The sequence below is a fragment of the Sphingopyxis solisilvae genome (assembly GCF_015475875.1).
In the GTDB taxonomy this organism is placed as follows: domain Bacteria; phylum Pseudomonadota; class Alphaproteobacteria; order Sphingomonadales; family Sphingomonadaceae; genus Sphingopyxis; species Sphingopyxis solisilvae.
The window spans coordinates 1-49305 of sequence record NZ_JADKYM010000024.1 but is presented as its reverse complement, the minus strand read 5'-3'; the positions used below and the strand labels follow the sequence as shown (position 1 = coordinate 49305).

The window sequence follows — 49305 nt, the reverse complement described above, 5'->3', positions numbered from 1 at the left end:
GGAACAGCGGAAACAAAAGTCGTAACCGAGAAACGAGGTTACAGTACGCTACTCTGGGTTGCTTCGCTACGCTCGCAATGACGATACGGGTTTATCCGGGCTCAAAGATCGACCCCCGCTGCAATCGCCTCCAGCTTGCGCAGCCGTTCCTTGAGGTCGGCGATTTCGATGCGCGATCCGGCGTGGGGGACGGCGGCGTCCTGTCCCAAGTGGCTGTTCGCGGCGGCGAGTTCGTCGCGCTTCAGCTGGATCCAGTCGCGCCAGCCGCGCAGCGCGACGAGGCTCATGATGGTCAGCGCGGTGAGCGCCACGGCGGCTGCGGTAAAATCGGGGGTGATGAAGGCCATGAGCGTTGCTCCTTTACCGGCGTTCAGATCTTGCTGTTGTCGCGCAGCCGTTCGATTTCCTGGTCGAGCGTGACGGCGCGGTTGGTGTCGGTGGCGATGCGTTCGAGCACCTGGATGCGGTCCTTCAGCGCGCGGATTTCGGCCTGCAGCGCCTTGGTCTCGGCATTGTCGGCGGGGGCGGCGAAAAACTCGTTGCCCTTGTTGTCGCGGCGCACGCCATATTTGGCGCGGACGACGCTGCCGATGGTCACGATCAGGACGATGCCGATAACCATTTCAAACGGGTTCATGGGGAGTATCCTTTCCGGTTCTTATCATTGTGTCAGTTCAGCGGGGCGTCGCGCAGCTTTTCGATCTCGTCCGCAACGTCAATTCCCTTGTCGGTAACGATCCGTTCGAGCACGCGCACCCGCTGCTCCAGCCGTTCGGTCGCGGCGGCATATTGCGCGGCCTTCTCGGCGGTCATTTCGGACTGTTTCTCGATCATCTTTTGCTGGTGTTTCGACCAGATGGCAAAGCCGCCGAGGAGGAAAGGGGCCAGCGGGATCAGGATCCAGATTGCGTCACCCATCGCCGGTCTCCTCAGTTTGCCGGGCGCCGCAGCGCCTCGATCTCGGCCGCGACGCGGTGGCTTTCGTCCGTGACGATGCGCTCGACAACCGCCAGCCGGTCCTTCACCGAACCCAGTTCGGCGCGCAGCTGGGCATTTTCCTGGCTGATCAGCTTGACGCGCTCCATCGCTTCGTCACCGGTCTTCGGATAGACCGCCTTGCCCCAGCTGTTTTCGAGCGGATAGCCGTTCTTGACGCGCAGCCAGGTGGTAAAAACCCAGCCGCCGATGCCGGCGATGCCGACCATGGTAACAATCGGCGCGATCGTGTTGAGTACCTCGAGATTCATTTGTCTTCCCCTCAGCGCAGCCGGTCGATCTGGTCGGCGAGCTGCGCCGCCTGACCGTTATTCTCTGTCGCGATCCGCTCCAGCACCGAAATGCGTTCCTCGAGCCGGCCGATCTGGCTGGCGAGCTTGGCATTGTCATCGGTGAGCAGCGCAATTTTTCGATCAGCGTCGGGGTCGGTTCGATGAACCGTGCCACCCCATTCATTTTCAACCGGATAACCGTGCTTGGCGCGGATCCAGGTGGTGAACATCCAGCCGCCGATCGACAAGGCGATAATGGCGAGGACGAAACCGGTTCCACCGAAATTCATCTGTCTTCTCCCTGTTGCGTGGCGTCCGCCCGACGCCGGGCGGTTCAGCGCCCCGAATTACCGCAGCGCGTCGATCTCGTCGGCGAGGCGGCGGTTGTGACTGGTGTAATAGAGTTCGATGTCCGCAAGGCGGCGATCGATGTCGCGAAAACGCGACTTGATATCGCGGGTCGATGCGGTCGGGTTGCTGCGTACCCCTTGCCAGAATTTGGCTTCCTCCTGCGATCCATAGAGCGCGAAGGGTTTGGGCGTGCCCATCCAGGCGACCATCCAGTAAGCGATCAGCGTCCAGGGAAAGCCCCCCATCAGCGTCAGCAGCACCGCGCCGACGCGGACCCAGAGCACATCGACACCGCTGTAATCGGCGATCCCCGCGCACACGCCGCTCCATTTGGCGTTCTGTTTGTCGAGGTAGAATTTCGTGCGGCTGGCAGACATCTCAGTTCCTCCGGCTGGTATTTTCGAGTTGCGCCAGTTCTTCATCGCTACGCACCGCAGGGCGGAAGTCGGGATGGTCGGCGCTGATGATGCGTTCGACGGTGTGCAGCCGGTTTTCGAGGCGGCGTGCGGTGTCGTACAATTCGTCGAGCAGTTGCTCGTCCTCTCCGGTCAGCGTCTTGGCCTGTTTCCACTTGGTGATGTAGTGGAGGATCAGCCAGGGCAGACCGAGGAAGAGCGTTCCGATGACGATCGGGACGATGATGATTTCTTCCATCGGTCCGGCTCCTTATTTCTTGGCCTGGGCGGCTTTCAGCGCGGCGAGTTCGTCGGCGACCTTGTCGGCAGCCTGGAGTTCGGCGATTTCCTCGTCGAGCGACTTTTTATAGCCCAGGCCCAGCGCATCGGCGCGGCCTTCGGCTTCGTCGACGCGGCGTTCAAGGATTTCAAAGCGCGAGAAGGCGTCTTCAACCCGGTCGCCGTTGGTCATTTCGCGCAGCTTGTAGCGGTTTTCGGCGCTTTCGAGGCGATTGACGACGCTCGACTGGCGCGCGCGGGCTTCGCTCAGCTTTTTCTGCAGCTTGGCAATGTCGGCCTCATAACCCTTGAGCGCGTCATCCAGCGTCGCGATTTCGGCCTTCAGCTTTTCAGCCATGTCGCCGGCCTTCTGCTTTTCGACCAGCGCGGCGGTGGCCAGGTCTTCGCGGTCCTTCGACAGCGCGAGTTCGGCCTTTTCCTTCCAGCTGTCCTGCAGGCTTTCCAGCTTGGCGATGTGGCGGCGCATTTCCTTTTGATCCGCGATCGTGCGGGCGGCGGAAGCGCGGACTTCGACGAGCGTTTCGTTCATCTCGAAGATGATCTGGCGGATCATCTTTTCGGGATCTTCGGCCCGGTCGAGCAGGTCGGTGACGTTGGCGGCGATGATGTCGCGGGTGCGTGAAAAAATACCCATCTGAAAAACTCCTGTCGAAACCTTGAGACCCCATGTCGTTTTTGGGGTGGCTTTTGTAAAAGGCTGGTGCCGGGGCGGGGCAAGGGGGGAGAGTGCCCCGGCACCAGTGTCGGTCAGGCCAAGGCGCTGACCGCCGGGGTCATCACAGCGGCGACGAGCGGGCCGGCCTGAAGGCCGGTGACGCTGGCCGCGACCTGCGGCTGATCGATCGCTCCGACGAGAATGGCCAGCGCTCCGGCCGTGCTCAGCACGAAAGTGGCGGCTTGGGCAAACATCGACTTCATGGATCAACCTTCCTCTGGTTTTTCGCTGCACCGGAACAATTTGTCCCGGTTCGCAGGAAACTATGCAGACACCGTGCCAAATGCGGCAAGCGGCGCAAAACCGCGCAACTTCACTCACGATTTGTGTTTCGCGCCGATTTGGCTTGCCAACCAGCGGGAAATTTTGCCAATGATTGGGAATGGAGCGCGAAACGCAGTTCATCGGCCAGTCGGCGGCCTTTCAGGACGCGGTCGAACGCGCCAGCCTGGCCGCGTCGCTCGACCGTCCGGTGCTGGTGATCGGCGAACGCGGCACCGGCAAGGAACTGATCGCCGAACGCCTGCACCGCCTGTCGACGCGCTGGGACCGGCCCTATGTCATCATGAACTGCGCCGCGATGCCCGAAACGCTGATCGAGAGCGAGCTGTTCGGGCATGAGGCGGGTGCCTTTACCGGCGCAACGCGCACCCGCGCCGGGCGCTTCGAGGAGGCCGACGGCGGCACCCTGTTCCTCGACGAACTCGCGACGATGTCGATGGGCGCGCAGGAGCGGCTGCTGCGCGCGGTCGAATATGGCGAGGTCACGCGCGTCGGGTCGTCGCGCCCGATCCGCGTCGACGTCCGCATCGTCGCGGCAACCAACGAACATCTGCCGGCGCTGGTCGACGACAACCGGTTCAGGGCCGACCTGCTCGACCGCCTGTCGTTCGAGGTCATCACCCTGCCCCCGCTGCGCGCCCGCGAAGGCGACATCGAGGTGCTCGCGGAGTATTTCGGGCAGCGGATGGCGGCGGTGCTCGGCTGGGACGAATGGCCCGGATTCGGCCCGCGCGCGCTCGCGGCGATGGAGGGGCACGACTGGCCGGGCAACGTCCGCGAACTGCGCAACGTCATCGAACGCGCCATCTATCGCTGGGCCGATCCGACGAAGCCGGTCGATGCACTCAATTTCGACCCCTTCGCGAGTCCGTGGCAGCCGGTGGTGCGCAAATCTGCGGCAAAGGCGGATGGTGGCGGCGCGCCCGCTGCCGCCGAGCCCACCCCCCCATCGAGCGCAATGCCAACCGGCCCGGTCAGCGACCTGCGCGCTGCGGTCGACGCCTATGAGCGCCAGATATTGGCGGACACGATGGCGCGTTGCCGTTTCAACCAGAAGGTCGCCGCCGAAGCGCTGGGGCTAAGTTATGACCAGATCCGCCATGCGCTCAAAAAGCACGGGCTGAATCAATAGCGTCGACCTTGATCCTCCCTGCGGCGAAGCCATGGGGAGGTGGCAGCCCGGAGGGCTGACGGAGGGGCCATGCGCTACCGTCGCAACGCCCCGCAACCACTTGCTTCGCGAGCGGCCCCCCTCCCCATCGCTTCGCGACAGGGAGGATTATTATCTACTGCCCCGGCAGCTGCCCGCTCAACGCCTCCAGCACGGCATCTTGCGTCGAAACCATGTCCGCCAGCCGGTCGCGCAGCGCGTAGATTTCGGGCAGCCCGTCGATCGCCTCGTCGACACTGCGCTCCAGATAGAGCCGGTCGATGTCGGCGAGTGCGGCGGTGAGCGGCGCACGCGTTGCGACGAGGCGCGAGATCGCCTGCTGCGCGACGACCCAGCGTTCGCTGGCGACCGCCGCGCCCGCGGCGGCGGCGACCAGCGGCGCGGTCACATTGCGTTCGGCGGCGAAAGCCTGTTGCGCCGCCGCCGCGTCGGCTTCCCAACGCGCGAGCCGACCGCCGAGATCGGCGGGAAGCGGTCCCGGCGGCTGGACGATCACCGGCGGCGGGGCCACGTCGAATCGTCCCTCGACCGGCCGTTTGGCGAGCGAGGGTGCGCCCGTATTCTGCGCCGCCGCGCAGGCCGACAGCGATAGCGACGCGGCGAGCGTCAGCGCGAGGGAAACAAGGGTTCGCTTCATCGCCGTCCCTGATATGGGCGCCGGGGCGACGCAGCAAGCACCGAATCGGCCGCCGGTCCCGCGACCGGGCGTCCACCCCCATTTTGCGCGAAAAGCGCGGGATTTGGCGGTTGACAGTGCGCGCCGCACTCGCTAGTGGCGCTGACTTTCCCGCATGCCGGAAAAATCACTCGCTTCGGCGGGGGATTGGTAGCGCGGGTGATCTAGTTTTTTGATTGGATGGAAGACCATGTTCGCAATCGTGCGCACGGGCGGAAAGCAGTATCGCGTTGCCGCCGGAGACAAGATCGCCGTCGAGAAGATCGAGGGTGAAGCCGGTGACACCGTGTCGCTGGGCGACGTCCTGCTGGCCGGTGACGGCGGCGAGGTGAAGGATGCGAAGGGTCTGACCGTTTCGGCCGAGATCATCGCCCAGACCCGCGGCGAAAAGGTTATCGTCTTCAAGAAGCGCCGCCGGCACAACTACCGCCGCCGCAACGGTCACCGCCAGTCGCTGACGCTGCTGCGCATCCTGGCCGTCGGCGAAGCGAAGAAGGCCGCGCCGAAGAAGGAAGCCGCGCCGAAGGACGAGGCCGCCCCGAAGGCTGAGGCCAAGGCTGCTGCCCCCGCCAAGGAAGCGGCACCGAAAAAGGAAGCCGCACCCAAAAAGGCCGCCGCTCCCAAGGCCGACGCCGCCGAAAAGGCTGCGCCCGCCAAGAAGCCCGCTGCCAAGAAGGCAGCCCCCAAGAAGGACGCCTGAGCGCGGCAACGCGGCTCGGCCCTACGAAACGAATAGGAGTTTAGGTCATGGCACATAAGAAAGCAGGCGGTTCATCGCGCAACGGTCGCGACTCAGCCGGCCGTCGCCTTGGCGTGAAGAAATTCGGCGGTCAGGAAGTGATCGGCGGCAACATCATCGTGCGCCAGCGCGGTACCAAAGTGTATCCGGGCGCCAATGTCGGCATGGGCAAGGACCACACGCTGTTCGCCACCGCCGACGGCCACGTCCGATTCCACGACGGCAAGCTTGGCCGCAAATATGTGTCGGTCGACGCCATGGCGGAAGCTGCCGAATAAAGGACGATCCGCACGGGTCGCCCACCAAGGGATGACCCGGAACGGTCCTTTCCGCCACCAGCGGAAACAAAGTTCGAAAAGAGGGAGACGGGTCACCCCCCGGACTCCCTTTTTTCTTGTCTGTAATCCGTCTGATGGCGGCCCCTCACGGGAACGGACGCGAAAATCGGGCCATCCATCTCCCTCGACAAACCGCTGTCGTCAAAGCGTCACCGACGGGCGCCAAAGGCGGCGCCATTGGGAGTGATATGATGTTTGCGCGTACCGAAAGATTGTTGCTGCGGCCCGGCTGGCAGGAGGACGCCCCCGCGCTGGCGCGGGCGATTGGCGACGAAATGATCGTCCGTAACCTCGCCAGCGCGCCGTGGCCCTACAGCGAAGACGACGCTCGCCATTTTCTGGCGGGATGGACGAGCGCCAGCCCCAGCCGGTTCCTGATGGTCCAGCGCACGGCGAGCAGCCCGCGCATCATCGGGTGCATCGGTATGGACCGCATGGACGACGGATCGGTCGAGCTCGGCTATTGGGTCGCGCGGCCCTTCTGGGGGCTGGGCTATGCGACCGAGGCGGGCCGACACATGATCGACTTGGCGCGTACCATGGCCATCCCGCGGCTCGTCGCGTCGCATTTCGTCGACAATCCGGCATCGGGATCGGTGCTCCGCAAGCTCGGCTTCCGCCCCACCGGGCGGCAGGTCGAGCGCGCCAGCCGCGGCCGCGGGACGAGCGCGCCGACCATCGAATATATGCGCGACATTGCGGCGCCGGGGAATGACAAGGATGGCGGCGACGAGCCGGTCGCCATGCTTGGCAAACCCCGATGGCCCGCCGAAATGCGCGAGGACTGGCGCCTGCAGGCAGCCTGACCCGGCGCCGCACCGCAACCGGTGCTGTGCGGCGCCGCGCGGGCGGTCAGCGCCCGAGCTTGCCCGCCATGCCGAGGATATCGTCGAGCGGATTGCCGTCACCGTTCAGGTCGAGCATGCCCGCCAGGCCGCCGAGCCCGCCGGCGGCCGACGGTGCAGCGCCGCCGCCGACCGCACCGCCAAGGATATTGCCGAGCATCCCGCCCAGCCCGCCGCTGCCGCCCGCGCCGCCCAGCATGCCGCCCAGGCCGCCACCTTGCGACTGGCCGCCCTGTTTCGCCATGTAACCCGCGACCATCATCGCGAGGATCGGCAGCATTTTCTTGAGCAGCCCGGCATCGAGCCCGGTCTGCGCCGCCGCTTGCACGGCGACGGTGCGGCTGACGTCCTTCGTTCCGAAAATCTGGCCGAGCACGTCATTGCCCTGACTGACCGGCGTCGGCTGCGACCCCAGCACCGCATCGAGCAGGCCGCCGCCGCCCAGCTGGCCGAGCAAGCCGCCGAGCCCCTCGATCCCGCCCGATTGCGCCTGTTTCTTGAACCCGCCGAGGATTGCGGGCAGCAGCGCTTCGGCGCCCTGCTTCGCCATCGCGGGCGGAATCCCCAGGTCTTTCGCCATCGATTCGATGCCGCCGGCCTGCGCCAATATGTCGGTCAGGTTCATCTCGCTTGTCTCCCGCTACGGCGCCGATTGGTCCGCGCCCTCCGGCTGCACTATAGCAGCCCGGTGGCGCGCGACGAGCCGTTCATTTGGCTGTCATTTTCAACGGCATAGTCGTAGCCTGCGGTTCCCCGACTCGGCCTTTCCGGCCGGACCGCGCGATTGTGGGAGTGAAATCATGGGCATTTTCAGCAGCATCAAGGATGCAATTTTCGGCAAGAAGGCGGTCGCCGCCGAATCCGCAGCACCCGCCGCGCCCGGCCCGGTCGGCAGCGCGCTCGACACCGCGACCAGCGCGATGGCTGCCGCCGCGGCGGCACCGGTCGATGTCGATGCAATCCTGACCGCAGAGGCGGCCAAGGCAGGCCAACCGCTCAACTGGCGGACCTCGATCGTCGACCTGATGAAACTGCTCGGCATCGATTCGAGCCTCGCCAACCGCAAGGAACTGGCGCAGGAACTCGGCTATACCGGCGCGCTCGACGGCAGCGCCGAAATGAACATCTGGCTGCACAAGGCGGTGATGCGCGAGCTGGCGGCGAACGGCGGCAAGGTGCCGGCCGACCTCACCGATTGATACCGCTTCGATCCTCCCTGTGCCGCGGGCATGGGGAGGTGGCAGCGGCGTAGCCGCTGACGGAGGGGCGATAACGCGACGCTGCGGCCCCTCCACCATCCTTCGGATGGCCCCCTCGCCACGGCTTCGCCGCAGGGAGGATATGGTCCCCATTGACCCCCGCGCCGCGCTGCCTAGACAGGTTTCAACAGAAACAAGTCGCAAGGGAGCCGCCGCGTGCATCACAGCCTGACCACCCCCTATAGCCGCCGTCAAACGCTCGGCGCCCTTGGTACCGGCGCCGCGGGCCTGGCGCTCACCGCCTGTACCGGACCCGCCGGGACCGGCGCTGGCATCGCCCCGTCACCGGCGACAGGCGGTCAGGCGGGCGCCGAGGCGCTGCTCGCATCGATCGGCGACAATCTGCTGGCGCTGTCGCCCGAGGGCGCGACCTCGCTCGGCATCGACACCGGCGCGCGCGCCGCCGAACGCGGCAAGCTGTCCGACCGGTCGGCCGCGGGCCAGCGCGCGGTTGCCGACACGCTGAAAGCCGACCTGGCGCGGGTGCGCGCGTTCGACAAGGCGGGGGTCGACCATGCCACGCGCACCAGCCTGGCGGTCGTCGAAAGCGCCTATGGCGTCGCGCTCGACGGTTTTGCCCTGCCCTATGGCGACGTCGCGGTCGGCGGGTGGCGCAACACGCCCTATGTCGTGATCCAGAATGTCGGCGCCTATATCGACGTGCCGCGCCTGCTGACCAGCGACCAGCCGGTCCAGACAAGCGCCGATGCCGAGGCCTATCTGGCACGCCTTGGCGCCTTTGCCGGCGCGCTCGACGGCGAAACCGGGCGGCTGAAGGACGCCGAAGGTCAGGGACTGATTGCCCCCGCCTTTCTGATCGACAAGGCGCTGCCGCAGATGGAGGCGACGCTGGCCGACGCGCGCCGCGGCGGCAGCATCGCCGACAGCCTGGCGACAAAAACCCGCGAGGCGGGGCTGGCGGGCGACTGGCGCGCCCGCGCCGCTGCGATCGCGCAGGGGCCGGTCGCCGCCGCGCTCGAACGGCAGATTGCCGCGCTACGCGCGCAGCGCAGCCGCGCGACGATGGACGCGGGGCTGTGGGCGCGGCCCGGCGGCGATGAATGGTATGCGTGGGGGCTGCGCGCCAGCACGACCACGACGATGACCCCCGACGAAATCCACCGCATGGGGCGCGCCGAACTCGCCGATTTGCAGGGGCAGATGGACCCGATCCTGAAGCGGCTGGGCTATACGCAGGGGTCTGTCGGCGACCGGATGAACGCGCTGGCCAAGGATCCGCGCTTTCAATTCCCGAACAATGACGCGGGCCGCGCCGAAATCATGGCCTATATCCAGACCTGGCTCGGCAAGATCCGCGCCGAAATGCCGCGCGCGTTCCGCACGCTGGTGCGCGGCAATGTCGAGGTGAAGCGCCTGCCGCTCGCCGAGGAGCCGGGTGCGCCCGCGGCCTATGGCGGCGCGGGGTCGATCGACGGCAGCATTCCGGGCAAATTCTGGATCAACCTGCACACCACCGACCTGCACAGCAAATATTCGCTGCCCGACCTGACCTTTCACGAGGCGATTCCGGGGCACGTCTGGCAGGGCGAATATGCCAACCAGATGCCGCTGATCCGCACGATGCTGGCGTTCAACGCCTATAGCGAAGGCTGGGCACTCTACGCCGAGCAGCTGGCCGACGAACTCGGCCTTTACGACGATTTTGAAGTGGGACGCTTGGGCTATCTGCAATCGCTGGCGTTCCGCGCCTGCCGCCTGGTCGTCGACACCGGGCTCCACGCCAAACGCTGGACGCGCGAGCAGGCGGTCGCGTTTTTCGTCCAGGAAAATGGTTCGAACCCGCTCGAGGTCGCAAGCGAAGTCGATCGTTATTGCAGCTGGGCCGGGCAGGCGTGCGGGTACAAGGTCGGGCACAGCGAGATCGTGCGGCAGCGCGGACTGGCGCAGGCGGCGCTCGGGCCGAAATACGACCTGCGCGATTTCAACGACGTGGTCGTGAAGGGCGGCAATGTCCCGCTCGACGTGCTCGCGCAGAATGTCGAGGAATATGTGGCGGGAGCAAAAGCATGAAGCGCCGCGCGACCGCAGCCGTCGCCCTCGCGGCGGCCCTGATCGCCGCCACGTCGGCCCACGCGTCCGATCGCCCCGCCGCGGCGCCGCGCGTGGTGATCGACACCTCCGACGTCGAGCGTTTCTTTGCGCTCTACGACGATCCGGAATTCGCGTCGGACCCCGATGCGTTGGCCGCGCGCTACCTTGCCACCCCATCGCCGGGGCTGGTCGAATTCATGGCAATGCGCCGGATCACGCCCGAACGGCTTGCCGCGGCGCTGCGCGCCAATCCGCAGGTGTTTGCCGACGCGCGCGGCTGCGCCGCAAAGCTGGGCAACATCCGCGGCCGACTGGTGACCGCGACCGACCGCTTGGCCGCGCTGTATCCGTCGGCCAAATTTCCGCCGATCACCATCGCCATTGGGCGCGCGACCACCGCCGGCACCGCCAATGCGAAAGGCCTGTATATCGGGCTGGAAGCCTTGTGCGCCGCCAAATTTATCGAGCCGAATGACGAAAATCGCTTCGTGAACGTCATCGCGCACGAATATATCCACGCCCAGCAGCCGCTGGCGCAGTCTGAAAGCCGTGACATGACGGTGCTTCATGCCGCGCTGGTCGAGGGCGCCGCCGAGTTCGTTGCCGAGCAAATTTCGGGCTCGGTCGGTTTTCCGTTGCTTCACAAATGGACGAAGGGCCGCGAGGCCGAGCTGGAAACCGCCTTCCTGGCCGAAAAGGATCAAGTCGCGATCGGATCGCGCTGGCTTTATAACCAGCAGGGCAGCGATGGTTGGCCGGGCGACCTCGGCTATTGGGTCGGCTATCGCGTCGCCAAGGCGCATTATGCGCGGTCGCCCGACAAGGCCGCGGCGCTGCGCGAGATCATCGAGATGCAGGATCCCGCCGCCTTCCTCGCGGAAAGCGGATGGACGCCGGGGATGGCGCTTTAGCGCATGATCGTCCCTGATTGACCAAGCAATGTGCTCCCGCGAAGGCGGGAGCCCATCACCGGCCGGCGCCATGTTGAACCGGCCGGAGATGGGTCCCCGCCTTCGCGGGGACACAGCGTTCATTCAAGGCTGATCGCACGATGGCCCGGCAAGGGCGCCAGATCCGGCTCGACAAACCCCCGCCGCGCCGCGACCGAAAATAGCAGGTCGCGGCTGTAAAAGCGCAGCGGCCAGTCGCGGCGCCCCATCGGCGCGTGGAGCAGCGCATTGACGCGCGCCGCAAGCCCGGTCTCGTCGGTCTCCGTCAGGAACAGCCGCACCCCGGCGACATAGGCGCGGGTGATGCTGTCGTGATAGCCATTATGGTCGTCGTTCACCCCGCCGACGCTTTCGTTGAAGCGGCGGATGATGGGGCCGATGTCGGCGTCGATGTCGATGTCGGGGCGCTCGGCGAGCAGCCACAGGCACGCGGCCAGATGCGCCTCGTGCGTCCACGCCTCGCGCGGCAGCGTGCAGGCGAGCAGTCCCTCGCCCAGCATGCGGATGTCGGAATCGCGCCCGAACAGGCGCGGTTTATGGTCGGTGGTCATCGGTCTGGTCCTTCCGGGTGATCTGCCACCCGGAAGATATCCGGGTCAATTATGCTGCGACGACTGCCTGCGGTGCTGCCTGGCGGACGCCTTCGTCGACATGGCTTTCAAATTGCGCGAAATTGTCGATGAATTGGCCGACGAGCGTTTGCGCGGTGCGGTCATAGGCGGCCTTGTCGACCCAGGCTTCGCGCGGGTCGAGCAGCGCCGAGTCGACGCCCGGCACCGCGACCGGAACCATGAAGCCGAAGTTCGGGTCCTTGCGGAATTCGGCATCGTTCAGGCTGCCGTCGAGCGCGGCGTTAAGCAGCGCGCGGGTCGCCTTGATCGGCATCCGCTTGATGCCGTCCATCGTCGCCATGCCGCCGGTCCAGCCGGTGTTGACCAGCCAGCACTGGACGCCGCCCTTGGCGATGCGTTCTTTCAGCAAATTGCCATAGACCGACGGGTGGCGCGGCATGAAGGGGGCGCCGAAACAGGTCGAGAAGGTCGCCTCGGGCTCGGTCACGCCGATTTCGGTGCCGGCGACGCGCGCGGTATAGCCCGACAGGAAGTGATACATCGCCTGGTCCGGCGTCAGCTTTGCGATCGGGGGCAGCACGCCATAGGCATCGGCGGTCAGCATGATGATATTCTGCGGGACCGGCCCCATATTCTGTTCCGACGTGTTCGGAATGAAGTCGATCGGGTATGAACCACGGCTGTTCTCGGCGAGGCTCGCGTCGTCGAAATCGAGTTCGCGCGTTTCGGGGTCCATCACGACATTTTCGAGCACCGTGCCGAAACGCTTGGTGGTCGCGAAAATCTCCGGCTCGGCCTCAGGCGACAGGCGGATCATCTTCGCGTAGCAGCCGCCCTCGAAATTGAAGACCGCGGTGTCCGACCAGCCATGCTCGTCGTCACCGATCAGCGTGCGCGAGGCGTCGGCCGACAAGGTCGTCTTGCCCGTGCCCGACAGGCCGAAAAAGACCGCGGTATCGCCCTTCGGGCCGATGTTCGCCGAGCAGTGCATCGGCATCACGCCCTTCACGGGCAGCAGATAGTTGAGGATGCCGAACACCGACTTTTTCATTTCGCCGGCATATTGCGTGCCGCCGATCAGGATCAGCTTTTCGGTGAAGTTGACCGCGATGACGGTTTCGGTGCGCGAGCCATGCCTTGCCGGATCGGCGCGGAAGCTCGGCAGGTCGATGATCGTATATTCGGCCGCGAACGCCGCCAGTTCCGCCGCGGTCGGGCGGCAGAGCAAGGTGCGGATGAACTGGCTGTGCCAAGCGAATTCGGTGATCACCTGCACCCCGACGCGATGTTCGGGCTGCGAGCCGCCGAACAGCTGCTGGCGATAAAGACGCGGGCGATCGGCCAGATGGGCGAAGAAATCGGCCTTCAAGGCCGCGAAATGTTCGGGCGTCATCGGGACATTGGTCTTGCCCCACCAGATCGTGTCGCGCGTCTCGTCATCCTGGACGATGAACTTGTCCCTGGCGCTGCGGCCGGTGTGCTTGCCGGTCTGGACGACGAGCGGGCCATCCTTGGCGAGCAGGCCTTCGCCGTGGCGGACCGCATCCTCGATCAGCGCCGACGTCCCCAGATTTTCCGCCACATCGGCCCGCGTTTCGACGGTGTCGCTGCCGATCACAACCTTGGTCATCTCTCTCGCCTTTCCTTCGCCCGCGGCCTTTTCGCATAGGTATGCAAGACATGCCATGCGAAAGCGTTTGGGCCCGCATGAACATGGGGTGCCGACGGGTCGTCGATTCCGAAATCCCGGTCGCGTTAGCGAGGATGGGCGACAAGGTCAAAAGATTAAAGGGTGAATCGCGGGCAAGCCGTGCGCGGTTGTCGCTGGGCGCCGGATCGGCTAGTCCGCTTCGCGGGTCGGCCCAACGGAAAGAGCATGACGGCAACCATCGCGCTGGTCGACGACGACCGCAACATCCTGCAATCCCTGTCGATCGCGCTGCAGGCCGAGGGATTTGTGACGCGTGTCTATTCCGACGGCGAGGCGGCGCTGAAGCCGCTGGTCGACAATCCGCCCGACCTGGCCGTCTTCGACATCAAGATGCCCCGGATGGACGGGCTCGAACTGCTCCGCCGCCTGCGCGAAAAAAGCCAGCTGCCGGTCATTTTCCTCACCAGCAAGGACGACGAGATCGACGAGGCGCTGGGGCTCGCGATGGGCGCCGACGATTATATCGCCAAGCCTTTTTCCCAGCGCTTGGTGATCGCGCGCATCCGCGCCATCCTGCGCCGCGTCGAACTGAACCGTGCGCCGCCGGGCGGCGACGACGAACCGGTGAGCGAGCCGATCACCCGCGGGCGGCTGGAAATGGATCCGGCGCGGCACAAGGTCAGCTGGGACGGCAAGGACGTCACGCTGACCGTCACCGAATTTCTGATCCTCGAAACGCTGGCCAGCCGCCCCGGCATCGTGCGCAGCCGCAACCAGTTGATGGATGCCGCCTATCAGGACGATGTCTATATCGACGACCGCACGATCGACAGCCACATCAAACGCCTGCGCCGCAAGTTCCGCGAGGTCGATCCCGATTTCGACGCCATCGCCACCTTGTACGGCGCGGGTTATCGCTTTGCCGACGATGGCTGATCCGCGCTCCCCCGACGCGAGCGCCGCCGAACAGGAGGAGGCACCGCTGGTCTGGTCGGCGCGCTGGTCGCTGACCACGCGTATCCTGGCGGTCAATGTGCTCGCCGTGGCGCTGCTCGCGGGCGGCTTTTATTACCTCGACACCTATCGCAGCCGCCTGGTCGATACGCGCATCGAGGTGATGAAGGACCAGCTGGCGCTGCTCGACAGCGCGCTCGAGGCCGCCCGCCCCGATCAACGCGAGCGCCTGATCGCCGACTTCACCACCGCAACCGAATCGCGGCTGCGCTTCTACGCCGCCGACGGTCGCCTGCTGTCCGACAGTTTCGCGACCGGCCCCGTTACCTATACACTGCGCGACCCCGATTTGCAGGCGTGGCAGCGCGACGCCGCGCGCGCAATGGACCGCGGCATCGACTGGATCGTCGGCGCGCCTGCCTATCCCGACTTTCGCGAACCCGCCGTCGACCGCGCCGCGGCCTGGCCCGAAGTCGTCGAGGCGCAGCAGCGCGGCGACATGGCGGTGCGGTTCCGCTATGCACCCGAACGGACGCCGCTGCTGAGCGCCGCCACCGTCGTCGATCTCGACCGGCCGCAAATCATGTTGATGACGCTGAACGCGCGCGACATCACCCGCACCGTGCGCGCCGAACGGTTTCGCCTCGCGATCGTCGTCGCGATGGTGCTGATCACCTCGATCCTGCTGTCGCTGTTCCTGGCGCGGACCATCGTGCGCCCGCTGCGGCGGCTGGCGCGCGCGGCGGTGCGCGTCCGTCTTGGCCGCGCGCGCGAGGTCGTCGTCCCACGCCTGCCCAGCCGCCGCGACGAAATCGGCACACTCGCCCGCGCCTTGTCGGACATGACGCAGGCGCTGCGCCAGCGGATCGACGCGGGCGAGCATTTCGCCGCCGACGTGACGCACGAACTCAAGAACCCGATCGCGTCGGTGCGGTCGGCGATCGAGGGGCTCGGCCGCGTCACCGACGACGCACAGCGCGCGCAGCTGCTCGCGATCGCCGACGAGGATGTCCGGCGACTCGACCGGCTGGTGAGCGATATCAGCGAGGCGAGCCGCGTCGACGCGCAATTGTCGCGCACCCTGTTCGAGCCGATCGACGTCGGGATGATGATCGAATCAATGCTGGCGGCGCGCCAGGCGCGGATCGATGCCGACGCGCCGCACCCGCGGCTGGCCTTTGCCCGCCCGCGCAAGGGCACGACGCTGGTGATGGGCGACGGCCACCGGCTGGAACGCGCGATCGATAACGTGATCGACAATGCGATCAGCTTTTCGCCGCCGACGGGGCTGGTGTGCATCGCCGCGACGCGGCTGGGCGACGAGGTGCATATCCGCGTCGATGACGACGGCCCGGGGATCGACCCCGCCCAGCGCGAGGCGATTTTTCGCCGTTTTCACAGCGATCGCCCGGCGGGCGAAGCCTTTGGCCGCCACAGCGGACTGGGCCTCGCCATCGCCCGCACAATCATCGAGGGACATAATGGCACGATCAGCGCGCGCGACCGCGACGACGGCAAGCCGGGCGCCAGCCTGCTGATGACGCTGCCCGCCAGCGACGACGGAACCGACGCGAGTTGAACATCCTCCCTGTGGCGCAGCCATGGGGAGGTGGCAGCGCGCAGCGCTGACGGAGGGGCAATAGCGCCTACGTCGCAACGCCCCTCCACCATTCGCTTCGCGAACGGTCCCCCTCCCCATCGCTGCGCGACAGGGAGGATCGGTTTGTCGCCTTGCGGCCCCGCTTGGTCGCCGGTAAGCCATGCGCCATGCTTCCGAGCCGGACCAGAACCGAAATCGTCAATATCCACGCCAGCTGCGTGACCGCGGGCAATGGCGGGGTGCTGATTCTGGGCAATTCGGGCCAGGGCAAGTCCGACCTGGCGCTGCGCCTGATCGATCGCGGCGCCAAGCTGGTCGCCGACGACCGCTGCGACATCTGGTTCGACCGCGGCCGGCTGTGGTGCCGCCCCCCCGAAAATCTTGCCGGCAAGCTGGAGGTGCGCGGAATCGGCATTGTCGAGCGCCCGTGGACCGCACCGGTGCCGCTGGCGCTCGCGGTGCGGCTGACCGACCGTTACGACCGCATGCCCGCCGTGGGACAGTTTGAAACCGTCGCGGGGCATCCCTTGCCCGCGTTGCTGTTGTCGGCATTCGAGGTATCGGCGCCGATCAAGATATTGCTCGCGCTCGAACGGCTGGCGCCCGCGGCATGACCGCGCAATCCAACCCGGGCGCCGAGTCGCGGCTGCTCCTCGTCACCGGCCTGTCGGGCGCGGGCAAATCGACGGTGCTGAAAGTGCTCGAGGATCTGGGCTGGGAGGTTGTCGACAACCTGCCGCTGGCGCTGCTCGAAACGCTGATCGACGCGCCGGTGAAGCGCGGCCAGGCGGGGCGGCCGCTCGCGGTCGGCATCGACAGCCGCAGCCGGGGCTTTCGGCCGGCATTGCTCGTGCAGCGGATCAAGGCGCTGCGCGAGGGCGGCGGCCGCGACATCCAGACTTTGTTCCTCGATTGCGCGGGCGCCGAGCTCGAACGCCGCTTTTCCGAAACGCGCCGCCGTCATCCGATGGCCGAGGACCGCCCCGCCGCCGACGGCATCGCGCGCGAACGCGAGATGATGGAGCCGCTGCGCCGCTGGGCCGAACATGTCATCGACACCACCAATTACAGCAGCAACGATTTGCAGCAGGAGGTGCGCCAGCGGTTCGGCGACGCCGACGACAATGAACCGGTACTCAATATATTGAGCTTCGGTTTCGCGCGCGGGCTGCCGCGCAATGCCGATCTGGTGTTCGACATGCGCTATCTGCGCAATCCGCACTGGGACGCGGAATTGAAGCCCGGCACCGGGCTCGATGCCGATGTCGCCGCCTATGTGCAGGCCGACCCGGCGTATGAAGACAGCGTGGCGCAGATCGAAAGGCTGATCCTGACCTTGCTGCCGCGGTATCGCTCCGAGGGCAAAAGCTATGTCACCATCGCCTTTGGCTGTACCGGCGGACGCCACCGGTCGGTGCATGTCGCGGCGCGGGTCACCGAAACGCTGCGCGCGTCCGGATATGAGCCAGCTTTGACCCACCGCAACCTTGACTCTGCCCCGCAAGATGCGCTTGAGGGCAAACCCCCGCCCGCGCGATCCGCCGGTGGCGGAAAACCATAAGGGTCGACAACTGCATGCCGAATGACAAGGCTTTGCCGCTGCTGGGAATGGTGCTGGTGACGCACGGCCGCCTTGCCGAAGAAATGGTGCGGGCGATGGAGCATGTCGTCGGACCGCAACGCGCGATCGCGACGGTGTGCATCGGCCCCAACGACAATATGGAAATGCGCCGCCGCGAAATCGCCGACGCGATCCGCGCGGTCGATGAAGGCCGCGGTGTCGTGATGCTGACCGACCTGTTCGGCGGCACGCCGTCGAACCTCGCGATCAGCCTGCTCGAAGCGGGGCGCACCGAAGTGATCGCAGGGGTCAACCTGCCGATGCTGATCCGGCTGGAAAGCGCGCGCAAGTCGATGGAACTGCGCGCCGCCGTGATCGCGGCCAAGGAAGCGGGGCAGAAATATATCTCGGTCGCCTCCGAAATGCTGGGGGTGGGTTCGTGAGTTCGGTCTCCGAAACGGTCGAGATCACCAACCAGCGCGGGCTGCACGCGCGCGCCAGCGCCAAATTCGTCACCTTCGTCAGCCGCCTCCCCGACACCGTCTCGGTCGAGGTCGAAAAGGGCGGGTCGCGCGTCAACGGCACGTCGATCATGGGCCTGATGATGCTGGGCGCCGCGAAGGGCGATTCGATCACGATCCACACCAGCGGCGAAGGTGCCGACGCCGCGCTGCTCAAACTGGTCGGGCTGGTCAAGGACAGCTTCGGCGAGGATTGACGGCATGCGCCGTTCCACCATCGAAAGCCTGTCGAACCCACTGGTCAAGCGGATGCGGCTGCTGCGCGAAAAGCGCCATCGCCGGGCCGAAGGGCTGTTCCTCGCCGAAGGTCTGCGGATCGCGACCGAGGCGCGCGAGGCGGGGGTGTTGCCCTTGTGGCTGTTCCTTGGTCCCGAGGGCGACGCGCATCCGCTCGTCGCGGCGCTGGTCGCCGACACGCTGGCGGCGGGCGGCGAGGTGATCGATACCACCGCGGCAATCCTGTCCAAATTGTCGGGCAAGGACAATGCGCAGACGGTGGTCGGCATCTACGCCGAACCCGCAGCGACGCTGGCCGAACTCGACCGAACGGCCGCGCCGATCTGGCTCGTTGCCGAGCGGCTGCGCGATCCCGGCAATCTCGGCACGATGCTGCGCACCGGCGATGCGGTCGGCGCGGGCGGGCTGATCCTCCTCGACGAAAGCACCGATCCCTATGCGGTCGAAGCGGTGCGCGCGAGCATGGGAGCGATCTTTACCCAGAAACTGGTGCAGGCGCGCTGGGAGGAATTTCTGCCCTGGCTGCGCGGCGGGCCGGGGCAGCTCGTCGCGACCTGGCTGGGCAATGATACGCAGGATTATCAGGCGGTGCGCTATGCCGCGCCGACCTTCGTGCTTGTCGGCAATGAATCGCAGGGACTGCCCCCCGAATATGCCGCCGCCGCCGACGTGCGGGTCAAAATGCCGATGCTGGGCAAGGCCGACAGTCTGAACGCCGCGGTCGCCACCGCGGTGATGGCCTATGAGGTGCTGAACCAGCGGCGACGCTGACCCTTGGGCGGCATTTCGGTTCAGCTTCCGGCCAACAACATGCTATTATCGCGGCCTCGCTGTCCGTTCGCATCGAGGGAAGCATAGGAGCCTGAGATGATCCGCTTGTTGCCCCTGCTTGTGCTGCCCGCACTCGCCGCTTGCATGCCTGCCGAGGCGCCGCCGCAGAGCCCGGGCGAAACTCCCGCCGCCTATATGGCGCTCGGCACCGAACCCGGCTGGACGCTCGAGATCACCCCCGGCCGGATCAACTATGACGGCGATTATGGCGCGACCAAGATCATGGTGCCCAACCCCGGCGCCACGCCGACCGCCACTGGCCGTCGCTATGCCGCGGGCCGCCTGTCGGTCGAGATCAGCAGCGGGGCGTGCAGCGACGGCATGAGCGACCGGCGCTACGCCGACACGGTGCGCGTCGTCGCCGACGGGCGGACGCTGACGGGGTGCGGTGGCGGCATCCTGCCGCCCGACGCACTCGCGGGCAGCACCTGGAGCTTTGTCTCGATCGCCGGAACGCCGGTGGCGACCGACCGTCCGACATCGCTGGCGTTCGAAGCCGACCGGCTGAGCGGCAGCGCCGGGTGCAACCGCTTTTCGGGCGGCTATTCGGTCACGGACGGCACGTTGACCGCCGGGCCGCTGATGGCGACCCAAATGGCCTGCCCCGGCGCCGGAATGGCGCAGGAAAGCGCCTTCTTCACGCTGATGCGCGGACCGGTGACGATGCGTTTTCCGACCGACGGGACGCTGGTGCTGACCGGCGAAGGCGGGCAGACGGCGGTGCTGAAACGGGTGATCTAGACGGGCACGCCACCACCTCGATCCCCGTTCGTGTCGAGCGAAGTCGAGACACGCTTGGATTGCACTCGACTTCACGTGTCTCGACTTCGCTCGACACGAACGGAACCAGGGTTCGGCGCCCAACTACTCCCCCGCGTCGTTGACCGCGGCCGGTGCGCCGCCGGCGCCCGCCAGCTTGGCCAACGGGCGCGCCGCCTGTTCGGCCACCGGCAGCACCGGGATTTCCTTGCCGCCGGTTTCGATGTCGAGCGCCTCGAAACGCTTGGCCTGCGTCAAGACCTGCGATTCGAAGCTGCCGACGAAGGCATTATAGGCGCCCGTCGCCTGATCGAGATTCTTGCCCACACGCGCGATGTGCGATCCCATCACCGACATGCGGGCATACAGCTCCTTGCCCAGCGCCGCGATCTCGCGCGCCTTCCCCGCGAGCTTCTCCTGCCGCCACACCGCCGCGACGGTCCGCGCGATCGCGATCAAATTGGTCGGGGTGGCGAGCAGCACCTTGCGGTCGAAGGCATAGTCCCACAATTCATGGTCGTGATCGAGCGCGGCGGCGAGGAAATGCTCGCCCGGCACGAACATCACCACATAATCGGGCGTATCGTCGAACTGGTTCCAGTAACTTTTGGCGCCGAGCATATTGACGTGGTTCTTCATCGCCGCCGCATGCGCCGCCAGATGCGTCGCCCGCTCGCCCTCGTCGACCGCGCCGAACGCGTCCTGATAGGCGTTGAGCGAGACCTTGGCGTCGATCACCAGGCTTTGCCCGCCCGGCACCCGGACGATGACATCGGGGCGCAGCCGTCCGCCCTCGCCGTCGGTCACACTGACCTCGGTCTGGAAATCGGCGTGCTCCGACAGACCGCAGCTTTCGAGCACGTTCTTGAGTTGCTGTTCGCCCCAGCGCCCGCGCGCCTTGGGCGCGTTGCGCAGTGCGTTGACCAGCTTCGCGGCTTCGCTCGACACGCGCTCGTTCTGCGCGCGCATCGATTCAATCTGGCCCTGCAACATGCCGAACGCGCTTTGCCGCTCGGTTTCCACCTTCTTCACCTCGGTCTCATATTTCTCCAGCCGCTCGTGAACGGGTTGCAGCAGCGCGCGCAGATTCTGCCCCGCGGTCGCCTCGCTTTCCTTGAAGCGCGCTTCGGCGCGGTCGAGAAACGCCTTTTGCGCCTCACCCAGCATCACCTGTCCGACCTCGCGGAACTGTGCCGTCAGCGCCGCCTTCGCGTCCTCAAGCTGCCGGATCTGCGCATCATGCGCGGCGTCCTTTTCCTTCTGCGCGGCGCGCAGCGCCGACAGCTGGATATCCGCGGCCTTACGCGCTTCGGCCTCGGCAGCCAGGTCGGTCACCGCCGTCTTGAACCGCTCCGCCAGCCCGTCGCGTTCGGCATGGAGCGCACCCGACTGGCGCCCTGCGAACAGCCAGCCGATCAGACCGCCAATGGCGAGGGCAACAAGGGCGACGAGCAGTGAGAGTCCATCCATCTGCGGAACATAGGACGAACGCCGCCCATCTGGCTAGTCGGTATTTCTGATCACAGCAGGTAGATGACGACGTAACGCAGGATGAGCGCCAAAAGGATCGCGATGCTCCAGCGGCGGTCGTTGACCACCATCGCCGCGGCCATCAGCGCGACGAGAACGATCGTCATCATCCATGCGAGCGGGCGCGCCAGACTGACAGAAAGATCGGGCTGCGACAGGTAAAAGCCAAGCTGGGCGCCGAGCAGCACCAGCAGCAGGCCGAGCACAATGCGCCGGACGCGGAAATAATGGACGTCGAGATTGGCGAAGCCTTCGGGATGCGAGGGGAACACCATCCGTGCGGCGAGGAAATAGACCGCCGCAAAAGCGGCAACGCCCATCAGCACCGTGTTCGATACGGTCAGGCTGCTGCGCGCGATCCATGCGGCGCTCCAGAAGGACAGGAGATCGAGCATCACGAAGATCGCGAGCAGCGGGGTCAGCCAGCCGATCGAAAACGCTTCGCGTTCCGCTTGCGCCGCAAATCTTACTTCGAGCGCGCGGCCCAATCCGCCGAGCAGCTCGACCATCGAGAGGCCGAGAAGGAGGCTGTAGAGCGCGAAGATAAATTCGAAATCGCTCATGGTGATCGCGCGACACTAATCTTTGACGGGACGACGATGGCCAGCCTGTTTCATGATCGGCCTTAGTTCGTTCAACACCTGTGCGGTATCGAAGTTGGCGCACGCACTTCGATCTGGGCCTTCGCAATTCAACTCGGAGTTCTTTTCCCGTTTGCCAACGGCTACAAGTTTCGCTGTCTGGCCCTTGCTCGTCATATAACCAATCGATGTTGAAGTCGCGATGGCATGCGTATTGAATCGGACGCTACCGCTGACAACCTGAAAATATGGATACCCATTCGCTTGAGCGAGTTCGGCAGTGCGATAAATAGCCGCTTTTTCAGCAAAGCCTTCCGTTGAGGCAACATTGGACAGGAATCGAACTTCCCACCTGCCTGGCTCCATTTGTTTGTCCGAATAGCCACCGCCGACACCCAGCTTTTGATAATGTGTTCCAGCACATGCCGACAAAACCGTCATAATCGCTACAAGGCTTATTCGTCCCTTCATAATCCCCCCAATACAAGTAATCCACAATGCGAAGTGCCTAGGACAAAGCTTCAAACGTTTCACGGCGTCAATCTAAATCGTTCTCACCCTCAAACGGCAACATCGCGCGATACGCCTCCACCCCCGGCCCGCCGCCGACGATCACGCCTTGGGTCAGCAACCAGTAATGGCGCACAATCTCCGCCTGCTGTTCCAGCCCGTAGCGTTGCAGCAGCCAGCCCGGTTTCAAGGTATAATTATAGGTCGCGAACGGATGGCGCATCAGCACCAGATACCAGCGGCCGCGCGTCTGCGCCTGCCACACATGGACCATTTCGTGGATGAACAGCCCTTTGAGCCGCTGCGACGCGGCGCTGAAATCGTCGCAATAGAGGTCACCGTGCGGGTTGAAATGCAGGCTGCCCATCGGCGCCATCACGACATGGCGGGGTTGGAAAAAAATCCATTTGTGGTGACAGACGCGCACGCGGTCATAGGCGATCGCATCGCCGAACACGGTGCGCGCGAGCGCGACTTCGCCGCTGGTCAGGGGCCGCGAGGCGTGCGCCATCCGCGCTTACTGCTTGGCTGCGTCGGCCGCCGCCTTGTCCTCGCCCTTGTCCTCGCCATGCCCCATGGCGTCATGGTCCATCGCCGCTTCGCTACCCGCCGCGGCACCCTCGGCGGGCTTGATGACCATGTCGAACAGGATGCGTTCATTGTTGTTGTTGGTGAACACGAACGCCATCGGCAGCTTGCCCGCGCGCACTGCAGCGCCGTTGATGCCCCAGATCATCAGATGTTTGCCGCCCTGTTTGAACACCAGCTCGCCCTTGGCCGGAACGTCGGCGCTGGTGATCGGCTTCATCGTCATGACGCCGTTTTCGCGGAGGCTTTCGTGCATTTCGACGCGCTGCGCGAGGTCGGTAGTGACCGCCACCAGCTGGACCGGCTGGGGACCGCCCTGGACGCGGAAATAGCCGACGGCTGGCCGGTCGGGCGTCGCGCCCATGACGACATGGCCGCTGACGACATTGAGCGGTTTCGCCGCGCCGAGATTGTCACCGCAGGCAGACAGGGTCAGTGCGGTGGCGGCAAGAGCGGCAAAAGCGAAGGGTTTCATTTCGGGAGACTCCGTAACAGCGCGGGATTTCCTGTCCCCGATAAGCCCTCAAAGCCCTTGTGCCAAGGATTAGCGCACCTATATCGCGCCCAGAACCCCATGTCCGGCGTGCCTTTTCAGGGCGCCGCAGAAGCAACAAGGACGAGTATAAATGGCAAAAGTGATCGGGATCGACCTCGGCACCACGAACAGCTGTGTCGCGGTGATGGAAGGCGGCAAGCCCAAGGTTATCGAAAATGTCGAAGGCACGCGGACGACGCCGTCGATCGTCGCCTTTGCCAAGGACGGCGAGCGGCTGATCGGTCAGCCGGCCAAGCGCCAGGCGGTCACCAACCCCGAGAACACCGTGTTCGCGGTCAAGCGCCTGATCGGCCGCCGTTTCGACGATCCGATCACCAAGAAGGACACCGAACTGGTCCCCTATACCATCGTCAAAGGCAGCAACGGCGACGCTTGGGTCAAGGCGGGCGGCGAGGATTATTCGCCATCGCAGATTTCGGCCTTCATCCTGCAGAAGATGAAGGAAACCGCCGAAGCCTATCTGGGCGAAAAGGTCGAGCAGGCGGTGATCACCGTTCCCGCATACTTCAACGACGCCCAGCGTCAGGCGACCAAGGACGCCGGCAAGATCGCAGGGCTCGAAGTGCTGCGCATCATCAACGAGCCGACCGCGGCGGCGCTCGCTTATGGGCTCGACAAGACCGAGAACAAGACGATCGCGGTTTATGACCTTGGCGGCGGCACCTTCGACATCTCGATCCTCGAGGTCGGCGACGGCGTGTTCGAGGTGAAGTCGACCAACGGCGACACCTTCCTGGGCGGTGAAGATTTCGACTCCAAGCTGGTCGAATTCCTCGCCGACACCTTCAAGAAGGACGAAGGCATCGACCTGCGCGGCGACAAGCTGGCGCTCCAGCGTCTGAAGGAAGCCGCCGAAAAGGCGAAGATCGAACTGTCGTCGGCCGCGACGACCGAGGTCAACCTGCCCTTCATCACCGCCGACGCCAACGGGCCGAAGCACCTGGTCAAGACGATCACCCGCGCCGACCTGGAAAAGCTGGTCGAGGAACTGGTCAAGCGCACGCTGGAACCGTGCAAGAAGGCGATCAAGGACGCGGGTGTCAGCGCCAAGGACATCGACGAAGTCGTGCTCGTCGGCGGCATGACCCGCATGCCGCGCGTCCGTGAAGTCGTGAAGGATTTCTTTGGCAAGGAACCGCACACCGGCGTGAACCCCGATGAAGTCGTCGCGATCGGCGCCGCGATCCAGGCCGGCGTGCTGCAGGGCGACGTCAAGGACGTGCTGCTGCTCGACGTCACCCCGCTGTCGCTGGGCATCGAGACGCTGGGCGGCATCATGACCAAGATGATCGACCGCAACACGACGATCCCGACCAAGAAAAGCCAAGTCTATTCGACCGCCGACGACAATCAGTCGGCGGTGACGATCCGCGTGTTCCAAGGCGAGCGCGAAATGGCGCAGGACAACAAGCTGCTCGGCCAGTTCGACCTGGTCGGTATCCCCCCCGCGCCGCGCGGTGTGCCGCAGATCGAGGTGACCTTCGACATCGACGCCAACGGCATCGTGTCGGTCCACGCCAAGGACAAGGGCACCGGCAAGGAACAGCAGATCAAGATCCAGGCTTCGGGCGGCCTCAGCGACGCCGACATCGACCAGATGGTCAAGGACGCCGAGCAGTTCGCCGAAGAGGACAAGAAGCGCCGCGAGGCCGCCGAGGCGAAGAACAACGCCGAAAGCCTGATCCACTCGACCGAACGCCAGATCGCCGAGCATGGCGACAAGGTCGACGCGGGCCTGAAGTCCGAGATCGAGGCGGCAGTTGCCGAAGCCAAGGCCGCGGTCGAAGGCGGCGACAGCGCGGCGATGACCGAAAAGAGCCAAGCACTTGCCCAGGTCGCAATGAAGCTGGGCCAGGCGATCTACGAAAAGGAACAGCAGGCCGCCGCAGCCCCCGGCGGTGACGAGGCTGGCGAGACGAAGGCCGACGAAGATGTCGTCGACGCCGAATTCTCCGAAGTCGAAGACGACAAGAAATAAGATGGAAGCGCGCCGCCGCGCCATAAATAGGGACAGTCCCTGTTTATCCGGTGCGGCGGCTGCGTTTGCCTCGAACCAGAGGGGATAAATAGGGACTGTCCCTATTTATGGGTTGAACGCCATGTCACTCGACATCGATTATTACGAACTGCTCGAATGCGAACGCACCGCGGACGAGGCGACGCTGAAGGCCAGCTATCGCAAGCTCGCGATGAAATATCACCCCGACAAGAATCCGGGGTGCAAGGACAGCGAAGCGCGCTTTAAAGCGATCAGCGAGGCCTATGACTGCCTGCGCGATCCGCAAAAGCGTGCTGCCTACGACCGGTTCGGCAAGACCGGTAGCCCCAATGGCTTCGGTGGCGGCAATGCCGATTTCGGCGATATCGGCGATATTTTCGAATCGATCTTTGGCTCGGCGTTCGGCGGCGGGCGCCAGCAGCGCGGCCCGGCGCGCGGCGCCGACCTGCGTTACGACATGGAAATCCGGCTGGAAGATGCCTTCACCGGCGTCACCCGCGAGATCCAGGTCGATGTCGCGGCACGCTGCGACGCGTGCGACGGTTCGGGGGCCAAGCCTGGTACCCAGACGAGCCGCTGTTCGACCTGCGCCGGCCACGGCAAGGTGCGCGCGCAGCAGGGTTTCTTCATGGTCGAGCGAACCTGCCCGACCTGTCAGGGCGCGGGCGAGGTCATCGCCGACCCCTGTGGGCAGTGCCATGGCGAAGGCCGCGTCGACCGGCGCAAGACGCTGACCGTCACCATCCCGCCGGGGGTCGATGAAGGGACGCGAATTCGCCTGTCGGGCGAAGGCGAGAGCGGCGCGCGCGGCGCGGCGCCCGGCGACCTCTACATCTTCCTCCACATGGCACGGCACAAGGTTTTCGAGCGGGAGGGTACGACGCTGTTCACCCGCGCGCCGATCAGCTTCACCACCGCGGCGCTGGGCGGCGAGATCAGCATTCCCGGCCTCGACGGCACGCGGCACGACATCAACATTCCCGCGGGCATCCAGTCGGGCAAGCAATTGCGCCAGCGCGGCGCCGGCATGCCGGTGCTGAACGGCCGCGGCCACGGCGACCTGGTCGTGCAGATCGACGTCGAAACTCCGACGCGCCTGAGCGCCCGGCAAAAGGAATTGCTGCGCGAATTCCGCGAGACCGAGACCGGCGACGAATGCCCGGCGAGCCAGGGCTTTTTCGGGCGGATCAAGGATATGTGGGACGATCTGACGGATTGAATATTCTTCCCTCTCCCCTTGAGGGAGAGGGTTGCGAAAACTTGGCAGCTTGCTGCGTAGTTGAAGCTGGGTGAGGGGTCGGCGGTTTCAACGAAACCGCGCGAGCTTCGCTCGCAACCCCTCATCCAACTGCGGCTAGTTCGCTTCGCTCACAAGCCTTTGTATCCTTCTCCCGCAAGGGGAGAAGGGATCATTCCTGCCCGATCTCGCCCCGCAACTCCGCAATCAACCCCGCCACCTTCGGCAACCGCCCCTCCTCCTCGTCCAATATCGCGTGGAAGGCGCGCCGCTTGGTCGCCGCGAGATCGTCGGCGCCGAGCGCGTCGGCCACGCTGCTCGCCACAATATCGATCAGCCGGTCGGCGCCGTGCAGGCGGCCCCACAGATAGTCATTCTCGCGGTAGGCGCGGCTGAAGAAGGCGCCGAAGCTGTTGAACTCGATCCCCTTCAGCATCGCCGCCGCGCCGCCGGTGCGGATCGCCGTCGCGTCCGACGGCGAGATGCGGTCGATCTTGATCGGGTCGAACTCGTCGAACCCCTCGCCCTGGAGCAGCGGCAAGGTCGCGATGTCGTAAAAGGGATAACCCAAATAAGCGAGCAGCAGCGTCCGCCGGTCGTCCTTCGGCAAAGCCGCCAGCCCGGCGGCGATCAATATATCGGCCTCGGCATCGGCGGCGACCAGATCGCGTCGCTGCGCAATGGCGTCGATCCAGTCGCCGGGCGCCGTATCGACGGGTACGTCCAGCCCGGCGAGCCAATTGTCGCCTTCGCGTTCCAGATAGAGGCCGAGCGCAGCGAAAATCGCCTTGCGCATATCCTCGCACACCGGGTCGCGCCCGTCGCGCGTCGCCTCGACCGCGGCATCGAGCTCGCGCGCCAGAAAGCGCAGACGGCGGATCCGGAACCCCAGGTCGTGGATGCGGAAAAAGTCGATCGCATCGCCGCTGGCGCCCGCCCCCTTGCGCCCCGAGATACGGTCGAGGCCGCGCGCGCGCACCTCGTCCCACAAAGCACGGCGCCGGTTCGCGCGATGAATTTCCCCTTCCGCGGGCGACAGCCGGTCGATCGTCCGCACCAGTTCCTCGACCACCGCCGACAGTTTGAGGTGGCCATAGGGCGCATAGGCGAAACCGGCGCGCGCCGCGGCCTGTTCCTGCGCCCGCGCCCGCCATTTGGCGAGCCGCGCGGGGGTCGGCGTATCGAGAAAAAAGGTCGAGCCGAACAGCGCCGCCACTTGTTCCTCGACCTCGACCTTCATCGCATCGACGACGCGCTGCATCCGGCGGATCCGGCGCGACATGCCCTCGATCGCCTCGACATTGTCGCGAATCGGCTGTTCGCGCGGAATTTCGGACAGCGCGCCGAGGATCGTCGACAGAAAACCGGGCAAGCGCGGTTCGCCGCCGTCCGCTGCCGCACCGGGCTTGCCAAAGCTGATCGAGCGGAAATCGGGCTTTGGGTCGATATAGACAAAACGCCGGTCGATCTCGCGCCGCGCCGGGCGCTGCTTGAGCGCCGCGATGGCAGGGCGGAACGGTGCGTTCGCCAGCACCGACCCGTCGATCAGCACCCGGTCGGCGGGATCGGCTTCGTCGCTCGCGGGCAACTGCACCTGCAAAAAGGCGTCGCGCGACGGCCAGGCGATCTTCCGCTTTTCGATCACGCGGTCGATTTCGCGCAGCGTAAACGGCGGAAAGGCGCCCGGGAAACTGGCGGTCGCGCGCGCGGCGGTGGCCAGCGCGGGAACGTCGCCGAGGTCGCTGCCCGGCGCGCCGCCGCGGCGAAATTGCAGGATCAACCGATGTTCCTGTTCGCTGACCCGCGGCGGGCTGTTGAGCGACAGCGGCATGCTGTGCCCGGCGAAATCGGTGACCGATACGAACAGGTCGACCGGCTGGCCGTCGGGCACCAGCGCCGGCCCCTGCGGCCCTGCGTCCATCGCGGCAAAGGCATCGAACAGCAGGCCCGAAAAAATCTCGCCGCCGAACGGCGGTTCGAACCATCGCGCGCGGACGAAGCGCGACAGCTTCGCCCGCACCTCCTCCTGCGCCGCCTCGCCCACCGTGCGGTCGATCACATTGCCGCGCTTTTTCATCGCCCAGCCGGCGATCGGCACCGCCCAGAATTTGGTCGCCGCGGACAGCGGGCGCGCGTCGGGATCGAGCAGGCTGTCGACATCGGCATCGTCCAGCCACAGGTCGGTGAGCGGGTCGAGCGACTGGCCGGTGGCGAGCGCGCGCGCCAGGAAAATGCCGTTGATCCCGCCCGCGCTGGCCCCCGCGACGATATCGGTGAGGACGCGGAGCCGCACCGCGCTGTTCGCCTCGATCGCGCCGATCAGATCGCGATAGACGGCGCACGAGCCGTCAACCGCGCGGCGCTCGTGGAAGGCGCGCGACGCGGCGGCGAGCCGCCACACCTCCTTCGTAATGCCGTGCATATAGACGGCGAGGCTGATGCCGCCGTAGCAAATCAGGGCGAAGCGCAGTTCCTTTTCCCGCATCGACGACATGATAGCGCCGTTTCGGTGCCCTGTCGCGGAAGTTGGCAAAGTTTACGGTCTGCTGCCGCCATTTCTCTTGCATATGCAAATCGCTCGCATTAGCGGCGCTCCAAACAGGAGTTAAGAATGATTCGCAAGTTGATCGTCGCCGCGCTCGCCTCCACCGCACTGTCGGCCCCCGCCGTCGCGCAGGCGGCCGATGACGCCGAAGCCACTGACGCGACGATCGTCGTCACCGCGGCGCGCACCATCCTGCCGCCCAATGCGCTGCCGCTGACGATCGACATCATCGACAAGCAGGCGCTCGACCAACAGATTGCGATTTCGGGGTCGGTCACCGATGCCGTTGCGACGCTGACCCCCAGCTTTTCACCGACGCGGCAGAAATTGTCGGGCGCGGGCGAAACGCTGCGCGGCCGTTCGCCGCTCTATGCGATCAACGGCATTCCGCAATCGACCCCGATGCGCGACGGCAGCCGCGACGGCTTTACCATCGACGGCTTTTTCATCGACCGCGTCGAGCTGATCTATGGGTCGAACGCGCTGCAAGGCATCGGCGGCACCGGCGGCATCGTCAATCAGGTCACCGTGGGAGCGCCGGCCGAAGAAGGTCTCGGCGGCCGCGTGCTGATCCAGGGCACCGCCGACGATGGTTTCACCAAGGACGGTCTGGGCGGCAAGGTTGCGGGGCTGGTCCAGTACAAGGCGGGGCGCTTCGACGCGACGGTCGGCGCCGCATGGGAAAATCGCGGCGCCTTTTACGACGGACAGGGCCGCCGCATCGGGCTCAACCTGACGCAGGGCGAGACGCAGGATTCGCGGACACTGTCGCTGTTCGCGCGGCTTGGCTATGAACTTTCGTCGTCGGCGCGGATCGACCTGATCGCGAGCCGGTACGAGCTGGAGGGCGACGGCGATTATGTCGCGATTCCCGGCAACCGCCTGACCGGGGTGCCGACGAGCGCGGTGCGTGGCAATCCGCCGGGGGTTCCCGCCGCGAACCGCGTCGAGACGGCAGCGCTGTCGCTGACCGACAGCGACCTTTGGGGTGGCAATTTCGTCAGCCAGATTTTCTTCAACCGCAGCCGCGACACCTTTGGCGGCGAGGTCGCGCCGATCGCGACCTTTCAGGATCCGGCAATCGCCCCCGTCGGCACGCTGTTCGACCAGTCGCAGAACCGCAGCCGCAAGCTGGGCGCCAAATTCAGCTATGAACGCGCGCTGCCCGGGTTCGAGGATCTGACGTTGACCGTCGGGTTCGACGCGCTGCTCGACAAGACCGAACAGGCGCTGATCGCGACCGGTCGCGTCTGGGTTCCGCCCAGCGATTTTCGCAGCCTCGCCCCTTTCGGCCAGGCCAATTTGAAACTGTTCGACGGCCTGGTGCGGCTGGCGGGCGGGGTGCGCTGGGAAAATGTCCGGATCCAGATCGACGATTATCGCACCCTGGCGTCGACGACCTTCCGCGCCTGTTCGGCAACGGTCACGACCAATTGCGGCCCGTCGACCTATGGCGGCGTCGCGGTCGGCGGCGGCACGCCACGCTTCGACGACCTGCTCGTCAACGGCGGTGTCATTATCGAACCGTGGGCGGGTATTCGCGCCTATGCGAGCTATGCCGAAGGTTTCACCGTTCCCGACATCGGCCGCATTACGCGCGCGGTGAACCAGCCGGGGGTCGACATCGACACCTATCTGGATATTTCGCCGGTGGTGTCGAACAACCGCGAGATCGGGTTCGAGGTCAAGCGCGGCCCGCTCGACGCCAGCGCGACCTATTTCTGGTCGTCGAGCGACAAGGGCCAGCTGCTGATCGCGCGTCCCGACCGCATTTTCGACGTCCAGCGGCAGCGCGTCGAGATCGAGGGGCTGGAAATCAATCTGGGCGTCGCGCTGCCGATCGACGGGCTCAGGATCGGTATCGGCTATGCGCACCTCAATGGGCGGTACGACAGCGACAGCGCGAACCCCGACGGGATCGTCGATACCGACCTCGACGGCGTCAACATCTCGCCCGACCGCGTCAACCTCAACGCCAGCTACAACAAGGGACCGCTGTCGGCGCGCGTGCAGACGCAATTTTTTCTGAACCGGACCTTCCACGCCGACGTCGGCAAGCCGCAGCCCGACCAACGCAACAATTTCGGCGGTTACAATGTCACCGACGCCAGCATCCGTTACCAGACCGGCCTCGGCGGGCTGAGCCTGTCGGCGCAGAATCTGTTCGACAAATTCTACATCGACTATTCGAGCGACACGCGGCTGCCGACCGACAATCTGGCATTCTTTGCCGGGCGCGGGCGGACCTTCACGCTGGGCTGGGACTACCGGTTTTAGGTGATGAAGCTGCTCGACACGCTGCACCGATGGACGGGGGGGCTGATCGGCCTCGTGCTTGCGCTGCTCGGCCTGTCGGGCGCGGTCCTCGTCCATAAGGAGGAGTGGATCGGCCTGCCGCACGCGGGCGATACCCAGATCACCGATCTTGCGACCGTCGCAGCAGCAACCGAAAAACTGATGGCGATGCCCGGCGATCCGCAGGGGATCATCTATGCCAGCCAGCGCCTCGGCCTCCATCAGATGCGGTTCGATGAGGGTGCGGGGCTCTATGCCAGCCAGTCGGGCGAGGTTGTCGCGCGCTGGGCGAGCCAGTGGGAGCGCCCCGAAATCTGGCTGTTCGATTTCCACCACCATCTGTTCACCGGCGACGCGGGCGAATGGGTGATCGGGGTAGCAGGCCTCGCTGGCCTGTTTTTCGTCATCTCGGGCGTCATCCTGTGGTGGCGGACGCGCAAGACCTTCAAGCTGCGGCTGTGGCCGAAGCGGATGAGCCGTCCGGCGATCGTCACCCAGCACCGCGACCTGGGCATCGTCGTCGCGCCGCTGCTGCTGCTATCGGTTGTGACCGGGACGATGATGATCTTTCGCCCCTTCGCCGCGATCATCGTCGCGCCCTTCGGCCCGGTCGCCGAGACCGCCAAGGCGCTGGAGCCGCCGAAATACAAGGGCGGGCCACTGGCCGCCAATCCCGACTGGACCGCGATGCTGACCACCGCCCGCGCGCGGTTTCCCGATGCCGAGTTCCGTATCCTGAGCAAGCCGCGCAAGCCGGGTGACCCGATCAGTCTGCGGATGAAACAGCCCGGCGAGTGGCTGCCCAACGGGCGTTCGACCCTGTGGTTTGATGCCGCGACGGGCAAGCTTCTGGGCGCGCGCGACGCGCTGGCGATGCCCGCGGGAGCGCAGGCGTTCAACATGGCTTATCCGCTGCATGCGGCAAAGGTCGGCGGGCTGCCCTATCGCCTGCTGATGACGGCATCGGGGCTGGCGCTTGCGCTGCTGGGGAGCCTGACGGTGTGGACCTTCTGGTTTCGCCGACCGAAGGTGGCGCGGCGGGTGGTGAAGAGGGCGGCGTTGGCCAAGGCCTGAGTGAGACCCTCCCCTCCCGCCTGCGGGAGGGGCAGCGAAACTTGCCAGCTTGCTGGCTAGTTGCAGCGGGGTGGGTACTTGGCCTCCCTGTCGTCGCCCACCCCCGACCCCTCCCGCAAGCGGGAGGGGAGAAGAAGCGTCCGCTACCTCTCCGCGCTTTCCTATTGTACCCACGCGCCTATATCCTGCCTCATCCATGACCCGCGCCCGCGTCCTTCTCCTCACCGCCGCCCTCGGCCCGCTCGACTATCGGGTGCCGCAGGGCAGCGAAGCGCCGCTCGGCAGCGTCGTCATCGCACCGCTCGGCCCGCGGCGGATGGGCGGGGTGGTGTGGGAGGATGCGAGTTTTGGCGCGCCCGAGGCGGTCGGCGACAACCGCCTGCGCAATCTGTACGAAGTCGTCGCCGTCCCGCCGATCGCGGCGCCGCTGCGCCGTCTGGTCGAGTGGACGAGCGACTATTATCTCGCGCCGCCGGGGTCGGTGCTGCGGATGGTGCTGCCCGGAGTCGCCTTTGCCGATGCCCGGCGCCCGATCGTCGAATATCGCGCCACCGGTGAATTGCCCGCGCGGATGACCCCGCAACGCACCGTCGCGCTCGATACGATCGGTGACCGGCAGGGAACGGTGCGCGAACTTGCGGCGCTCGCCGAGGTGAGCGAGGCGGTGATCCGCGGTCTCGTGAACACGGGCGCGCTCGAAGCCGTCACCGTGTCGGCCGACCAGCCATACCCCGCGCCCGACCCCGCCTTTGCACCGCCCGACCTGTCGGACGAACAGGCCACCGCAGCCGCGCAGTTGACCGCCGCGGTCGCCGCCGAAAAATTCGAGACGCTGCTGCTCGACGGCGTCACCGGATCGGGCAAGACCGAAGTCTATATGGAGGCGATCGCCGCCGCGATCGACGCGGGCAAACAGGCGCTCGTGCTGCTCCCCGAAATCGCGCTCACCGAACCGATGCTGACGCGGTTCGCGGCGCGCTTCGGCTGCGAGCCGGTTGCGTGGCACTCGGGCCTGCGCCAGGCCGAACGCCGCCGCGCCTGGCACGCGATTGCCGCGGGCGAGGCGAAGATCGTCGTCGGGGCGCGCTCGGCTTTGTTCCTCCCTTACGCAAACCTCGGCGTCATCGTCGTCGACGAGGCGCATGAAACGAGTTTCAAGCAGGAGGATGGCGTCCATTATCACGCGCGCGACGTTGCGGTGATGCGCGGGCATTTCGAGGGGCTGCCGGTCGTCCTCGCCAGCGCAACCCCGGCGCTCGAAAGCCTCGCGATGGTCGAGGCGGGGCGCTATCGCCACATCGTCCTGCCCGCGCGCTTCGGCGGCGCGACGCTGCCCGATCTTGCCGCAATCGACATGCGCGCCGACCCGCCCGATCGCGGCCGCTGGCTCGCCCCGCCGCTCGTCGATGCGCTCGCCGACCGTTTGGCGAAGGGCGAGCAGAGCCTGCTGTTCCTCAACCGCCGCGGCTTCGCGCCGCTGACCCTCTGCCGCACCTGCGGCCACCGTATCCAGTGCCCGAACTGCACCGCGTGGATGGTCGAGCACCGGCTGGTCCACCGCCTCGCCTGCCACCATTGCGGCCATGTGATGCCGCCGCCGCGCCTCTGCCCCGAGTGCGAAGACGAGGACAGCCTTGTCGCCTGCGGCCCCGGCGTCGAGCGCGTCGCCGACGAAGTCGCGCTGCGCTTTCCCGAAGCGCGCACCGCCATCGTTACCAGCGACACGCTGTGGTCGCCCGCCAAGGCCGCCGAGTTCGTCGACAATGTCGAGGGCGGGCTGGTCGACATCATCATCGGCACGCAGCTGGTGACCAAGGGCTATCATTTCCCCAACCTCACCCTCGTCGGGGTGGTCGACGCCGACTTGGGCCTCGACGGCGGCGATCTGCGCGCGTCCGAGCGCACCTTTCAGCAGATTGCGCAGGTCGCGGGGCGCGCGGGTCGCGGAGTGAAGCCCGGCGAGGTGCTGATCCAGACACGCGTCCCCGATGCCCCCGTCATGGCGGCGCTGGTCGCGGGCGACCGCGACGGCTTCTACGCCGCCGAGGCCGCGGCGCGAAAGCACGCGGGCGCGCCGCCCTATGGCAGATTCGCCGCGCTGGTCATTTCGTCGGAGGATATCGAGGTTGCGCGCGGCGTGGCGCAGCGGCTGGGCGCGAAGGCGCCGGTTGCCGAAGGACTGGCCATCTATGGCCCCGCCCCCGCCCCGCTCGCAATGCTGCGCGGTCGTCACCGCTTCCGCTTGCTCCTCCACGCGCCGCGCAGCTTCGACCTGCAAGGCACCATCCGCGACTGGGTCGGCAGCATCGACTGGCCGACCAAGGCGCGGCTGGCGATCGACATCGATCCCTATAGTTTCGTCTGACCGCACAAGGCTTTACAGGCGGCAGCCGCCTTGGCAACAACGCCACGAAATGCCAGTCGGGGGAGCAGCGGCATGCGCAGAATCGGATTGATATCGTTCCTGGCGATGTGGGCGGTGGTCGCCGCGCCGGCGCATGCCAAATGGCTGCGCGCCGATACCGAAAGCTTTATCATTTATAGCGAGAGTAACGAGAAGCAGCTTCACGAGTTTGCCGCCAATCTCCAGCGCTTCGACAATACACTGCGTCTGGTGTTCAATGTCGCGGACGAAGGCGAGGAAAGCCGCCTTCCCATCTATCTGCTTCCGTCGGGCAACGATGTTGCAGGCCTTGCCACGGGTTCGCGCAGCAGCCCGATCGTCGGCTGGTACCGCGTCGACAGCGACGGCGCCTTTGCCATGTCGCATCGCCAAAAGGACGCCCAAGCGCGTGGAACCTCCGCGGCGCAGCAGATGCTGTTTCACGAGTATAGCCATCATTTCATGAAGCGGCACCTGCGCGCGGCCTTTCCCGGCTGGTTCATCGAGGGGTTTGCCGAATATTATTCGACGGTCGATTTCGACAAGGATGGTCGCGGGCTCATCGGCCAACCAGTCTATCGCCGGGCCTATGGCCTGCTGATGCTGCCCAAGATGCCCGCCGAGCGCGTCCTGTTCGAACCGCCGAGCGCGATGCGCAATCTGGGACAGACCGATACCTATTACGGACGATCCTGGCTGCTGACGCATATGCTGTTCCACAGCCCGGCACGGACCAACCAGATCGGCACCTATATCAATGCGATCAACGCTGGCGGGGATCCCCGAAAGGCGGCAATCGAGGCGTTTGGCGAGCTCGACATGCTCGACAAGGATCTGAACCGTTATGTCGAATCGCGACTGTCGTATCGGACGACGCGCGACCCGGTTCGCGCGGCGGGCGATATCCGGATCACACCGCTGGCGGCCGACGAGGATGCAGCGATCATGGCCCGGCTCGAGCGCATCAACGCCGCCGGCAATGCCGAGCGCATGGTGAAAGCGCGGGACGCGCTCCGCGCTCTGGCCGCGAAGCAGCCGGCAAATCCCGAAATCCAGTTCGAGCTGGCCGCCGCCGAATGGGCCATCGAAAACGACGCACGCGACCTGTCAGCAGTTCGTGCGGCGCTCGACAAGGCGCTCGCCGCCAAACCGGACCATGTTCGCGCCAATGTGCTGCTCGGCCGGTTGAAACTCTACGAGCTGCGCGATCGCGGCGAGACCGATCCGGCGGCGTGGCGGGACGCGCGGCGGCCGATTCAGCTCGCCAACCGCACCGATCCAAACGACGCCGTGCCGCTCTACGCCTATTTCGAGAGTTTTCTGGACGAAGGGAAACGACCGTCTGAGATGGCGATCAAGGCGCTGGAGCGCGCGTTCGTCCTGACCCCCGAGAATGTCCAGATACGTGTCGCCTATGCCTTTGCATTGGCCAACCAAGGCGAATTCGATCCGGCCATCCGCCTGGCCAAAACGGTGGCTTTCGATCCGCACGACAATGGTCAGGGCGAAGCCATGCTCAAACAGCTCGAAGCGATGCGCGACCGGCGGGCCGGAGCCAGGGGCAAAGCCAGCTCCACCACCGCAGCGACGGACGACGACTGACTCCCGTCAATAATCGGGTTCGACGCCGCCCAGCACCTGCGCCGCCTGACCGGTCAGCCACGCCATTGCGGCGGCCCATGGCTGGTGCCCGTGACTGATCCGCGCGACGCCCAGCGCAGCGAGTTCCTGGTGCGTCGGGCCACCCTTGCCGCGCAGGATGTTCACCGGCAGCGGCGAGGCGTCGCAGATTGCGCCGATGCATTTCGGGTCGAGCAGGAAGGGGACGAACAGCGACCCGGCTCCCGCATCGGCATAGGCGCGCGCGCGTTCGAGTGTCGCGGCGACCAGCGCATCGCCGTCCTGCGCGACATCGGCGCCGCGGAAGGTGTCGCAGCGCGCGTTGACGAAGATGCCCGTGTCGGCGGCGGCGCGATAGCGTGCGACTGCGTCGGGGATCGCCAGCAGCGCGGTCTGGCCGGGCAGCCGGTCCTCCATATTGATCCCCGCCGCCCCCGCATCCTTGGCGCGCGCGACCGAGGCGCCGACCGCGGCCGGATCGGCGCCATAGCCCGACTCCATGTCGATCGTGACCGGCAGATCGGTCACCGCCAGGATGCGCGCCAGATTTTCGAATACATCCTCCAGCGGGAAATCCTCGCCATCGGCGCGTCCCTGCGCGCCCGCGACCCCGAAGCTGCCCGTTGCGATCGCCTTGGCGCCCGCCGCGGCGACCGCCTTGGCGCTGCCCGCATCCCAGATATTGACCAGGATCAGCGGGTCGCCGGGAACATGCAGGGCCGCAAAATCGCCAATCTTATCGCTCATCCTCATACTCCCTTGATTGTCCGCTAGACGATCCGGCCGGGCGTCGCCGTGCCAAAAATCTGATTATAGCCGCTTCGCGCGTCCATATATTCACGAATGCGGCGAACGCGCGATCCGGCCATCTCGAAAATGAATACATAATCGAGCGCATAGGCGCGCCCGTTGGCCAGAGTGGCGCTTTGCCGTTGCTCGAATATGACGCGGTTGTCCTCGGCGGTGACCGAGATCGGTTCGATGTGCATCCCGTTCGGGAACAGTCGCGGATAATCGTCGAGAATGAACCGGACGATCGCCTCCGCGCCGATCATATGGTGCGTCACGCCCAGTGCCACCGCGGTGGCATTATCGTTCGGTGCCCGCCATTCGGCATCGTCGGTTAGTACCGCCCTGATCCGGTCGGCGTCGCCGCTGCCCAGCGCGCGCCAGACGGCAATCGCCGCTTCCCTGCTCGTCATCGCCGCCGCCTCAAAATTCATCGAGCCGTGCCTGCCCCGGCGCGCCTTCGCGGCGGAGCAGTTCGTCCTTGATCGGCAGGCCATAGGCGTAACCCCCCAGTGACCCGTCGCTGCGCACGACGCGGTGACAGGGAATGAGCACGGCGACATTGTTCGCGCCGTTCGCGCTGCCCGCGGCGCGTACCGCCTTGGGTTTGCCGACCGCGGCGGCGATGTCGGCATAGCTGCGCGTTTCGCCCGCCGGAATCTTGCGCAGTTCGCGCCACACCGCCTCCTGGAATGCCGTCCCTTTCACGTCGATCGGGATATGGTCGAACCCATGCGTCGGCGCCTCGACCGCCGCAATGACCTGCGAGAGAAGCGCGGCGAAATCTTCGCCGCCCTCGACCAGCGTCGCGGCGGGGAAGCGTTCCTCGAGCGCCTCGCGTCCCTCGGCGAAGCTCAGGCGGCACACGCCCTTGTCGGTTGCCGCGACGAGCATGTCGCCCAGGCTGGTCGGTACGACCGCCCAGTGGATTTCGGCACCCTTGCCACCGTTCACCCATGCTGACGGGGTCATCCCCATACGTCCCTCCATATTGTCATAGAAACGCGACGGCCCCGAAAAGCCCGCGTCGTAAATCGCGTCGGTCACGCGCGCGCCGTCACTCAACGCCTGTCGCGCCCGTTCGTCGCGCAGCGCGCGGGCATAGGCCGCGGGCGACAGGCCGGTGTGGCGGGTGAAGACGCGCTGGAAATGCGTCGGGGAATAGCCGGTGCGCGCGGCGAGATCGGCGAGCGCGAGCGGTTCCTCGCTCGCCTTGATCGCCGCAATCGCCTTGATCACCGCGCTTTCGTCGCGCGCGACATCGTCGGGCAGGCAGCGCTTGCACGGACGCAGCCCCGCCCTGCGCGCCGCCGCACCGTCGGCAAAAAAGCGCACATTCTCGCGCAGGGGATGTCGCGCGGCGCAGCTCGGTCGGCAATAGATGCCGGTGGTGCGCACGCCGGTGACGAACCGCCCGTCGAATGCCTTGTCGCGCGCCCGCACCGCCTGCCAGCATTCATCGTCGGTCATCTGGAGGTGGCGGCTCACGGCTCATCCCTTTCGATCCGCGCTGCGAAACAGCCGTGCGCGGCATTGTGCGCATCGATATAGGCGATGGCATCGTCGGCGAACAGGTCGCGGATCGCCGCATCGGCCTCGCCCGGACCTGCGAGCCGTGCGCCTTGCAGCATGCCCGAAGCGTCGAACGCACGCAGCGCGATGGGTCGGCCCGCGAATACCGGCGGCAGTTCGTCACGATAGTTTGCCGCATCGACGCCCTGCCGCACATAGATGGCATAAGCGCTGCGATAGGGCGTGGCGACATCATGGCTGACATGGTGGAGCAGGATCAGCTCCTCACCGGCGCGTGCATCGTGCAGGCTGATCCGGCAGGGAAAACCCATGTCGGCGGTTGCGGTGACACGGCGCGCATTGATCGCGGCCAGCCCCGCATCGTCCATCGTGAACAAGGGAGCGAAACGGTCGGGAGCAAGCCCCTCGATCTTGTAGGTCATCGGATCATTCCTTCTTCTTCGGTCGCCGCTGTTCTGGCACGCCGCGCCCACCGGTGCGTCCCGATGCTTGCGTTCAAAGTTGGCGCGGCTAGTGTCCGCGCCATGACCCGCTTTCTCGCGCTGCTGCTCGCCCTTTTCGCCCTCGCCCTTCCCGCGCGCGCCGCCGACGACATCAGCGCCGCGTCGCGCAGCGTCGTGCGCGTCGTCACCGTCGCGATGGTCGATGGCGAAGTCGTCGGCTTCGGGCATGGCAGCGGCATCGCGGTGTCGCCGACGCGTATCGTCACCAACGCGCATGTCGTCGAATCGGCGGCGAAATATCCGAACAATGTCGCGCTGGGCGTCGTCCCGTCGGAGGGGCAGAAAAGTTACGCGGCCAAGCTGATCGCGATCGACACCGCGCGCGATCTGGCGCTGATCGAGATCAGCGGCACCCGCCTGCCCGCCGCCGCGGTCTATACCGGTCCGCTCGAATCGGGCAGCGACGTCGTCGCCCTCGGCTATCCCGGCAATGTCGACCTCGCGACCGCACGTAGCGCCAATGACTATATCACCCCGCGCACCCCGACACGCAGCGAGGGCAATTTTTCCAATATGCAGAGCGTCGACGGGACCGCGATGCTGATCCACACTGCAAAGATTTCGCGCGGCAATTCGGGCGGGCCGTTGGTCGACCGGTGCGGGCGCATCGCCGGGATCAACTCGGCGATTACCCGCGCCGACGACGGCGATTCGCCCTTTGCCTTTGCGATCTCGGCGCGCGAACTCACCCGTTTTCTGGCCGACGCCGACCAGAATTACGGCAGCATCGGCACCCCGTGCCTGTCGCTGGCCGAAGCCGACGCGCGCGACCGCGCCGCGATCGAGGCCGAAGCGCGGGCCAGCGCCGAAGCCAACGCCGCGAAAGAGGCTGCGGCCAAGTTCGACCGCGAGCTGAAGCAGGCGCGCGCCGAGGAGGAAGCGCTCGCCGCGCGCGAGAACCGCATCGCCCTCGCCGGTGTCCTGTTCGTGATCGGCGCACTCGCGGCGGGGGCGGGGCTGCTTTTCTACAGCCAGCAGAATATCCGCCATGCCAAGATCGCCGGCGGCGCGGGTGCGGCGCTGATGGTCGGTGCGGCGGTGCTGTTCGTCACCCGCCCCGACGCGCGCGCCGAAATCGCTGCCGAAACGGCCGCCGCGCCGGTGGCCGCGGCGCCGAAACTCGCCGCGGGCGATTTGGTCTGCACCATCCGCCCCGACCGCAGCCGCATCACCGTGTCGGCGACGACCGACGTACCGTTGACGATCGGCGCCTCGGGCTGCGTCAACGACCGCACCCAATATACGATGGGCGCCGACGATCGCTGGCAGCGCATTCTGGTCCCGAACGAGGAAGCGACGGTGACCGTCGCGTCGATCGACGCGACCGGCCGAGACTATCGCGTCGAACGCTATCTGCTCGACGCCGAAGCGATGGCCAAGGCGCGCGAAACGCGGGCCGGCGTGACGGTGAAGGGCTGCACCGCGGATCCCGAGGCGCTCGCGGGCCTCGCCGCGCAGCAGGACGCGATCCGCAGTATCTTACCCGCCAGCCCGAACGAGCGGCTGGTGTATCGCTGCCAGCCCGCGGCGAACGGCACCGCGGCGCCCAAAACGGTTACCGCGCCTTGACGTGACCATTTAAAAGACCTATTAAAAGGTCATGGGAAAGCCGCTTCTCGCCGACTACGGCATCAGCATTTCGGAACTCAAAAAAAATCCGTCCGCTGCCATTCGCGCCGCCGACGGTGCGCCGGTTGCCGTCCTCAATCGTAATACGCCCGAAGCCTATCTGGTCCCCGCCGAGGCATGGGAGGAAATTATGGAAGCGCTCGACGATATGGAATTGGCGCGGATCGTCAGGGAGCGACAGGGGCAAGAACGGATAAGGGTCAACATTGACGACCTATAATCTCGACTTCTTCAAAGACGCCAAAAAGGAATGGGACCGACTGGACGAAAGCATCCGTATCCAGTTTCGCAAGAAGCTGGCCCAACGGCTCGCAAATCCGCACGTCCCCTCCGCTCGCCTGTCGGGCATGCCGAATTGCTACAAGATCAAGCTGCGCTCGATGGGATACAGGCTGATTTATCAGGTCGAGGACGAGACGGTGACGGTGATTGTCGTTGCCATCGGTAAACGCGAACGCGATGACGCTTACCGGCGCGCCGCGCAGCGCCTCTAGATTCAACGCACGATATCCGACGCCAACCCATTGACCCAATCAACCAGGATCGCCTGCGCCGCCGCGCTATAGGCCAGCTCATGCCCCGCCCCTGCGACCAGGGCCACCGTCGCATCGGGTCGCGCTTTCTGTAGCCGCGCCAGGTTCGCGGGCGTCACCAGCGTGTCGGCGTCGCCGTGCATCAGAAATACCGGCACCTTGACCCGTGGCAGCTTGCTGGCGTTGTCGAAGCGGTCGCGCACCAGCGTGCGCGGCACGAAGGACATCGCCTCCCCCACGACATCGGGCAGGCTGGAGAACCCCGATACGAGCATCAGTGCCGCAACGTCGTGGCGCAGTGCCATTTCGGTCGCCGGACCCGATCCGATCGAATTGCCGACGACAATGACATCGCGCGCCGCGATCCCTTCGGTCGCCAGCCAGCGCATCGCCGCCGCGCCGTCGCGGTACAGCCCCGCCTCGCCGGGCGATCCGGGGTTGCCGCCATAGCCGCGATATTCGGCGAGCAGCAGCCCGGTGCCATTCGCCGCGAGCCCGCGCGTCGCCTGGATCGCGCCGAGCAGATTGTCGCCATTGCCGTGAAAGAAGAGAATCGTGCGCTGGCCCGGCTGCGCCGCGCGATAGAAGGCAGAAAGCCGCAGCCCGTCATCGGTCTGCGTGTGAACCAGCCGGAACCCCGACGGCGGCACCTCCGGATATTGGCTCGGCGCCGGAAAGATCAGCCGCCGCTGCTGGGTGTAAAGCAGCGCCGTCGCCGCCACGACAAAAACAAGGATATACAGGCCCAGCTTGGCGAAGCTCACCCGCCGCACGCCTTGAACAGCATCAGCGTGCGCTCGCGCGCCAGCTCGGCGCTCGGTTCGTGATAATCCTTGCGTCGGTCGCTGTTGAAGCCGTGTCCCGCCTCGTAAACGAAAATTTGCGCGGTCGGATGGTCCTTCGCGATCAGCGCCTCGACCCCCTCCAACGGGATACCGCCGTCGTAGCGCCCGAAATGGGCGATCGCGGCGCAGCGCGGCGGCTCGTCCTTGAACATCGTCGGCACGAGGCTGCCGTAATAGGCGGATGCGGCGGCAAGGTCGGGGCTGATCTGCGCCATCCGCCACGCAACCGAGCCGCCATAGCAATAGCCGGTGATGAACACCGGCCCTTTGCCTTTCAATGCGTCGATGCAGGTCTGCGCGTCCTTCAGGCTCTGCTCGAACGGGTGGAGCTCGCGCGCCAGCTGAACCGCGCGCTCGAACTGTGGCCCCGAATAGTCGCTTTCGAACCCCGGATGCTCGCGGTCGAAGAGCGCAGGCGCCAGCACCTCGTAGCCGTCGGCGGCATATTCGTCGCACAGCTCGCGGATATGGTCGGTGACCCCGAAGATTTCCTGCACCAGCACCAAGCCGCCGCGGCGTTCGCTTTCGGCCTCGGCGTGATAGACGGCGATTCCGGCGCCATCGTCCATCACCATCCGGATCATCTCGCCCATGGCTGCGTTCCTCTTCGGTCTGTGCCGAGCTTGTCGAATTACGGTTCTCTTCTTGACGGTCTTTGAAGAAAGAACGGCCCTTCGACAAGCTAAGGGCAAACGGCTTTAGGGACAGGCCTTGATTCACCACTCCCCCGCCTTGCATTGCAGCAAAATCGTTGCTAGGCGCGCCGCGACTTCGCGCGGGGGACATTCGACGAATCTCCCGTAAAAGCGCGACCCATCCCCCACGGGATAGCAACAAAGGACTTTCACGCGTGGAGAATTCCGGCGGCATTCAGGGCAACATCACGGCGGGCCTCGCGGGCCGCTATGCCAGCGCGCTGTTCGATCTGGCGCGCGAATCGAACGCGATCGACGCGGTTCAGAAAAGCCTGTCCGACCTGCGCGCAGGCCTCGCCGAATCGGCCGACCTGTCGGCGCTGATCGCGAGCCCCGTCGTCGGCCGCAGCGATGCCGCGAACGCCATCGACGCCGTCGCGAAAGCGATGAAGCTCGATTCGCTGACCGCCAAATTCCTCGGCGTACTCGCCGAGAACCGCCGCCTTGCCGACCTGCCGAGGATGATCGACGCCTTCGATACGATCGTCGCCGATCATCGCGGCGAAGTGACCGCCAAGGTCACCAGCGCGCACCCGCTCACCGCCGACCAGCTCAAAGCGCTGACCGCAAACCTCAAATCCCGTGTCGGGCGCGACGTCACCGTCGCGGCGACCGTCGATCCCGCCATTCTCGGCGGCCTCGTCGTCCAGCTGGGCAGCCAGCTGATCGATGGCAGCATCCGTACCCGTCTCAATAGCTTCGCGACTGCGATGAAAGGCTGAATAATGGAAATCCGCGCCGCTGAAATCAGCAAGGTCATCAAGGACCAGATCGCCAATTTCGGAACCGACGCCACGGTCACCGAAATCGGTTCGGTGCTCTCGGTCGGCGACGGCATCGCCCGCGTCCACGGCCTCGACAATGTCCAGGCCGGTGAAATGGTCGAATTCGCCAATGGCGTGAAGGGCATGGCGCTCAACCTCGAAGCCGACAATGTCGGTATCGTGATCTTCGGCAGCGACGCCGAGATCAAGGAAGGCGACCAGGTCAAGCGCACCGGCACGATCGTCGACGTCCCCGTCGGCAAGGGTCTGCTCGGCCGCGTTGTCGATGGCCTCGGCAATCCGATCGACGGCAAGGGCCCGATCAAGGCCGACAAGCGGATGCGCGTCGAAGTGAAGGCGCCGGGCATCATCCCGCGCACCTCGGTTCACGAACCCGTCCAGACCGGCCTGAAGGCGCTCGACGCGCTCGTCCCCGTCGGCCGCGGCCAGCGCGAACTGATCATCGGCGACCGCCAGACCGGCAAGACCGCGGTCGCGATCGACACCTTCATCAACCAGAAGCAGGCCAACGCGGGCGATGACGAGAGCAAGAAGCTCTATTGCATCTATGTCGCCGTCGGCCAGAAGCGCTCGACCGTCGCACAGATCGTCCGCCAGCTCGAAGAAAATGGCGCGATGGAATATTCGATCGTCGTCGCCGCGACCGCGTCGGAACCCGCGCCGCTGCAGTTCCTCGCACCGTACACCGGCTGCACGATGGGCGAATTCTTCCGCGACAACGGCATGCACGCCGTGATCGTCTATGACGATCTGTCGAAGCAGGCCGTCGCTTACCGCCAGATGTCGCTGCTGCTCCGCCGCCCGCCGGGCCGCGAAGCCTATCCGGGCGACGTTTTCTATCTGCACAGCCGCCTGCTCGAGCGCGCCGCGAAGATGAACAGCGACAATGGTTCGGGCTCGCTCACCGCGCTGCCGATCATCGAAACGCAGGCGGGCGACGTGTCGGCCTATATCCCGACCAACGTGATTTCGATCACCGACGGCCAGATCTTCCTCGAAACCAACCTGTTCAACGCGGGGATCCGCCCGGCGATCAACGTCGGCCTGTCGGTGAGCCGCGTCGGCTCGGCCGCGCAGACCAAGGCGATGAAGAAGGTGTCGGGCTCGATCAAACTGGAACTGGCGCAGTACCGCGAAATGGAAGCCTTCGCGCAGTTCGGGTCGGACCTTGATGCCTCGACGCAGAAGCTGCTCAACCGCGGCGCGCGCCTGACCCAGCTGCTCAAGCAGCCGCAGTTCCAGCCGATGCCGTTCGAAGAGCAGACCGCGTCGATCTTCGCCGGCACCAACGGTTATCTCGACAATGTCGCGACGACCGACGTGTCGCGCTACGAAGCGGCGATGCTCGCCTATCTGCGCAGCGACCATGCCGATGTGCTGAAGGCGATCCGCGACAGCAAGGATCTGGGCGACGACACGAAAAAGGCGCTGGTCGCCGCGCTCGACGCCTTCGCCAAGATTTTCGCATAATCGTCACCCCGGCGCAGGCCGGGGTCTCGACGGTGAGATCCCGGCCTGCGCCGGGATGACAGATGAGAAAGTGTAGACGGGACAAATGGCCAGTCTGAAGGAACTCAAAGGGCGGATCGTCTCGGTCAAATCGACCCAGAAGATCACCAAGGCCAAGAAGATGGTCGCAGCTGCCAAGCTCCGCAAGGCGCAGGCGGCGGCCGAAGCCGCGCGCCCCTATGCCGAGCGGCTCGAAGGCGTCGTCGCGAGCCTCGCGTCGAAGGTCGGCGCGTCGGATTCGGCGCCGAAGCTGCTTTCGGGCACCGGCAAGAGCGATACGCACCTGCTGGTCGTGCTCAACAGCGACCGCGGCCTCGCCGGCGCCTTCAACTCGAACATCGTCAAGGCCGCGCGCGACAAGGCGCTCGAACTGCAATCGCAAGGCAAGAAGGTCCTCTTCTACCTCGTCGGCCGCAAGGGCCGCCCGGTGATCGCGCGCCTCTTTCCGGGCCAGATCATCGAGCAATATGAAACGACCGGCATCCGCGACATCGGTTTCGAACAGGCGAGCGACATCTCGGCGAAGGTGATGGAGCTTTACGAAGCGGGCGCGTTCGATGTTGCGCACCTCTTCTATTCGAAATTCCGCTCGGCTTTGCTCCAGATCGCCACCGGCCAGCAGATGATCCCGGTTCCGCCGCCCGCCGACGTTCCGGCATCGAGCGGCGCCGCCGTCGAGTACGAACCCGACGAGGAAGCGATCCTCGCCGACCTGCTCCCGCGCAACGTCACCATCCAGATCTTCAAGGGTCTGCTGGAAAACGCCGCGTCCGAACAGGGCGCGTCGATGACCGCGATGGACAATGCGACGCGCAACGCGGGCGACCTGATCAACAAGCTGACCATCGTTTACAACCGCACACGTCAGGCGGCGATCACCACCGAACTCATCGAAATCATCGCGGGCGCCGAGGCGCTCTAACCGATCAACCCAAGGAAGAAACCAATGGCAACCGCTCCCGCCCCCGAGAAGAAGGCACCCGCCAAGAAGGCCGCTGCGCCGAAGAAGGCCGCCGCTCCGAAGGCCGCTGCCACCGGCACCGCCACGGGCCGCGTTGCCCAGGTCATCGGCGCCGTCGTCGACGTCCAGTTCACCGGCGAACTTCCCGCGATCCTGAACGCGCTCGAGACCGACAACAACGGCAACCGCCTCGTCCTCGAAGTCGCGCAGCATCTCGGCGAGAACACCGTCCGCACCATCGCGATGGACGCGACCGACGGCCTGACCCGCGGCCAGCCGGTGCGCGACACCGGCGCGCAGATTTCGGTCCCCGTCGGCCCGCAGACGCTCGGCCGCATCCTCAACGTCATCGGCGACCCGATCGACGAACGCGGCCCGGTGAACAGCGACATGACCGCGCCGATCCACGCCAAGGCTCCCGAATTCGTCGACCAGTCGACCGAAGCCGCGATCCTCGTCACCGGCATCAAGGTCATCGACCTGATCGCGCCTTATGCCAAGGGCGGCAAGATCGGCCTGTTCGGCGGCGCGGGCGTCGGCAAGACCGTTCTCATCCAGGAGCTGATCAACAACATCGCCAAGGGCCATGGCGGCGTCAGCGTGTTCGCGGGCGTCGGTGAACGCACCCGCGAAGGCAACGACCTGTATCACGAATTCCTCGACGCCGGCGTTATCGCCAAGGACGCCGACGGCAACCCGACCCCCGACGGGTCGAAGGTGGCGCTGGTGTTCGGCCAGATGAACGAGCCCCCGGGCGCCCGCGCGCGCGTCGCGCTGTCGGGCCTGACCATGGCCGAATATTTCCGCGACCAGGAAGGGCAGGACGTGCTCTTCTTCGTCGATAATATCTTCCGCTTCACGCAGGCGGGTTCGGAAGTGTCGGCGCTGCTCGGCCGCATTCCCTCGGCGGTGGGCTATCAGCCGACGCTGTCGACCGACATGGGCGCGCTGCAGGAACGCATCACCTCGACCACCAAGGGTTCGATTACCTCGGTGCAGGCGATTTACGTCCCCGCGGACGACTTGACCGACCCGGCGCCAGCAACCTCGTTCGCGCACTTGGACGCAACGACGACGCTGAGCCGTGCGATTTCGGAACTCGGCATCTATCCCGCGGTCGACCCGCTCGATTCGACCAGCCGCGTGCTGACCGCCGCGACGGTCGGCCAGGAGCATTACGAGACCGCCCGCCGCGTTCAGGAAACGCTGCAGAAGTACAAGTCGCTGCAGGACATCATCGCGATCCTCGGCATGGACGAGCTGTCGGAAGAGGACAAGCTGGTCGTCGCCCGCGCGCGCAAGATCCAGCGCTTCCTCAGCCAGCCGTTCCACGTCGCCGAAGTCTTCACCGGCATCCCCGGCAAGTTCGTGCCGATCGAGGAAACGGTGAAGTCGTTCAAGGCGGTGGTCGACGGCGAATATGACCACCTGCCCGAAGCGGCCTTCTACATGGTCGGCGGCATCGACGAAGCGGTCGCCAAGGCCGCGAAGTTGGCCGAAGACGCAGCGTGACGGGTCTTGCCGCATGGCTTCTGGCTTTACCGTTTGCCGTCGCCTCTCCAGCGCCGACGACCGCGCAGCTGCGAGAACTCATGCGGGATCTACCGAATTTCGCCACCGAACTTGCCTATGAATTCTGCCCCCAACTGATCAATGGCGAGACTGTGCTGGAGAATAATCCGGACCTGATCGCTTTGGGTTTCGCAGCAACGCCGGAGACTGGCGGTAACGTCGATTTCCCTGGTTTCGCTCGGTTGGGCCAGACTCGCAAAGATGGCTATGTGGCCGTCGGGGGCATCTCTGGGAAGATTTGTGAGGTTACGGCATCCGGCCCGGAAGCAGCCATGGCACTCCGGCAGTTGCGTGCTGGCATTTCCGGGCTCGGACTGAATTTTGAAGCTGACCCGGCGAATTCCGGCCCGGGCGACAAAGGGACGGTGGAAGCTTTCCAGATGAAGTATTCGGCCACCGGACAGGTACAGCTTCGCTTAATCCATACCACCACAGGTGACGGCGCACCGTCAGCAAGTTTCCAGATCATCATTCAGGAAAAATAGGATGCCCCTCCATTTCGAACTCGTCACCCCCGCCCGCCTCGAGCGGTCGATCGAGGTGTACATGGTCACCGTTCCCGGCAGCGAGGGTGATTTCTCGGTGCTCGAAGGCCATGCGCCGTTCATGGCGACGCTGCGCAACGGCCCGCTCACCATTTATGCCACCGCGGGCGCCGCGCCCGAGGTGATCGAGGTCGAGGGCGGATTTGCCGAAGTCAATGAAGCCGGCCTGACCGTGCTTGCCGAGCGCGTCGCCAGCTAAGGCCTTTTCGCCCGTCCACGGCGATAGAAAGCCCGCATCCCCGCCGGATGCGGGCTTTTTCGTTGGCTGGAAGGGCATTCAGCCCTCGTGCGCATGGCGGCTTACGACCGGTTGCGGTCATTTGCCCGAAGGGCGGTGTTAGAACAGGATTCGCGCAGAGGCGCAGAGATCGCAGAGGGGAAGCACACTCTCCTCTGGAACCAGGTCACGATCGACATCGGTTCCTGCCAGTAGATGCGTGCCAGCGTGATTGCGAGGCAGG

At 65.6% G+C, this 49305-nt stretch carries 55 protein-coding genes; 30 read left to right on the top strand and 25 right to left on the bottom strand.

The features are described from left to right. Window positions 1–101: 101 nt before the first annotated feature. The 9 genes from IR187_RS14415 to IR187_RS14375 all read right to left on the bottom strand — a co-directional run bounded on the left by IR187_RS14415 (window position 102) and on the right by IR187_RS14375 (window position 3232). Window positions 102–347, bottom strand: coding sequence for a hypothetical protein (locus tag IR187_RS14415; RefSeq protein WP_194955277.1), 246 nt, complete (start codon window positions 345–347; stop codon window positions 102–104). A gap of 23 nt (window positions 348–370) precedes the next feature. After that, window positions 371–637: a hypothetical protein gene (locus tag IR187_RS14410; RefSeq protein ID WP_194955276.1), complete on the bottom strand. Its 267-nt coding sequence runs from the start codon at window positions 635–637 to the stop codon at window positions 371–373. Window positions 638–669: 32 nt separating this feature from the next. Then, window positions 670–918: a hypothetical protein gene (locus IR187_RS14405; protein ID WP_137754210.1), complete on the bottom strand. Its 249-nt coding sequence runs from the start codon at window positions 916–918 to the stop codon at window positions 670–672. 11 nt (window positions 919–929) lie between these two features. Continuing rightward, window positions 930–1247: a hypothetical protein gene (locus tag IR187_RS14400; protein ID WP_194955275.1), complete on the bottom strand. Its 318-nt coding sequence runs from the start codon at window positions 1245–1247 to the stop codon at window positions 930–932. Window positions 1248–1258: 11 nt separating this feature from the next. Then, on the bottom strand, window positions 1259–1558 hold the full coding sequence (locus IR187_RS14395; protein ID WP_194955274.1) for a hypothetical protein: 300 nt from the start codon (window positions 1556–1558) through the stop codon (window positions 1259–1261). A gap of 57 nt (window positions 1559–1615) precedes the next feature. Further along, entirely contained in the window at window positions 1616–1996 is a 381-nt protein-coding gene (gene pspC / locus IR187_RS14390; protein WP_194955273.1) for an envelope stress response membrane protein PspC, read from the bottom strand. 1 nt (window position 1997) lies between these two features. After that, window positions 1998–2273 (bottom strand): envelope stress response membrane protein PspB, encoded by a 276-nt coding sequence (gene pspB / locus IR187_RS14385; protein ID WP_194955272.1) that lies wholly within the window; start codon window positions 2271–2273, stop codon window positions 1998–2000. A 12-nt stretch (window positions 2274–2285) separates the two neighbouring features. Further along, window positions 2286–2948 carry a phage shock protein PspA gene (gene pspA / locus IR187_RS14380; RefSeq protein WP_194955271.1) on the bottom strand — a complete coding sequence of 221 codons (663 nt, stop codon included), beginning with the start codon at window positions 2946–2948 and terminating at the stop codon, window positions 2286–2288. Between the two features lie 113 nt (window positions 2949–3061). Further along, window positions 3062–3232 carry a hypothetical protein gene (locus tag IR187_RS14375; RefSeq protein WP_194955270.1) on the bottom strand — a complete coding sequence of 57 codons (171 nt, stop codon included), beginning with the start codon at window positions 3230–3232 and terminating at the stop codon, window positions 3062–3064. A 179-nt stretch (window positions 3233–3411) separates the two neighbouring features. Here IR187_RS14375 and pspF point away from each other — a divergent pair, with 179 nt between their 5' ends. After that, window positions 3412–4443 carry a phage shock protein operon transcriptional activator gene (gene pspF / locus IR187_RS14370; RefSeq protein WP_194955269.1) on the top strand — a complete coding sequence of 344 codons (1032 nt, stop codon included), beginning with the start codon at window positions 3412–3414 and terminating at the stop codon, window positions 4441–4443. Window positions 4444–4597: 154 nt separating this feature from the next. On the opposite strand, the gene IR187_RS14365 is transcribed toward pspF, so the two are convergent. Beyond that, window positions 4598–5119: a hypothetical protein gene (locus IR187_RS14365; RefSeq protein WP_194955268.1), complete on the bottom strand. Its 522-nt coding sequence runs from the start codon at window positions 5117–5119 to the stop codon at window positions 4598–4600. A gap of 229 nt (window positions 5120–5348) precedes the next feature. On the opposite strand from IR187_RS14365, the gene rplU reads away from it, so the two are divergent. The 3 genes from rplU (at window position 5349) to IR187_RS14350 (ending at window position 7041) form a co-directional block, all read left to right on the top strand. Next, window positions 5349–5858, top strand: coding sequence for a 50S ribosomal protein L21 (rplU, locus tag IR187_RS14360; protein WP_194955267.1), 510 nt, complete (start codon window positions 5349–5351; stop codon window positions 5856–5858). A gap of 47 nt (window positions 5859–5905) precedes the next feature. Beyond that, window positions 5906–6175 (top strand): 50S ribosomal protein L27, encoded by a 270-nt coding sequence (gene rpmA, locus IR187_RS14355; protein WP_194955266.1) that lies wholly within the window; start codon window positions 5906–5908, stop codon window positions 6173–6175. A gap of 251 nt (window positions 6176–6426) precedes the next feature. Next, on the top strand, window positions 6427–7041 hold the full coding sequence (locus IR187_RS14350) for a GNAT family N-acetyltransferase (protein WP_194955265.1): 615 nt from the start codon (window positions 6427–6429) through the stop codon (window positions 7039–7041). 46 nt (window positions 7042–7087) lie between these two features. Here IR187_RS14350 and IR187_RS14345 read toward each other — a convergent pair whose 3' ends face one another. Continuing rightward, window positions 7088–7705 carry a DUF937 domain-containing protein gene (locus tag IR187_RS14345; protein WP_194955264.1) on the bottom strand — a complete coding sequence of 206 codons (618 nt, stop codon included), beginning with the start codon at window positions 7703–7705 and terminating at the stop codon, window positions 7088–7090. Between the two features lie 175 nt (window positions 7706–7880). Between IR187_RS14345 and IR187_RS14340 the strand changes: the two genes are divergently transcribed. From IR187_RS14340 to IR187_RS14330, 3 genes are all read left to right on the top strand, one after another. Then, window positions 7881–8279 (top strand): DUF3597 domain-containing protein, encoded by a 399-nt coding sequence (locus IR187_RS14340; protein ID WP_194955263.1) that lies wholly within the window; start codon window positions 7881–7883, stop codon window positions 8277–8279. A 216-nt stretch (window positions 8280–8495) separates the two neighbouring features. Beyond that, the gene (locus tag IR187_RS14335) at window positions 8496–10370 is read left to right on the top strand and encodes a DUF885 domain-containing protein (RefSeq protein WP_194955262.1); all 1875 of its coding nucleotides are present in this window, start codon (window positions 8496–8498) and stop codon (window positions 10368–10370) included. Then, window positions 10367–11302, top strand: coding sequence for a DUF2268 domain-containing putative Zn-dependent protease (locus IR187_RS14330; protein ID WP_194955261.1), 936 nt, complete (start codon window positions 10367–10369; stop codon window positions 11300–11302). The genes IR187_RS14335 and IR187_RS14330 overlap by 4 nt, the downstream gene beginning before the upstream one ends. A gap of 119 nt (window positions 11303–11421) precedes the next feature. On the opposite strand, the gene IR187_RS14325 is transcribed toward IR187_RS14330, so the two are convergent. Next, complete coding sequence (locus tag IR187_RS14325; protein WP_194955260.1) at window positions 11422–11892, bottom strand: hypothetical protein; 471 nt, start codon at window positions 11890–11892, stop codon at window positions 11422–11424. Between the two features lie 49 nt (window positions 11893–11941). Further along, window positions 11942–13543 carry a phosphoenolpyruvate carboxykinase gene (locus tag IR187_RS14320; protein ID WP_194955259.1) on the bottom strand — a complete coding sequence of 534 codons (1602 nt, stop codon included), beginning with the start codon at window positions 13541–13543 and terminating at the stop codon, window positions 11942–11944. 246 nt (window positions 13544–13789) lie between these two features. On the opposite strand from IR187_RS14320, the gene IR187_RS14315 reads away from it, so the two are divergent. The 8 genes from IR187_RS14315 to IR187_RS14280 all read left to right on the top strand — a co-directional run bounded on the left by IR187_RS14315 (window position 13790) and on the right by IR187_RS14280 (window position 20009). Next, the gene (locus IR187_RS14315) at window positions 13790–14500 is read left to right on the top strand and encodes a response regulator transcription factor (protein ID WP_194955258.1); all 711 of its coding nucleotides are present in this window, start codon (window positions 13790–13792) and stop codon (window positions 14498–14500) included. Continuing rightward, window positions 14493–16097 carry a sensor histidine kinase gene (locus tag IR187_RS14310; RefSeq protein WP_194955257.1) on the top strand — a complete coding sequence of 535 codons (1605 nt, stop codon included), beginning with the start codon at window positions 14493–14495 and terminating at the stop codon, window positions 16095–16097. Before IR187_RS14315 ends, IR187_RS14310 begins: the two co-directional genes overlap by 8 nt. A gap of 188 nt (window positions 16098–16285) precedes the next feature. Then, on the top strand, window positions 16286–16732 hold the full coding sequence (locus IR187_RS14305) for an HPr kinase/phosphorylase (RefSeq protein ID WP_194955256.1): 447 nt from the start codon (window positions 16286–16288) through the stop codon (window positions 16730–16732). After that, window positions 16729–17679: an RNase adapter RapZ gene (rapZ, locus tag IR187_RS14300; protein WP_194955255.1), complete on the top strand. Its 951-nt coding sequence runs from the start codon at window positions 16729–16731 to the stop codon at window positions 17677–17679. The genes IR187_RS14305 and rapZ overlap by 4 nt, the downstream gene beginning before the upstream one ends. A gap of 38 nt (window positions 17680–17717) precedes the next feature. Further along, window positions 17718–18122, top strand: a complete 405-nt coding sequence (locus tag IR187_RS14295) for a PTS sugar transporter subunit IIA (protein WP_194955280.1) — start codon at window positions 17718–17720, stop codon at window positions 18120–18122. Then, the gene (locus tag IR187_RS14290; RefSeq protein ID WP_194955254.1) at window positions 18119–18397 is read left to right on the top strand and encodes an HPr family phosphocarrier protein; all 279 of its coding nucleotides are present in this window, start codon (window positions 18119–18121) and stop codon (window positions 18395–18397) included. The genes IR187_RS14295 and IR187_RS14290 overlap by 4 nt, the downstream gene beginning before the upstream one ends. A 4-nt stretch (window positions 18398–18401) precedes the next feature. Beyond that, on the top strand, window positions 18402–19208 hold the full coding sequence (locus IR187_RS14285; protein WP_194955253.1) for a TrmH family RNA methyltransferase: 807 nt from the start codon (window positions 18402–18404) through the stop codon (window positions 19206–19208). A 96-nt stretch (window positions 19209–19304) separates the two neighbouring features. After that, complete coding sequence (locus IR187_RS14280; protein WP_194955252.1) at window positions 19305–20009, top strand: META domain-containing protein; 705 nt, start codon at window positions 19305–19307, stop codon at window positions 20007–20009. Window positions 20010–20132: 123 nt separating this feature from the next. Here IR187_RS14280 and rmuC read toward each other — a convergent pair whose 3' ends face one another. Genes rmuC through IR187_RS14255 form a run of 5 tightly spaced genes read right to left on the bottom strand, consistent with a single transcriptional unit; the run spans window position 20133 to window position 23711 of the window. Further along, window positions 20133–21497: a DNA recombination protein RmuC gene (gene rmuC, locus IR187_RS14275; protein WP_194955251.1), complete on the bottom strand. Its 1365-nt coding sequence runs from the start codon at window positions 21495–21497 to the stop codon at window positions 20133–20135. 50 nt (window positions 21498–21547) lie between these two features. Beyond that, window positions 21548–22120, bottom strand: a complete 573-nt coding sequence (locus IR187_RS14270; RefSeq protein ID WP_194955250.1) for a hypothetical protein — start codon at window positions 22118–22120, stop codon at window positions 21548–21550. Window positions 22121–22135: 15 nt separating this feature from the next. Then, on the bottom strand, window positions 22136–22672 hold the full coding sequence (locus IR187_RS14265; RefSeq protein WP_194955249.1) for a CC0125/CC1285 family lipoprotein: 537 nt from the start codon (window positions 22670–22672) through the stop codon (window positions 22136–22138). Window positions 22673–22676: 4 nt separating this feature from the next. Continuing rightward, complete coding sequence (locus IR187_RS14260) at window positions 22677–23159, bottom strand: vgr related protein (RefSeq protein WP_194955248.1); 483 nt, start codon at window positions 23157–23159, stop codon at window positions 22677–22679. 6 nt (window positions 23160–23165) lie between these two features. Beyond that, the gene (locus IR187_RS14255) at window positions 23166–23711 is read right to left on the bottom strand and encodes a copper chaperone PCu(A)C (RefSeq protein ID WP_194955247.1); all 546 of its coding nucleotides are present in this window, start codon (window positions 23709–23711) and stop codon (window positions 23166–23168) included. 151 nt (window positions 23712–23862) lie between these two features. On the opposite strand from IR187_RS14255, the gene dnaK reads away from it, so the two are divergent. Together dnaK and dnaJ are read left to right on the top strand one after the other, a co-directional pair. Beyond that, a complete protein-coding gene (gene dnaK, locus IR187_RS14250; RefSeq protein WP_194955246.1) occupies window positions 23863–25770 on the top strand; it encodes a molecular chaperone DnaK in 1908 nt (635 codons plus the stop codon). 121 nt (window positions 25771–25891) lie between these two features. Further along, window positions 25892–27010 (top strand): molecular chaperone DnaJ, encoded by a 1119-nt coding sequence (gene dnaJ / locus IR187_RS14245; protein ID WP_194955245.1) that lies wholly within the window; start codon window positions 25892–25894, stop codon window positions 27008–27010. A 190-nt stretch (window positions 27011–27200) separates the two neighbouring features. Here dnaJ and IR187_RS14240 read toward each other — a convergent pair whose 3' ends face one another. Continuing rightward, window positions 27201–29513: a patatin-like protein gene (locus IR187_RS14240; RefSeq protein WP_194955279.1), complete on the bottom strand. Its 2313-nt coding sequence runs from the start codon at window positions 29511–29513 to the stop codon at window positions 27201–27203. 126 nt (window positions 29514–29639) lie between these two features. Here IR187_RS14240 and IR187_RS14235 point away from each other — a divergent pair, with 126 nt between their 5' ends. The 4 genes from IR187_RS14235 to IR187_RS14220 all read left to right on the top strand — a co-directional run bounded on the left by IR187_RS14235 (window position 29640) and on the right by IR187_RS14220 (window position 36927). Then, complete coding sequence (locus IR187_RS14235) at window positions 29640–31850, top strand: TonB-dependent receptor (RefSeq protein WP_194955244.1); 2211 nt, start codon at window positions 29640–29642, stop codon at window positions 31848–31850. Window positions 31851–31853: 3 nt separating this feature from the next. Further along, entirely contained in the window at window positions 31854–32942 is a 1089-nt protein-coding gene (locus tag IR187_RS14230) for a PepSY-associated TM helix domain-containing protein (protein WP_194955243.1), read from the top strand. 196 nt (window positions 32943–33138) lie between these two features. After that, the gene (locus IR187_RS14225) at window positions 33139–35307 is read left to right on the top strand and encodes a primosomal protein N' (RefSeq protein ID WP_194955242.1); all 2169 of its coding nucleotides are present in this window, start codon (window positions 33139–33141) and stop codon (window positions 35305–35307) included. Between the two features lie 72 nt (window positions 35308–35379). After that, complete coding sequence (locus IR187_RS14220) at window positions 35380–36927, top strand: tetratricopeptide repeat protein (RefSeq protein ID WP_194955241.1); 1548 nt, start codon at window positions 35380–35382, stop codon at window positions 36925–36927. A 6-nt stretch (window positions 36928–36933) separates the two neighbouring features. On the opposite strand, the gene IR187_RS14215 is transcribed toward IR187_RS14220, so the two are convergent. Genes IR187_RS14215 through IR187_RS14200 form a run of 4 tightly spaced genes read right to left on the bottom strand, consistent with a single transcriptional unit; the run spans window position 36934 to window position 39689 of the window. Next, entirely contained in the window at window positions 36934–37692 is a 759-nt protein-coding gene (locus tag IR187_RS14215; RefSeq protein WP_228765961.1) for an isocitrate lyase/PEP mutase family protein, read from the bottom strand. Window positions 37693–37715: 23 nt separating this feature from the next. Beyond that, window positions 37716–38147 carry a nuclear transport factor 2 family protein gene (locus tag IR187_RS14210; RefSeq protein WP_228765960.1) on the bottom strand — a complete coding sequence of 144 codons (432 nt, stop codon included), beginning with the start codon at window positions 38145–38147 and terminating at the stop codon, window positions 37716–37718. 10 nt (window positions 38148–38157) lie between these two features. Next, window positions 38158–39204 carry a bifunctional DNA-binding transcriptional regulator/O6-methylguanine-DNA methyltransferase Ada gene (gene ada, locus IR187_RS14205; RefSeq protein ID WP_194955278.1) on the bottom strand — a complete coding sequence of 349 codons (1047 nt, stop codon included), beginning with the start codon at window positions 39202–39204 and terminating at the stop codon, window positions 38158–38160. Between the two features lie 14 nt (window positions 39205–39218). Then, window positions 39219–39689 carry a DUF1203 domain-containing protein gene (locus IR187_RS14200; protein WP_194955238.1) on the bottom strand — a complete coding sequence of 157 codons (471 nt, stop codon included), beginning with the start codon at window positions 39687–39689 and terminating at the stop codon, window positions 39219–39221. A 102-nt stretch (window positions 39690–39791) separates the two neighbouring features. Between IR187_RS14200 and IR187_RS14195 the strand changes: the two genes are divergently transcribed. The 3 genes from IR187_RS14195 to IR187_RS14185 are packed head-to-tail and all read left to right on the top strand — an operon-like array spanning window position 39792 to window position 41893. Then, on the top strand, window positions 39792–41339 hold the full coding sequence (locus IR187_RS14195; protein ID WP_194955237.1) for a S1C family serine protease: 1548 nt from the start codon (window positions 39792–39794) through the stop codon (window positions 41337–41339). Between the two features lie 31 nt (window positions 41340–41370). Next, window positions 41371–41619 carry a type II toxin-antitoxin system Phd/YefM family antitoxin gene (locus IR187_RS14190; protein WP_194955236.1) on the top strand — a complete coding sequence of 83 codons (249 nt, stop codon included), beginning with the start codon at window positions 41371–41373 and terminating at the stop codon, window positions 41617–41619. Beyond that, window positions 41606–41893, top strand: a complete 288-nt coding sequence (locus IR187_RS14185; RefSeq protein WP_194955235.1) for a type II toxin-antitoxin system RelE family toxin — start codon at window positions 41606–41608, stop codon at window positions 41891–41893. Before IR187_RS14190 ends, IR187_RS14185 begins: the two co-directional genes overlap by 14 nt. A 2-nt stretch (window positions 41894–41895) precedes the next feature. Here the strand turns inward: IR187_RS14185 and IR187_RS14180 are convergent, their stop codons facing one another. Both IR187_RS14180 and IR187_RS14175 read right to left on the bottom strand, forming a co-directional pair. Continuing rightward, window positions 41896–42696, bottom strand: a complete 801-nt coding sequence (locus IR187_RS14180; protein ID WP_194955234.1) for an alpha/beta hydrolase — start codon at window positions 42694–42696, stop codon at window positions 41896–41898. Further along, window positions 42693–43370 (bottom strand): dienelactone hydrolase family protein, encoded by a 678-nt coding sequence (locus tag IR187_RS14175; protein WP_194955233.1) that lies wholly within the window; start codon window positions 43368–43370, stop codon window positions 42693–42695. The genes IR187_RS14180 and IR187_RS14175 overlap by 4 nt, the downstream gene beginning before the upstream one ends. Window positions 43371–43627: 257 nt before the next feature. On the opposite strand from IR187_RS14175, the gene IR187_RS14170 reads away from it, so the two are divergent. The 6 genes from IR187_RS14170 (at window position 43628) to IR187_RS14145 (ending at window position 49043) form a co-directional block, all read left to right on the top strand. Next, window positions 43628–44194: a F0F1 ATP synthase subunit delta gene (locus IR187_RS14170; RefSeq protein WP_194955232.1), complete on the top strand. Its 567-nt coding sequence runs from the start codon at window positions 43628–43630 to the stop codon at window positions 44192–44194. 3 nt (window positions 44195–44197) lie between these two features. Further along, complete coding sequence (gene atpA / locus IR187_RS14165) at window positions 44198–45727, top strand: F0F1 ATP synthase subunit alpha (protein WP_194955231.1); 1530 nt, start codon at window positions 44198–44200, stop codon at window positions 45725–45727. An 85-nt stretch (window positions 45728–45812) separates the two neighbouring features. Further along, on the top strand, window positions 45813–46688 hold the full coding sequence (locus IR187_RS14160; protein WP_194955230.1) for a F0F1 ATP synthase subunit gamma: 876 nt from the start codon (window positions 45813–45815) through the stop codon (window positions 46686–46688). Between the two features lie 24 nt (window positions 46689–46712). Beyond that, on the top strand, window positions 46713–48239 hold the full coding sequence (atpD, locus tag IR187_RS14155) for a F0F1 ATP synthase subunit beta (RefSeq protein WP_194955229.1): 1527 nt from the start codon (window positions 46713–46715) through the stop codon (window positions 48237–48239). Then, entirely contained in the window at window positions 48236–48784 is a 549-nt protein-coding gene (locus IR187_RS14150; RefSeq protein ID WP_194955228.1) for a hypothetical protein, read from the top strand. The genes atpD and IR187_RS14150 overlap by 4 nt, the downstream gene beginning before the upstream one ends. A gap of 1 nt (window position 48785) precedes the next feature. Beyond that, entirely contained in the window at window positions 48786–49043 is a 258-nt protein-coding gene (locus IR187_RS14145; RefSeq protein ID WP_194955227.1) for an ATP synthase F1 subunit epsilon, read from the top strand. Window positions 49044–49305 lie beyond the last annotated feature (262 nt).

Coding starts and splice junctions, on each gene's coding strand:
- IR187_RS14415 (WP_194955277.1), bottom strand. CDS start 347: ATGGCCTTCATCACCCCCGATTTTACCGCAGCCGCCGTGGCGCTCACC.
- IR187_RS14410 (WP_194955276.1), bottom strand. CDS start 637: ATGAACCCGTTTGAAATGGTTATCGGCATCGTCCTGATCGTGACCATC.
- IR187_RS14405 (WP_137754210.1), bottom strand. CDS start 918: ATGGGTGACGCAATCTGGATCCTGATCCCGCTGGCCCCTTTCCTCCTC.
- IR187_RS14400 (WP_194955275.1), bottom strand. CDS start 1,247: ATGAATCTCGAGGTACTCAACACGATCGCGCCGATTGTTACCATGGTC.
- IR187_RS14395 (WP_194955274.1), bottom strand. CDS start 1,558: ATGAATTTCGGTGGAACCGGTTTCGTCCTCGCCATTATCGCCTTGTCG.
- pspC (WP_194955273.1), bottom strand. CDS start 1,996: ATGTCTGCCAGCCGCACGAAATTCTACCTCGACAAACAGAACGCCAAA.
- pspB (WP_194955272.1), bottom strand. CDS start 2,273: ATGGAAGAAATCATCATCGTCCCGATCGTCATCGGAACGCTCTTCCTC.
- pspA (WP_194955271.1), bottom strand. CDS start 2,948: ATGGGTATTTTTTCACGCACCCGCGACATCATCGCCGCCAACGTCACC.
- IR187_RS14375 (WP_194955270.1), bottom strand. CDS start 3,232: ATGAAGTCGATGTTTGCCCAAGCCGCCACTTTCGTGCTGAGCACGGCC.
- pspF (WP_194955269.1), top strand. CDS start 3,412: ATGGAGCGCGAAACGCAGTTCATCGGCCAGTCGGCGGCCTTTCAGGAC.
- IR187_RS14365 (WP_194955268.1), bottom strand. CDS start 5,119: ATGAAGCGAACCCTTGTTTCCCTCGCGCTGACGCTCGCCGCGTCGCTA.
- rplU (WP_194955267.1), top strand. CDS start 5,349: ATGTTCGCAATCGTGCGCACGGGCGGAAAGCAGTATCGCGTTGCCGCC.
- rpmA (WP_194955266.1), top strand. CDS start 5,906: ATGGCACATAAGAAAGCAGGCGGTTCATCGCGCAACGGTCGCGACTCA.
- IR187_RS14350 (WP_194955265.1), top strand. CDS start 6,427: ATGTTTGCGCGTACCGAAAGATTGTTGCTGCGGCCCGGCTGGCAGGAG.
- IR187_RS14345 (WP_194955264.1), bottom strand. CDS start 7,705: ATGAACCTGACCGACATATTGGCGCAGGCCGGCGGCATCGAATCGATG.
- IR187_RS14340 (WP_194955263.1), top strand. CDS start 7,881: ATGGGCATTTTCAGCAGCATCAAGGATGCAATTTTCGGCAAGAAGGCG.
- IR187_RS14330 (WP_194955261.1), top strand. CDS start 10,367: ATGAAGCGCCGCGCGACCGCAGCCGTCGCCCTCGCGGCGGCCCTGATC.
- IR187_RS14325 (WP_194955260.1), bottom strand. CDS start 11,892: ATGACCACCGACCATAAACCGCGCCTGTTCGGGCGCGATTCCGACATC.
- IR187_RS14320 (WP_194955259.1), bottom strand. CDS start 13,543: ATGACCAAGGTTGTGATCGGCAGCGACACCGTCGAAACGCGGGCCGAT.
- IR187_RS14315 (WP_194955258.1), top strand. CDS start 13,790: ATGACGGCAACCATCGCGCTGGTCGACGACGACCGCAACATCCTGCAA.
- IR187_RS14310 (WP_194955257.1), top strand. CDS start 14,493: ATGGCTGATCCGCGCTCCCCCGACGCGAGCGCCGCCGAACAGGAGGAG.
- IR187_RS14305 (WP_194955256.1), top strand. CDS start 16,286: ATGCTTCCGAGCCGGACCAGAACCGAAATCGTCAATATCCACGCCAGC.
- rapZ (WP_194955255.1), top strand. CDS start 16,729: ATGACCGCGCAATCCAACCCGGGCGCCGAGTCGCGGCTGCTCCTCGTC.
- IR187_RS14285 (WP_194955253.1), top strand. CDS start 18,402: ATGCGCCGTTCCACCATCGAAAGCCTGTCGAACCCACTGGTCAAGCGG.
- IR187_RS14280 (WP_194955252.1), top strand. CDS start 19,305: ATGATCCGCTTGTTGCCCCTGCTTGTGCTGCCCGCACTCGCCGCTTGC.
- rmuC (WP_194955251.1), bottom strand. CDS start 21,497: ATGGATGGACTCTCACTGCTCGTCGCCCTTGTTGCCCTCGCCATTGGC.
- IR187_RS14270 (WP_194955250.1), bottom strand. CDS start 22,120: ATGAGCGATTTCGAATTTATCTTCGCGCTCTACAGCCTCCTTCTCGGC.
- IR187_RS14260 (WP_194955248.1), bottom strand. CDS start 23,159: ATGGCGCACGCCTCGCGGCCCCTGACCAGCGGCGAAGTCGCGCTCGCG.
- IR187_RS14255 (WP_194955247.1), bottom strand. CDS start 23,711: ATGAAACCCTTCGCTTTTGCCGCTCTTGCCGCCACCGCACTGACCCTG.
- dnaK (WP_194955246.1), top strand. CDS start 23,863: ATGGCAAAAGTGATCGGGATCGACCTCGGCACCACGAACAGCTGTGTC.
- dnaJ (WP_194955245.1), top strand. CDS start 25,892: ATGTCACTCGACATCGATTATTACGAACTGCTCGAATGCGAACGCACC.
- IR187_RS14240 (WP_194955279.1), bottom strand. CDS start 29,513: ATGCGGGAAAAGGAACTGCGCTTCGCCCTGATTTGCTACGGCGGCATC.
- IR187_RS14235 (WP_194955244.1), top strand. CDS start 29,640: ATGATTCGCAAGTTGATCGTCGCCGCGCTCGCCTCCACCGCACTGTCG.
- IR187_RS14230 (WP_194955243.1), top strand. CDS start 31,854: ATGAAGCTGCTCGACACGCTGCACCGATGGACGGGGGGGCTGATCGGC.
- IR187_RS14225 (WP_194955242.1), top strand. CDS start 33,139: ATGACCCGCGCCCGCGTCCTTCTCCTCACCGCCGCCCTCGGCCCGCTC.
- IR187_RS14220 (WP_194955241.1), top strand. CDS start 35,380: ATGCGCAGAATCGGATTGATATCGTTCCTGGCGATGTGGGCGGTGGTC.
- IR187_RS14215 (WP_228765961.1), bottom strand. CDS start 37,692: ATGAGCGATAAGATTGGCGATTTTGCGGCCCTGCATGTTCCCGGCGAC.
- IR187_RS14210 (WP_228765960.1), bottom strand. CDS start 38,147: ATGACGAGCAGGGAAGCGGCGATTGCCGTCTGGCGCGCGCTGGGCAGC.
- ada (WP_194955278.1), bottom strand. CDS start 39,204: ATGACCGACGATGAATGCTGGCAGGCGGTGCGGGCGCGCGACAAGGCA.
- IR187_RS14200 (WP_194955238.1), bottom strand. CDS start 39,689: ATGACCTACAAGATCGAGGGGCTTGCTCCCGACCGTTTCGCTCCCTTG.
- IR187_RS14195 (WP_194955237.1), top strand. CDS start 39,792: ATGACCCGCTTTCTCGCGCTGCTGCTCGCCCTTTTCGCCCTCGCCCTT.
- IR187_RS14190 (WP_194955236.1), top strand. CDS start 41,371: ATGGGAAAGCCGCTTCTCGCCGACTACGGCATCAGCATTTCGGAACTC.
- IR187_RS14175 (WP_194955233.1), bottom strand. CDS start 43,370: ATGGGCGAGATGATCCGGATGGTGATGGACGATGGCGCCGGAATCGCC.
- atpA (WP_194955231.1), top strand. CDS start 44,198: ATGGAAATCCGCGCCGCTGAAATCAGCAAGGTCATCAAGGACCAGATC.
- IR187_RS14160 (WP_194955230.1), top strand. CDS start 45,813: ATGGCCAGTCTGAAGGAACTCAAAGGGCGGATCGTCTCGGTCAAATCG.
- atpD (WP_194955229.1), top strand. CDS start 46,713: ATGGCAACCGCTCCCGCCCCCGAGAAGAAGGCACCCGCCAAGAAGGCC.
- IR187_RS14145 (WP_194955227.1), top strand. CDS start 48,786: ATGCCCCTCCATTTCGAACTCGTCACCCCCGCCCGCCTCGAGCGGTCG.